The organism is Pseudomonas sp. NY8896 (genome assembly GCF_039634505.1).
This window is the reverse complement of sequence record NZ_CP132350.1, coordinates 229,939-287,609: the sequence shown is the minus strand read 5'-3', so window position 1 is coordinate 287,609 and position 57,671 is coordinate 229,939. Positions and strand designations below refer to the sequence as shown.

Genomic DNA, 57,671 nt, shown 5'->3' with positions numbered 1-57,671 from the left:
CGTTTCGCGAGGCCTTGAGTGCCCCCATCGACAGCCTTGCCTTCACGACCTGGCACCAACTGTCGCGGCTGATCGAGCAACGCATGCTCGCCATCTACAACGAAGATGCTGCCGCACGCCAGTTGATCCTCGCCCAACACGGGCTGAGTGAAGTGGTGCAGGCTGACCGCCAGCACGATATGGAACTGGGCGAACTGATGCACAGCCTGTTCGACCGGCATTTCCAGCTGCCGGCGATGCCGGGCGATGTGGATGTGTTCGCGCTGGCCATGGAGCTGAGCGACCGTGTCTACGCTCGCTCAATGCAGCTGTTCGAACAGATCACGCCGCGCATGGCGGAAGAAGGCATGCGCGTGTTCGAAGCCTACCTGTCACTCTACCTGCCCCCCTTCCTGCCCAAGCGCAATAGCGCCTGATCCTAAACATCTACCACCCAGCAAAACCAAGTGATCGTTTCAATGAGGCTTGCGCTAGCGCGCCCCCTCAAAGAGACCATTGCTCATGCCCACAGCCAGCAGTTCGCAAACCGATTACGTCAAAGCATTACCCCTGACAGACACAGACACCTTCGACCGCCAGCTAGCCGGCAGAGGCAACATGCTGGAGGCAGCCAGACCCGCGCAGCGTCGTGCCGCCACTGCATTACGCAACCTGTTGAACGGTGCCCCCACCGTGAAACAAACACTGCAAGCCACGCTACACGCTCACCTCGGCATCGACCCCTACACCTGCGGGCTGCAAGACGGCGACAGCCAGGTCACCCTGATGACTTTTGCCGCACGCCTGCTGGCCAGCCCACTATTCGCCACCGCCTATACGACGTGGACCACATGGGGGTTGGACGACTCACAGGCGCAAACGAAATGGGCTGGCAGTGACTGGCTCAGCGAACTCGGCCCTGTAGTGAATGCAGCCCACTTTCAAGCCACCCATGACTACTGGAACGGCCGGATGCCGGGTACAACCCTCTCGCGCCAAAAACATGCAAGCAACCTGCTGCGCCAACACTTTAAGAGCAACCTGGATATGGCGTTTGGCACCGGCAAACTGGACATCGATAACTGGCAACAAGGCCATCAGCCTGACTTGCAATATGCTCAACTGGACTGCCAGCTTCCTAATGGCGCGAGCCTTACCAGCACGGCGGCATTGCTGATTGCACCTCAGCCGAAAGGTTCACGCTGGCTGATGTACAGGCCGGGCGCGCAAATCCCACTACTGACGTTCGACAATCAGCAAAGCCTGCGCAACTGGGTGCATCAGAACCATTTCTGGTTCTGGTCAGATCCGAGGTATTCGATCACCACGGGCTCGAACGAAAACGTCATCGTCTCACCGATCGCGAACGATGGCTTCAGCGTGTTATTGGATGAGCACCTGCTGCGCATCCAGGCAATTTCCGACCATTTTTTATTCAAGGCCAGCAAAGAGCCTGCAACTCAGCCCCTGGCTTGGAGTGACCTGCAGGATTGGGAAGCACAGCGAGGTTCGATCATTTCAGATTCCCTCGACGCCACGACCGACAACACCATTGACGACCTGATCGCTGCCGATGCCGCACTGGCGAACGAAGAGCTGCATTTTGACAGCCTTGAGCAGTACCTGCCGACAAGCTGGCGGCGGCAGCGCATCGAGCGCCAGGAAGCACTGCTAGAGCAGTATCTGGGAGACGATACAGAGCCCTCCTCGGTGGAAGTTACCTGGCTGCGAGAGCAACTGGAGCAGCTGGTTAAGCTTCAGGATTCGCTGAACCTCTTCCTGCTGGAGCTTCCCGACCAAGTCGCTGCCGATGACTGGCAAGCGCCTCATGAGGAACAGACTCGCATAGCGCGAATCAGCCATGAACTATCTCAGGGCTTGCTGCTGGAGGCACGCTTGCAGCACGCCATGGGTGAGCTTTCAGCCACCCACCTGGGCTGGGTGGAAGCGCTCGTTGACAGACCCAGGCCAAGCCTCCAGCGCCCTGTGCAAGCCAGCACCCTCATGCTGGGCACCGGTGATCGTAGCTGGGCGCTATCTGGCTACATGACATTCCGCGCAGCCGTCGGGGACACTGACGACACCTTGGACTATTCACTGCTGCTATACCGCCCCGGTCAACAGGGTGGCCTGATGGCTTTCGAGGATGAAGCCACGCTCACCAGGCACCTGCTGGCAACGCTGTGCGGCGCCTGGCCAGACGCGATACTGGACTCGGTGCACGCAGCGGATGCGGTGCAACTGCTAGAGGCACTCTCCAATGCGCCCGCAGTCACACTCGATCAAACGCCCATTCCCGCGCACTTCATGCAGCACTGCGTGCAAACCATCGTCGAGTCACTACCCGCGAACACATCACGAGAGCAAGCCCGGCAGCGGCTGTGCATGAGTGAGAACCAGGCCAGGGCCATCGCCTTGGAGCGGTTCGCTGAGCTGAACCGCAGCAGCCGTGTCCAGACACTTCTCATGCCACTGCAGCACCTTGGTGCCGATGAGCTCACCGAATTGATTGCCCAGGTGAGCGCATACCAAGACGCCGTCCGCGCCGCGGGTGAACTGCTGAAAGTAAGCCTGCCATCGCGCCAGCAGTTCACATGGCACATGCTGGAACACCACGTGTGCAATGAGTTCGGCCTCCAGACCATGCCGAACATAACCCTGAACATTGCCAACAGTGTCACGGTAAAAAAGCAAGTGACCGGCCAATCCGCAGCGGGCGGCGCAGGTTCACGCGACGTGCCAGTGTTCAGCGAGGCGCGCAGTGATGTCAGCCTTGAATCTTTCATCCTCGTGGCGCTTGACGATGAGCGACGGCTCTTGCTGGATAATGCAATCATCACGCTCGATCCGGCCACCCACCCGACGCTGCAGCAAGCACTCACGCCCGCTTACATTGCCGAGCTGATCACCCGGCTAGACGCCGCCGGCAGCTATGAAAACCGCATCGTCAATGCATACCTGGGCTTCGAGCAAGAAACCCCTTGGCAAGTTGAGTGGCGCCACGAAACGCTTCGTGCTCCCTACGCGTATCGGCTGCGCTTGTTGGCACTGTGCAAACCGGCCAGCCTCGATGCTGATGGGCAGCGACTGCTGGAAACCTTCTGCCGCGAACAGGTCAATGCTGTTTCTGCCAGAACGGTTCAATACCTGTCCCTGGTGCTTAGGCCAGGAACCGCAGCAGACGGCTCCAGCGACAGTGTGGGGTTGTCGGCCATACATGTCATAACAGACGCCAATGGCCCAGTGCTGTTGTACATGCCTGGCGCGCCCAATGGCAGTGTCGTTAGCCAGCATGCCAGCACCAGCGCAGCGTGCGAGGCGTTACAGCGCATGGCGCTGGACCCGAAGATGGCCCGCTACCTCGCAACCCAGGCCCAGTCCGGCAACCCAGACCATCATGAAAGTTACATCAACACTGCGCTGCAACAGGGCTTCCGGGTGTTCATAGAGATGGGCGCGTCGCGCTCGGAAACCTTGCCCACGCATGAGTGCCGTCAGGACATGGGCGACCTCATCCGCAGCCACCGCGCGACGTCGCGCAGCCAGGCCGACATGGTGCTTGCAGCGCCCGACGTTTTCGATCGTTACTTCTTCCTGGGGCTGAGGCTCGTGCTTGGCCTGTTGCCCGGCGCAGGCACGGCCTTGGCGCTGTACGATGGCTGGCACACGGCGAATGCTGCGATCACGGCTTTTGCCAAGGGCAACCTGGAGACAGGCATCCAACACCTGGTCAGCCTGCTGCAATCGCTGACCGACGCCATCCTCACGCTCGCGCCGTTGGCAGCCAGCCAACGCAACCCTGCAACTGCAGCGCGTCTGCTTACCCAGCGACGCCAGCGCCTTGATCCGCTGCGGCCAATTACCAGTACTCGCAAGGCGCCTCCTAGCCCGTTCACCGGTTATGAAGCAGGATTGCCTGCTGGCCCAATGGTGCGTTCCACACTGCCGCAGGGTGCTGGCGTGTTCGAGCATGTGGCCACAGGACAACGCTATATTTCCCGCAACAACGCCTGGTATGCAGTGACCTGGGACCCCGCTTACTTCACCTGGAGGCTCAAGCCACAGGGTCTTCGTACCTATCGGCAACCCGTGCGCCTGAGTGAGCAGGGCGTTTGGGGGACACCAGGCAGGCTGAGCGGCTTGCTGGTCGACAATGGCCTAGCGGGCGGCGGCGGCGTACTTACCACCCTTTACGAGAATGGTGTTGCCTACTGGCGTGTGCTGCTTCGCCGCCAACCCCAGCAGTTGACCGGCATGGCGCTGGCACACGACATCAACGACGAACTGAAACGCATCGTGATACGCATGCGCGCAAAACAAGAGGCCTACCACTCGGCCAAGCGAGTAGTGGCCGAAGGGGGGGCACTGAGCGACGCTCAGCAGGCAGTAATCGCCAATGCACGCCAGCAGCTGAGCGATGAGTTGATGCAGAACATCGAGTTCAATGCGCGCAGCCTTGCTCGCCTCAAGGAGCAGCGCTCGACGCTGAGCAGATCGGACTACACCCGGTTCACCTCACTGTGCGAGGCCAACATCAGTGAGATGAGCGTACTCGATATGCATCTGGTGGCCGACCGCTTCACCTTGGCCACGCAACAGTCAATGCGTGCAACCAGTGCCATCCAGGCCCTGCCACTGCCCTCGGTACCCACCCATGTGGTGAGGCGCGTCACGCAGGACTCGCTGCGGGCGAACCAGGAAATGATCGAAACGCTGCAGGAGGTGGAGCGCCTGGCCATTGGTCATCATGCCAGGTGCAACCAATTGCAGGGCAAAGCACTGACCGATTACCTGGCAAAAGTCACAGGCACGGGCCTGACCCTCGATGTAGCCAATACCCGGCTCGTTCGAGCGTCCATCCTGTCGTCGACACTGTTCACCGCAAACGCCGTTGAACACCCACAAATGGCGGCATTCATGGCGCACTTCAACGAACAGGGGGCAGCCTTGCGCAGCACGCTTTTCAGCCATCTTCAACTACAAAGGGCCGGCCTTAGCCGAGCTCAGGAGCGCACCTTCCTGGCCAGCGTGCAAGGCCGCTATACGCGCTTTATTGGCCATGTAACCGCATGGCAAGACACGTTCCAGGACTTGCTGTCGACCAACGAAACACGCTCGTTGCGCCAGTTGATGCGCCAGCTTGTCAGCGATATTGAGGATAGTCTCAATAGCGTCACTGCAAACCGGCAGCGCCCTGCGGTACAGCCCGCTCGCGGTCCAAGCCGTCCACGCCTGTTCGAAACCGCCGAGGGGCCGCTTATCGGCAACGAGTACGTCGAACGGGGGCAGACACGCATGCGCATCAACCACCCCAACTCGGATCAACCTCATACGGTTTATGCCAGGAACGAGGCGGGAGAATGGCTGTTATCCACGCCCGAGCGTGCGGCCCCCACCGAGACGATGTCGAGCCTTGTGGAAACCGCTACTGCCCGGCTGGACGATATCCCGAGGCAACAAACCCGGTTGCGCCAGTACCAGACACCTCAAGCAGTGCCCGTCGACCTGGAGGACATCGCTCAAGGCCATGCACAGCAACTGCGTTTCATCGCCGACAGGATTCGGCAGAAAGCAGGTGGCACGCTCAACCCAGAGCAAACCGCGCTGACGCATAGGCTGGAAACGACCGCCCAGCAGGTACAAGCATTTGGTCGCCAGCTACGAACGGCCCAGACCAAAGCAACCGGCAAACCCACCGTGGGCTATCTGGAAGACCTGCTTGAACAGAATGAAGTGGAAATCGTTTGGTCACGCACACTGAAGCCGAAGACGGACCGCAAGGGCAACCCTGTCGAATACCTGGAGGAGTACCGCATCAATGACCTGGGTACCCAGCAGCCATTGTGGTACGCGCACTTTCACTTCCGCCAGCAACCGGCACAAGGCTTCACTCGGCTTGAAGCAGGTCACCTGAAACTGGCCAGTGAACGCGACATCGGGGAAGGCGCGTGGCGTGGCAGCATGAGCGAGGCACAAGCCAACAGGCTATTCGGCAACCTGCGGCCGGCCAGCTGACAATACATCACCCCCAGAGCTGCAAAACAGCCCTGGGGGTGAATGCTTACAACTTGGCAATGGACACTTCAGTCGACTTCACAAAGGCAATCACTTCGCTGCCAACCTGCAGCTCCAGCTCCTTTACAGAGCGGGTGGTGATGACCGAAGTAACGATACCCGAGGCCGTCTGCACGTCGATTTCCGACAATACTGGCCCTTCGAGGATTTCTTTCACGGTGCCTTTGAACTGGTTGCGGACGTTGATGGCTTTGATGGTCATGATGTTATTCCTTCTCTATGGCTTCAGTCTGGTAAGTGGGTCATTCAGTGCGCCCAACGCAACTGCGTGGGCAGAGGGGCTACAGGATCCGGCTCGGGCGCAGTGCCCGGGGCCGACAGAACACGGTTGAGCACTTCGCTTTCCAGTGCCGCCAGGCGGTGTGAACCACGCGCCCGAGGCCGCGCCAGGTCGACGGTGAGGTCGAGCCCGACTTCGCCGTCCTCGATCAGGATCACCCGGTCAGCCACGGCAACCGCCTCACTGACGTCGTGGGTGACCAGCAGCACGGTGAAGCCATGCTGACGCCACAGGCGTTCGATCAATTGCTGCATCTCGATACGGGTCAATGCATCCAGCGCGCCGAGCGGCTCATCCAGCAACAGCAGGCGCGTCTGGTGAATCAAGGCGCGGGCCAACGCCACGCGCTGCTTCTGGCCACCCGAGAGGGCTGCCGGCCATTCATTGGCGCGATCGGCCAGGCCTACCGCCTCCAATGCATCCAGCGCACGCGGGCGCCAATCGCCAGACAGGCCAAGGCCAACGTTGTCGATTACCTTCTTCCATGGCAGCAGGCGTGCGTCCTGGAACATCAGGCGAGTCTCTTCGCGAGCCTCTTCCAGCGGCGCAGCGCCGGCCAGCAACTGGCCGGCTGTGGGCTGGTCGAGCCCGGCCAGCAGCCGCAGCAAGGTGCTCTTGCCGCAGCCGCTGCGGCCGACGATGGCCACGAACTGGCCGGCCGGAATGTGCAGGTCGATGCCCTTCAACACTTCGCGCTGGCCAAAGGTTTTGCGCAGGCCATTGGAGGCCAGCGGGATGCCACGCAACAGGCGTGGCGGCTGTTCCTTGAGCACGGTCATGCGCCCTCCTTCTTGGCCACTTGGTAGGCTGGGTGCCAACGCAGCCACACGCGTTCCAGGCCACGAGCGGCGAGGTCGGCGAGCTTGCCGAGCACGGCATACAGGACGATGGCCAGCACCACCACGTCGGTCTGCAGGAACTCACGGGCGTTCATTGCCAGGTAACCGATACCAGCGTTGGCCGAGATGGTTTCGGCAACGATCAACGTCAGCCACATGAAGCCCAGAGCGAAGCGCACGCCCACCAGGATCGAAGGCAGCGCCCCCGGCAGGATCACCTGGCGGAACAGGCCGAAGCCGGACAAGCCGTAGCTGCGTGCCATTTCCACCAGCGCCGGGTCGACGTTGCGGATGCCGTGGTAGGTGTTCAGGTAGATCGGGAACAACGTGCCTAACGCGACCAGGAAGATCTTTGCCGACTCGTCGATACCGAACCACAGGATCACCAGTGGGATCAGCGCCAAGTGCGGCACGTTGCGGATCATCTGCACCGAGCTGTCGAGCAGGCGTTCGCCCCAGTTCGACAGGCCGGTGATGAAGCCCAGCACCAGGCCGATGCTGCCGCCGATGACGAAGCCCAGCCCGGCACGCCAGCCACTGATGGCCAGGTGGGTCCAGATTTCGCCGCTGCGCACCAGCTCGACACCGGCGCTGACCACTGCGCTGGGCGCCGGCAGAATGCGCGTCGACAGCCAGCCAGCACTGACCGCCAGCTGCCAGGCTGCCAACAGCAGCACCGGCAACGCCCAGGGCGCCAGGCGCTGGGCCAGGTTGGAGGAAGTTGCACGACTCATGGCCCGGCCCTCAGCTCTGCGATACGGACTTGGGCAGGATGTCGTTGGCCACCATCTCGCCGAACGGGCTCACGTAACCACCGGTCTTTGGTTGCTCCGGGCGCTGCACATCCAGGTGCGGGAACAGCAGTTCGGCCACGCGGTACGACTCTTCCAGATGTGGATAACCGGAGAAGATGAAGGTATCGATACCCAGCTCGGCATATTCCTTGACCCGCGCCGCCACAGTCGGGCCATCGCCTACCAGCGCGGTTCCCGCCCCACCACGTACCAGCCCGACACCCGCCCACAGGTTGGGGCTGACTTCCAGGTTGTCGCGGTTGCCGCCGTGCAGGGCAGCCATGCGCTGCTGGCCCACCGAGTCGAAGCGCGCCAGCGAGGCCTGGGCGCGGCTGATGGTGTCATCGTCCAGGTGCGAGATCAGGCGGTCGGCGGCAGCCCAGGCTTCTTCGTTGGTTTCCCGCACGATCACATGCAGGCGGATACCGAAGCGCACTTCGCGGCCTTGGGCAGCAGCTTTTTCACGCACTTGGGCGATTTTTTCAGCAACGGCGCTCGGTGGCTCGCCCCAGGTCAGGTACAGCTCGACCTGTTCGGCGGCCAGGTCCTGTGCGGCCTCGGACGAACCGCCGAAATACAGTGGCGGACGTGGTTGCTGAATCGGTGGGTAGAGCAGCTTGGCGCCCTTTACCTGGATGTGTTTACCGTCGTAATCGACGTTTTCGCCTTCCAGCACCTTGCGCCAGATACGGGTGAACTCGACCGAGGCTTCGTAGCGCTCCTGGTGGTTCAGATGCAGGCCGTCACCGGCCAGCTCGTCAGGGTCGCCACCGGTTACCAGGTTGAACAGCGCACGGCCATTGGACAGGCGATCCAGGGTTGCCGCCTGGCGGGCCGCTACGGTCGGCGAAATGATGCCCGGGCGCAGGGCCACGAGAAACTTCAGTCGCTGTGTCACCGGGATCAGCGACGCTGCCACCAGCCAGGAGTCCTCGCAGGAACGGCCGGTAGGGATCAGCACCCCACCAAAGCCCAAGCGGTCGGCGGCCTGCGCAATCTGCTGCAGGTAACCGTGATCGACCGCACGAGCGCCGTCGGAAGTGCCCAGGTACTTGCCGTCACCGTGGGTTGGGAGGAACCAGAAAATGTTAAGGCTCATTGGAGTTGTCTCCTCAAGGGTGGCTCAAGCCGGAGCGTCGCCCCGGCACAGGCGAAACAATCAAGGCGCGCTAGCGACCTTGGCCGGGGGTGTCCAGATCACGTCCTTGATGCTCAGCGGCTTGGGTATCAGCTTGAGCGCCTGGAAGGTGTCGGCGATCTTCTGTTGCGCAGCCACTACCTCTGGCGTCAGTGGCGCGGCACCATAGCCTTGACGCTTGACCGAGGTCAGGGTGATGTCGGCGGGCAGGCCGAGCAGCGGTGCGACCTGGTCGGTCACTTCCTGCGGGTTGGCCTGGGACCACTCGCCCACGGCGCGCACTTCCTCGATCACCGTGTTGATCACTGCCGGGTGCTGGGTCGCGTAGTTGCGGGTGGCCAGGTAGAACTGATGGTTGTCGACCAGGCCCTTGCCGTCACGCAGGGTGCGCGCTTGCAGCTGTTGTTCGGCGGCGGCCTGGTAAGGGTCCCAAATCACCCAGGCATCGACGCTGCCACGCTCGAACGCCGCGCGGGCATCGGCCGGGGGCAGGTAGACCGGCTGGATATCGCTGTATTTGAGGCCGGCGTCTTCCAGGGCGCGCACCAACAGGTAGTGCACGTTGGAGCCTTTGTTGAGAACGACTTTTTTGCCCTTGAGGTCCTTCACCGACTGGATCGGCGAGCCCTTCGGCACCAGAATCGCCTCGCTGTGCGGCGCAGGCGGCTCGTAGGCCACGTAGAGCAGATCGGCACCAGCGGCTTGGGCGAACACGGGCGGGGTTTCGCCTGTTACGCCGAAATCGATGGACCCGACGTTGAGCCCTTCGAGGAGCTGCGGGCCACCGGGGAATTCGGTCCACTGCACCTGCACGCCCTGCTCGGCCAGGCGCTTCTCCAGCGTGCCCTTGGCCTTGAGCAGCACCAAGGTGCCGTATTTCTGGTAACCGATACGCAGGCTTTCGGCCTGGGCTTGAGTAATGGCGCCGAAGGACACAGCCGCCGCAAACAGGGCGACCAGACCGCGACGCAAGAAGACAGTGCGCATGGCGCTCTCCTGTGCGAATGAGGTTCGGGTTGCACCTGCTTGCCTCGTTGTCGGGCGAGTAAGGTGGTGTAGCGGGTAGTGCCGTTCAGATGCTCCAGCGAGCGCTGATCAAGCGTTCGTTCAGTACACCAGGCGCCACGGGGCGCGGCCGGCGGGCCAGGGCAACGTGGAAGGTTTCCAGCGAGTCGTGCAGGCGCTCTTCAAGTGCGGGTACCAACTGTGCCGGCCGGGCGCCTTCTGCGTAGGCAACCTGGCTGTCGTCGGCGAAGATCCCTTGCAGGGTCTCTTGCGCCTTGAGTGCCGACAGCACCGGCTTCAATGCGTAATCCACCGCCAGCATGTGGGCGATGCTGCCACCGGTGGCGATTGGCAACACGATCTTGTGGGCCAATGCGCGTTCGGGCAGCAGGTCGAGCAGTGTCTTCAATGCCCCGGCGAACGATGCCTTGTACACCGGGGTAGAAACGATCAGGCCATCGGCCTGGGCCACCAGTTGCTGGAAGTGCTGCACCTGCGGGCTGTCGAAACGGGCATGCAGCAAGTCTTCGGCGGGGAAGTCACGCACCTGGAAGGTCACCACTTCAACGCCACGGTTCTGCAGCCACTGGCGCGAACGCTCGAGCAGCACGCCGGAGCGTGAACGGGAACTTGGGCTACCACCGATTGATACCACCAGCATTGCAGCGCTTCCTTGTGTTCTGTTGGAGCTGACATTAACAGCTGGCATATATATCTAGAAATCATATTTTTTCATTTGTTTATTCCATAAAGTGCTTTGTAGGGTTTGAGATCTTAGGGCCGCTTTGCGGCCCATCGCGACACAAGGCCGCTCCTACAAAGGACCGCGACCTGCAGGTAGGAGCGGCCTTGTGTCGCGATGGGCTGCGCAGCAGCCCTAGGCCTCAAAAAGCCTGCAGGCATAAAAAAGGGCCGTCGAAACGGCCCGAAAATCCCTGCTTGGCTAAGAGCGATGCAACGAGGAATCCATTAGCGATTTGGCTGAGGGGTTAGCCGCAGATAGGGTTTGACCGCCCGGTAACCTTTGGGGAAGCGCTGCTTGATCTCTTCCTCATCTTTGAGCGAAGGCACGATCACCACCTCGTCGCCGTCCTGCCAGTTACCTGGCGTGGCGACCTTGTGGTTGTCGGTCAACTGCAGCGAATCGATCACTCGCAGGATTTCGTTGAAGTTGCGCCCGGTACTGGCCGGATAGGTGATGGTCAGGCGCACCTTTTTGTTCGGGTCGATGACGAACAGCGAGCGCACGGTCAGGGTGTCGCTGGCGTTCGGGTGAATCAGGTCGTACAGGTCGGATACCTTGCGGTCGGCGTCGGCGATGATCGGGAAATTGACCACGGTGTTCTGGGTTTCGTTGATGTCCTCGATCCAACGGTGGTGCGAGTCCACCGGGTCCACCGACAGGGCGATGGCCTTGACCCCACGCTTGGCGAAATCGTCTTTGAGCTTGGCCGTCAGGCCCAGCTCGGTGGTGCACACCGGGGTGAAGTCGGCCGGGTGAGAGAACAACACCCCCCAGCTATTGCCCAGCCACTCGTGGAAGCGGATCTTGCCTTCGCTGGAATCCTGTTCGAAATCGGGGGCGATATCGCCGAGTTTGAGGCTCATGGGCTGCGGCTCCTTGGCTGGGTTCTGTACCGTATGGGTTCAATGTGCCTGCATTCGGTTAAAAACAAAAAGAATAAATAACGATTTATTTATAACCATAATGCATACGAATGTGCAGGCACAAAAAAGCCTCGCACTAGGCGAGGCTTCTTGTTCAGCTACGGCTTACAGGAAGTTGTAAGTGTAGTTGAAGATCAGACGGGTCTGATCCTGGTCAGCCAGCGAGCTGGTGCCGGTGCCACGGTATACGCCGTGACGCAGGCTGGCGCCCAGGCCCTTGAAGGTGCCTTCCTGGATAACGTAGTCGACGCGAGCGTCACGTTCCCATTCGCTGAAAGTACCGCCGCCAACGGCGTTCTTGCCGTCTTCACCTTTCAGGTAGGCAACCGAGGCTTTCAGGCCCGGCACGCCCAGGCGAGCGAAGTCGTAGGCGTACTGACCGAAGGTGGTGTTTTCACCGGCCTTGGCGAACTGGTTGATCATGCTGTCGGTGAACAGGTAGAAGCTGGAACCACCGGCGCCTTCGTTGCGGCCGTTGCCGTCAACCACGCTGCCCTGGTTCAACCAGACGAAGCCACCGTCGTCATTGACGCGCTGGTGGCCGAGCATCAGCGAGTGGCCACCCAGGGTGTAGGTGAACATCGCGGACCAGGTCTTGTTGTCGACCTCGCCAGTGTTCTTGGCGTAGCCACCGTTGTTGTTGAAGCGGTAGCCGGCTTCGCCGTTCTTGCCGTCGCTGCTGCTGTCGAAGTAACGCAGGTCAGTCTTGAACGACTGGTCCTGGTCGATCTGGAACACGTGGGTCAGGCCCAGGAAGTGCTGCTTGTAGTAGTCTTCCAGGTTCGAGTAGTAGTACTGCAGGGTCAGGTCTTTGGTGAGCTTGTAGTCCAGGCCGCCGTAACGGAACTTGTTGCTGTCCTGGGTACCACCGTTGACCGACAGACCCGTACGGTTGCTCGACGCACGGCCCATGGCGTGGGTCAGCTGACCGGCGTTGATGGTCAGGTTGTCGATTTCCTTCGACTGGATGGTGCCACCCTCGAAGGTTTGCGGCAGCAGACGGCCATCGTTGGAGACCAGGATCGGCAGGTTCGGCGCCAGGGCGCTACCGAAGTGCACCTCGGTCTTCGAGAAGCGGGCCTTGGCGTTGGCGCCAACACGCGCCCACTGGCTCACAGCCGAACCGTCGGTGTCGCTTGGGAAGAAGCTGCTGTTGTCAGGGTGCTTGCCACGGCCACCGTCCAGGTGGATACCCCACAGGGCCTGGGCATCGACACCAAAACCAACGGTGCCTTCGGTGAAGCCGGAGATGTAGTCGAGCTTGAAGCCCTGACCCGATTCGCGGTTGTCTGCACCGCCGTCACGGTTGTCGTTGTTGAAGTACATGGTGCGCGAGCTGAGCGACAGTTTGCTGTCTTCAACGAAACCGGCAGCGCCTGCTTGTTGGGCGAGAACCCCCAGTGCCACGGCCAGAGCCAGGCTGGACTTGTACATGTTTTGCTCCTCTACGTTCTAATTCTTGTGTATCTCTGGCGGAAGGGTCTGCTGCCCCGCTCACCGTGGATTGGCGATTTAGTCCCAAAGCGTGACCATTAAGTCAATCGTTTCTAAACGTTTCGCGACTTTGGTCTAAGACGCCACCTGCGCTACAGGATAATGACAATCCTATAAATCCAAAATGACCGTTTTATGAATTCGTAAGATTTTTACGGAATATGGTTGGAACCTTTACTGCCATTCGTTGTAGCAGTCGCACAATTCATAACTTTTGGTTATTTGCAAACGTTTGCTCATAACCTAATTCCGTATCGTTCTATAGGGACGAAAAAGCCTAGCAGGCTCCGCTGATTTCGCCATTGAGCGAAACCACCGCGTCAGAGCGCCCAGCCGCTTAAAGCATTTGTCTCCTAAGCTAATGCAAAAAAGTTATTTATTTTAACTTTCTTAGATCATTTAGCCTTCTCGTCATCCAGCCCCCAATTGCCTGACGAGAGGTTCAACCATGATCCCGCACGCTCCGCTGCGCCTGTTCGCTGCCCTGACCCTCGCCAGCACCAGCTGGTTAGCCCAGGCTGCCGACCTGACCGTGGCCTACCAGACCACCGTTGACCCAGCCAAAGTGGCCCAGGTGGATGGCGACTACGAAAAGGCCAGCAAGGCCAGCATCGACTGGCGCAAATTCGACAACGGCGCCGACGTGATCACCGCAGTGGCCAGCGGCGACGTGCAGATCGGCTACCTGGGTTCCAGCCCACTGGCCGCGGCTGCCACCCGCAAGCTGCCGGTCGAGACCTTCCTGATCGCCACGCAGATTGGTGCCGGTGAGGCGCTGGTCGCTCGCGACAGCATCAAGACCCCGCAGGACCTGGTCGGCAAGAAAGTCGCCGTACCGTTCGTTTCCACTGGCCACTACAGCCTGCTGGCGGCCCTGAAAAGCTGGAACATCGACGCTTCCAAGGTACAGATCCTCAACCTGGCCCCACCGGCCATCATTGCTGCCTGGAAGCGCGGCGACATCGACGCCACCTACGTATGGGACCCGGCCCTGGGCGTGGCCAAGGAAAATGGCAAGGTACTGATCACCTCCGGCGAACTGGCCCAGAAAGGCGCGCCAACCTTCGACGCCTGGATCGTGCGCAAGGACTTCGCTGAGAAACACCCTGATGTGGTCAAGGCGTTTGCCAAGGTCACGCTCGATGCCTACGCCGACTACCGCAAAGACCCGAAAGCCTGGCTGGCCGACAAGGCCAACGTAGACAAGCTGGTGAAGCTGTCCGGCGCCAAGGCCAGCGACATCCCGGTGCTGCTGGAGGGCAACGTCTACCCACTGGCTGCGGACCAGGCCAATGCCCTGGGCGCGCCGACCACCCAAGCACTGACCGATACCGCCAACTTCCTCAAGCAGCAAGGCAAGGTCGAAGCCGTGCTGCCGGACTACTCGCCGTACGTCAGCGCCAAGTTCCTTCCAAACTGATCCGGAGCCCGTCATGGCCTTGCTCGAACTGGAGCGCATCAGCGCACAGTACCCTGGCGCCAGCACCCCGGTGCTGGCCGACATCAACCTGAGCCTGGGGCCTCGCCAGTTGCTGGTGGCCCTGGGGCCTTCGGGCAGCGGCAAGACTTCGCTGCTCAACCTGATCGCCGGCTTCGTCGCCCCCAGCGGCGGGCGCATCACCCTCGACGGCTTACCGGTGCAGGGCCCAGGTGCCGAGCGCGGTGTGGTGTTTCAGGACGATGCCCTGCTGCCATGGCAAAACGTGCTGGGCAATGTCGCCTTCGGCCTCGAACTGGCCGGCGTGCCCCGCGCTCAGCGTGAGGCCAAGGCCCGTGAAATGCTCGCCCTCGTCGACCTCGCGGGCTTCGGCGAACGGCGCATCTGGCAGTTGTCCGGTGGCCAGAAACAGCGGGTGGGCCTGGCCCGCGCGTTGGCGGCCGACCCTCGGGTATTGCTGATGGATGAACCGTTCGGCGCCCTCGACGCCTTCACCCGCGAGCAGATGCAGGAACTGCTGCTGCAGGTCTGGCAGCGCACCGCCAAGCCGGTGTTCCTGATTACCCACGACATCGAAGAAGCCGTGTTCCTCGCCAGCGAGCTGGTACTGCTGGCCCCCAACCCTGGGCGCGTGGTGGAACGCCTGCAACTGGACTTCGGCCAGCGCTACGCCGCTGGCGAATCGGCCCGGGCCATCAAGTCCGACCCTGCCTTCATCGAAACCCGCGAGCATGTGCTGGCGCGGGTATTTTCCCAACGCCAAAGCCTGCAGGAGCCCGCATGAGCAGCCTGGACCTGCCGGTCGCCGGCAAACACGACACCCAAGCCCGGCCAGCCGCCAAGCTGCGCCGCCCACTGTCCACCCGCTGGATCAGCACCCTGACCCTGACCAGCCTGCTGCTGGCCTGGTGGCTGGTGACGGCCGCCGGCTGGATCGAGCCGCTGTTCCTGCCCTCGCCCGGCGACATCCTGGCCAGGGCCTGGACACTGCTCACCCAAGGCTACATGGACGCCAGCCTGTGGCAGCACCTGGGCGCCAGCCTGGGCCGCATCGGCTTGGCCCTGCTGGCCGCCACCCTCACCGCCATCCCGGTGGGCATCGCCATCGGCTACAACCGCGTGGCGCGCGGCATTCTCGACCCGCTGATCGAGTTCTATCGGCCGATCCCACCGCTGGCCTACCTGCCGCTGATCGTCATCTGGTGCGGTATCGGCGAGCTGTCCAAGGTGCTGCTGATCTACCTGGCCATCTTCGCCCCCATCGCCATTGCCACCGCCACCGGTGTGCGCACGGTCGACCCGGCCAAGCTGCGGGCGGCGCAGTCGCTGGGTGCGACCAAGGCCCAGCTGATCCGCCATGTGATCCTGCCCAGTGCGCTGCCCGACATCCTTACCGGCATCCGCATCGGCCTGGGCGTCGGCTGGTCGACCCTGGTCGCCGCCGAACTGATCGCCGCCACCAGCGGCCTGGGCTTCATGGTGCAGTCGGCGGCGCAGTTCCTGGTCACCGACGTGGTGGTGCTGGGCATTCTGCTGATCGCCCTGATCGCCTTCGCCCTGGAAATGAGCCTGCGTGCCCTGCAACGCAAACTGGTGCCCTGGCATGGGCAGAGCCACTGATTGCCGACTGACCACGCCGGCAACCCGGCGCCTAGCACGAGAAAAGACATGAGCCTGACCATTACCCCCCTCAGCCCGGCCCTTGGCGCCCAGATCAGCGGCGTGGACATCAGCCGCGATATCAGCGCGCAAGCGCGTGACGCCATCGAACAGGCATTGCTGCAGCATCAGGTGCTGTTCTTCCGCAACCAGCCGATCAACCCGGAGCAACAGGCGCGCTTTGCCGCCCGCTTCGGGGACCTGCACATCCACCCGATCTACCCGAACGTGCCAGAAACCCCGCAAGTGCTGGTGCTCGATACGGCAGTGACCGATGTGCGCGACAACGCCGTGTGGCACACCGACGTGACCTTTCTGCCGACCCCGGCGCTGGGCGCGGTGCTCAGTGCCAAGCAACTGCCGGCCTACGGTGGCGATACCCTGTGGGCCAGCGGCATTGCGGCGTTCGAAGCCTTGTCGGTGCCGCTGCGTGAGATGCTAGACGGGCTGACCGCCACCCACGACTTCACCAAGTCGTTCCCGTTGGAGCGCTTTGGCACCACGCCAGAAGACCTGGCGCGCTGGGAGGCCACGCGGCGCAACAACCCACCGCTGTCGCACCCGGTGGTGCGCACGCACCCGGTGAGCGGGCGCAAGGCGTTGTTCGTCAATGAAGGGTTTACGACGCGCATCAATGAGCTGAGCGAGCTGGAAAGCGATGCACTGCTGAGGCTGCTGTTCGCCCATGCGACACGGCCGGAGTTCAGCATTCGCTGGCGCTGGCAGGAGAATGACGTGGCGTTCTGGGACAACCGCGTGACCCAGCATTTTGCGGTGGATGATTACCGGCCGAACCGGCGGGTGATGCATCGGGCGACCATCCTGGGTGATGCACCCTTCTAACAGAAATTCATCAACAGCCCCGGCCTCTTCGCGGGTAAAACCGCTCCCACAGGGATGGCACCGGTTTTGAAGCCTGCGCTGTACCTGTGGGAGCGGGTTTACCCGCGAAGAGGCCGGTACAGGTTATTACCGAACCAGATGCAAGTACTGCATGTGCCGCTCGTACTGGTCGAGGATGTCGTTGATGATCTGCTCCTTGCTGTAGCCCACCAGGTCATAGTTCTGGCTGCCTTCGCTCAGGTGCACCTCCGCCCGATAATAACGGCGGTTCTTCAACTCCTGCGTCCCCAGCCCACCCAGGGCGAACGATGGCGTGAAATAACCACGCATCTGCACCTGGTAAATGAACGGCTGTTCCTCACCATGGCCAATCTTCAAGCTGACATTGTCGTGGCTCGGGTCGTCCTGGGTAATCAGCACCAGGCCCTTCTGCTCGAACACTTCCCGCACGTCGGCAATCGCCGGGCGCACCACGTCATCCATGAAACGGTACACCTCATCACGCGACGGGAAATGCACCGCCTGGCTCAGGCGCTGGCGCCAGCCGCCACGGCCGCGACGTGACTGGGCAAACGGCGCCAGCGAGTGCATCTGCGCGATCTGCCGCTGCGACTCGAGGTAGAACGCCTTGTGCAGCCCCCACATCATGCACAGCAGAATCAGCGAGAACGGCAACGAAGTCAGCACCACCGCCGACTTCAGCGAATCGATACTGCCGGCGAACAACAGCGCGCTGGTGATCAGCGCAGTCATCGCGCCCCAGAAGATGCGCAGCCAGTTCGGCCCATCCTCGTCGGCTTCGCCGCCCTTGGCCGACAAGGTCGACAGCACCACGGTGCCCGAGTCGGCCGAGGTAACGAAGAACACGAAGCTGATGAACACCGTGGTGGCGATCACCGCCTTGCTCCAGGGGTAGGTCTCCAGCAGCAGGTACAGGCTCATCGACGGGTTATCCAGGGCCGACTGTCCCAGCGCGGTCATGCCGTGGTTGATCACCTGGTCCAGCGCGCTGTTGCCGAAGATCGACATCCACGCCAGGGTGAAACCGAGCGGAATCAACAGCACGCCAAAGACGAACTCGCGGATGGTGCGGCCACGGGAGATACGGGCGATGAACAGCCCCACGAACGGCGCCCAGGCAATCCACCAGGCCCAATAGAACACTGTCCAGCCACCCAGCCAATCGCGGTTTTCACCGTAGGCATACACGTCGAAGCTCTTGCGTGGCAAAGCGCCCAGGTAGTCGCCCAGGTTCTGGATGAGCGTATTGAACAGGTGCTGGGTAGGGCCGGCGAACAGCACGAACAGCAGCAGTGCGCAGGCCAGGAACAGGTTGATGTCGCTCATCACCCGCACCCCCTTTTCCACCCCGGCGACAGCCACGGCCACGGCCGCGCCCATCATCAGGGTGATGAGGATCACCTGCACCCACTGGCTGTGGCTGATGCCGAACAGGTAGTCGAGGCCGGCGTTCAGATGCAGCACCCCAAAGCCCATGTCGGCGCCCAGGCCGAACACCGTGGCGATGATGCCGAAGCCGTCCACCGCGTAGCCGATCGGGCCGTTGATGCGTTTGCCGATCAGCGGGTACAGCGCCGAGCGTAGGGCCAGCGGTAGGTTGTGGCGGTAGGCGAAGTACGCCAGCGCCATACCGACGAAGGCGAAGACGCCCCAGCCATGCAGGCCCCAGTGCAGGAACAGAATCTGCATTGCCTGACGCCCGGCCTCGGCCGTGCCCGCTTCGCCCTGGGGCGGCTGCAGCATGTGGGTCAGCGGTTCGGAGACGCAGAAAAAGAACAGGGTGATGCTGATACCAGCGGCAAACAGCATGCCGGCCCACGACAGGTAACTGAACTCGGGTTCGTCGTGGTCGGCACCGAGCTTGATCTTGCCGTAGCCAGACAAGGCGGTGACCACCACGAAGACCAGGTACAGCGTCATCGCCAGCATGTAGTACCAGCCGACCGTGTTGGCCGCCCAGTTCTGCGCCGCCAGCAACCAGTCACCTGCCGCTTGCGGGTTGGAGATGACCACCAGGCCAAAGATGAGGATGAAACTAGCCGCGAAGTAGAACACCGGGGGGTTCATGCGGATCTTGCCATTGGCAAGGGAAGGGTTCGGTGCACTCATCGGGCGTGCACCTCGTCGAATGACGTAAGGTTCGGAATGAACGGGTTCAGCAAAGGAATCCTCCTGTTGAACACCGGCAGCGGACCAGCGTTTTTTCATTGAACAAGCGTTCAAGTTAAACATGGATCGGATTTCAATGCGAATTGGGCCGCTGATTGGCGTCCTTCTGAACCGGCCCTTTCGCGGGTTTACCCGCTAAGGGCCGGTTCAGGTCAAGCAAATGCCAGATCAGTTCTTGTCCTGGCAATCCAGCTGCAAGTTGGCCTGGGTGATGTTGCTTTCAGCCGGCACACTGCGGGTCAGCCACACATTGCCGCCAATGGTCGAGCCTTTGCCGATGGTAATGCGCCCCAGCACCGTGGCCCCGGCATAGATCACCACATCGTCCTCGACGATGGGGTGGCGCGGCAGGCCTTTGTGCAGGGTCCCCGACTCATCGCTTGGGAAGCGCTTGGCGCCCAGGGTAACCGCCTGGTAGATGCGCACGCGCTCGCCGATGATCGCAGTTTCGCCAATCACCACGCCGGTGCCGTGGTCGATGAAGAAGCTCGGGCCGATTTGCGCCCCTGGGTGAATGTCGATACCCGTGGCCGAATGCGCCAGCTCCGAACTGATCCTCGCCAGCAGCGGCAAGCCGGCCTGGTAAAGGTGGTGCGCCAGGCGGTGGTGGATGATCGCCAGGATACCTGGGTAGCACAGCAGTACTTCATCGACGCTGCGCGCCGCCGGGTCGCCGTGGTAGGCGGCCAGCACATCGGTGTCGAGCAGTACGCGCAGCTCCGGCAACGCAGCCGCGAAGCCCTGGATCAGGCTTAGCGCGTGAGCGTCTACACCTGCCAGCTCAGCCTTGCTTTGGCGAGCGGCATAGCGCAACTCCAGACGCGCCTGGGCCAGCAAGGCGGTCAGTGCGGCATCCAGAGTATGGCCGACGTAGAAGTCTTCGCTTTCTTCGCGCAGGTCCACAGGCCCAAGGCGCATGGGGAACAACGCACCGCACAGTTGCTCCAGAATCTGCCGCATCGCCTCGCGCGATGGCAGTTCGCGCCCGCCCTGCTCACCAATGCTGCGGCCATTGCGGGTGCGCCATTGCTCACGGGCGCCGCGCAGGCCAGTAACGATGTTCTGCAACTGCCAGTGCGCGGATGAAGGTTGTTCGCTCACGGTTTTCTCCTGCCGTATGGGCCATCTCATTTTTTTGCCAGGCCCGCGAAGAAACCAGGCCTGCCTACATGCAATCCACTCTACGGCAAATCCGACCCTTGGAAAAAACAACGCTTTATTCCATCCTGCGCTAAGTCAGGCATAAGCCGCGATGACGGCGTGGGGATCGTCGCCTACCCTCAAAGCAGCCAGCACCTGGCAAAAAGCAAAAAGGGAATAACAAAATAATTTTTTAGTATTTCCTGGCCTAAGCAGCCAACCCTATAGTCGCCACCTCACTACTTACACAACAAGCGCGGGGCTCTGACATGTCGAAATTCGCCAAACCGCTACTCAACGCCAGCCTGGCCCTCCTGCTGGGTGCCGGCCTGCTCGGCCAGGCCTTCGCCGGCGAGCAATTGAAGACTATCCAGGAAAAAGGCGTGATCAACGTCGGCCTGGAAGGTACCTACCCACCGTTCAGTTTCCAGGATGAGAACGGCAAGCTGGCCGGCTTCGAGGTGGAGCTTTCGGAACTCCTGGCCAAGGAGCTGGGGGTCAAGGCCAAGATCCAGCCAACCAAGTGGGACGGCATCCTTGCCGCGCTGGAGTCCAAGCGCCTGGACGTAGTGGTCAATCAGGTGACCATCTCTGAAGAGCGCAAGAAGAAATACGACTTCTCCGAGCCCTACACCGTTTCCGGTATCCAGGCCCTGATCCTGAAGAAGAAAGCCGAGCAGCTGAACATCAAGTCGGCGCAAGACCTGGCCGGCAAGAAAGTCGGTGTGGGCCTGGGCACCAACTACGAGCAGTGGGTCAAGCAGGATGTCCCGAAAGCCGAAGTGCGTACCTATGAAGACGACCCGAGCAAGTTCGCCGACCTGCGCAACGGCCGCATCGACGCCATCCTGATCGACCGCCTGGCCGCGCTGGAATACGCGCAAAAAGCCAAGGACACCGAGCTTGCCGGCGATGCCTTCTCGCGCCTGGAAAGCGGCGTAGCCCTGCGCAAGGGCGAGCCTGAGCTGCTGGCAGCGATCAACAAGGCCATCGACAAGCTCAAGGCTGACGGCACGCTGGCCAAGCTGTCCGAAAAATACTTCGGTGCCGATGTCACCAAATGATCGCTGAAAGCCTGCAACTCGTTGTCGACTCCACGCCCTTCCTGCTGAAGGGCGCGGGTTATACAGTGCTGCTCAGTGTCGGCGGCATGTTCTTCGGCCTGCTGCTGGGCTTTGCCCTGGCGCTGATGCGGCTGTCGAAGATTTTGCCGCTGAACTGGCTGGCGCGGGTCTACGTGTCGTTCTTCCGCGGCACGCCGCTGCTGGTGCAGCTGTTCGTGATCTATTTCGGCATGCCACAGATTGGCATCGAGCTCGACCCGATACCTGCCTCGCTGATCGGCCTGTCGCTGAACATGGCGGCCTACATCTGCGAAATCCTGCGTGCGGCGATTTCCTCGATCGACCGGGGCCAGTGGGAAGCTGCCGCCAGCATCGGCATGACCCGCGTCCAGGCCATGCGCCGGGCGATCCTGCCACAGGCCTTGCGCACCGCCCTGCCACCGTTGGGTAACAGCTTCATTTCGCTGGTCAAGGACACCGCCCTGGCGGCGACCATCCAGGTGCCCGAGCTGTTCCGCCAGGCGCAGCTGATTACCGCACGTACCTTCGAAGTGTTCACCATGTACGTGGCAGTCGCCGTTATCTACTGGGTGCTGTGCAGCATCCTTGCGCACTTCCAGAACCGCATGGAAGCGCGGGTCAACCAGCATGACCAGGAGCAATGAGCATGATTGAAGTCAAAGGCCTGACCAAACGGTTCAAGGGCCAGACCGTGCTCAACGGTATCGACCTGACCGTGCAGCCCGGCGAAGTGGTGGCCATCATCGGCCCCAGTGGCTCGGGCAAGACCACCTTCCTGCGCTGCCTGAACCTGCTGGAAACCCCCGATGCCGGGCAGATCCAGATCGGCGCCATCAGCATCGATGCCAACCGCCCGCTGGGTGGCCAGCAAGGTGCGATTCGGCGTTTGCGCCAGCAGGCCGGGTTCGTGTTCCAGAACTTCAACTTGTTCCCTCACCGCACCGCCCTGGAGAACGTGATCGAGGGGCCGGTGATCGTCAAGAAGACGCCTCGCGAACAGGCCATCGAGCTTGGCCGGCGTCTGCTGGCCAAGGTCGGCCTGGCGGGCAAGGAAGACGCCTACCCACGGCGCCTGTCCGGCGGCCAGCAGCAACGGGTGGCCATCGCCCGCGCCCTGGCCATGGAGCCGGAGGTGATCCTGTTCGACGAACCGACGTCGGCGCTGGACCCGGAGCTGGTGGGTGAAGTACTGGCGACCATCCGCGGCCTGGCCGAGGAAAAGCGCACCATGATCATCGTCACCCACGAGATGAGCTTTGCTCGGGATGTGGCGAACCGGGTGATCTTCTTCGACAAGGGCGTGATCGTGGAACAGGGTGAAGCCAAGGCGTTGTTTGCGGCGCCCAAGGAAGAGCGTACCCGGCAGTTCCTGCGCAAGTTCCTCGGTACCGCAGCTTCCGAGTAAACCTGTTCCGGCCTCTTCGCGGGCGTGCCCGCGAAAGGGCCGGCACATTTGTAGTAAATCCCTCCTTCTATACATATTCCAAAGAGTTAGTTCATAAACTTTTTATAAAGCATTAGGGTATATAAACCGGACCACCGGACCAGCACACATTTGTCGCGATCAGCTGTAGCGGCACAACTATTTTGTGAGGTCAGGAATGGTCAGGATCACAATCACCCCAGTGCGTATCGCCAGGGCATTGAGTGCAGCCAAGGAGCGGTACTGATGTCCAGCCAGCCAAATACCCAATTCCACAGCGATCTCGACAGCTCGCCCCTGCTGCTGCCGGCCAAGGTACTGCGCAATGACGCCGAAGCCCTGCAAGCGGCCCGCGAACTGGCCGAGGTTGCCCGCGAGCAAGCTGCCCGCCGCGACCAGCAACGCAAACTGCCTTGGGCCGAGATCGAGCTGTTCACCCGCAGCGGCCTGGGTAGCATCAGCGTACCCAAGGCCCACGGCGGCCCGGACGTATCGTTCGAAACCGTAGCCGAAGTTTTCCGCGTGATCAGCGCCGCCGACCCGGCCTTGGGGCAGATCCCGCAGAACCAGTTCGGCATGTTGCAACTGATTCGCCTGACGGCCACCGAGGCACAGCAGGCGCTGATCTTCCGCAGCGTGCTCGACGGCTGGCGCATCGGTAATGCCGGCCCCGAACGCGGCACCAAAGACACGCTCACCCTCAAGGCCCGGATCACTCGCGCCGGCGACAGCTATCGCATCAGCGGCGAGAAGTTCTACTCCACCGGCGCCCTGTTCGCCCACTGGGTGGCGGTGAAAGCCCTCGACGACGAAGGCCGCCAGCGCCTGGCATTCGTGCGCCGGGGCAGCCCGGGGCTGCGCATCGTCGACGACTGGTCCGGGTTCGGCCAACGCACCACCGCCAGCGGCACTGTACTGCTGGACCAGGTACCAGTAGACGCCGAGCTGGTGATCGACAACTGGCGCCAGCGCGATATCCCCAACATCCAGGGCGCGGCTTCGCAGCTGATCCAGGCGGCGATCGACGCCGGCATTGCCGAAGCGGCAATCGACGATGCGATCACATTCGTGCGCGAAAAGTCCCGCCCGTGGATCGAGGCCAACGTGGACCGTGCCAGCGACGACCCTTATGTGATTGCCGATATCGGCCGGCTGAAGCTTGAGCTGCATGCCGCCGAAGCGCTGCTGCGCAAGGCCGCGCGGGTGCTCGACGAAGTCAACGCCGCACCCGTCGACGCCGCCAGCGCGGCGCGGGCCTCGATTGCGGTGGCCGAGGCCAAGGTGTTGACCACCGAAGTCGCCTTGCAGGCGAGCGAAAAACTGTTCGAGCTGGCTGGCAGCCGCGCCACCCTTGCCGAGTTCAACCTCGACCGCCACTGGCGCAATGCCCGGGTGCACACCCTGCATGACCCGGTGCGCTGGAAGTACCACGCGGTGGGCGCGTACCACCTCAACGGCACCCTGCCTGCGCGGCATTCCTGGATCTGATTTTTTAGGCCTTGGGGGCTGCTTTGCAGCCCATCGCGACACAAGGCCGCTCCTACACGGGATCGCGTACCGACATCGGGTCGCGCCCCCCTGTAGGAGCGGCCTTGTGTCGCGATGGGCCGCAAAGCGGCCCCAATGGCCCCGGAGAACAACATGACTACAAATATCATTACCAGCGACACCGAAGCCCTGAATGTTGCCGAAGACATCGCCCAGCAACTGCGCCGCGACAGCGCCCTGCGCGACCGCGAGCGCCGCTTGCCGCACGCCGAACTGGAGCTGTTCACCCGCTCCGGCCTATGGGCCATCAGCGTGCCCAAGGCCTTCGGTGGCGCCGGCGTGTCCAATGTCACCCTGGCCAAGGTCATCGCCCGTATCGCCCAAGCCGACGGCTCGCTCGGGCAGATCCCGCAAAACCATTTCTACGGCCTGGAAGTACTGCGAGTAAACGGCACCCCCGAGCAGCAACAGCGGCTATACGCCGAAGTGTTGGCCGGCCGCCGCTTTGGCAATGCCCTGGCCGAGTTGGGCACCAAGACCGCCAACGAACGCACCACCCGACTGAGCCGTGACGGCGATGGCTTCCGCATCAACGGCCGCAAGTTCTATTCCACCGGTGCCATCTACGCCCAGCGCATTCCCACCTCGGTCGTCGACGACCAAGGCGTGCAGCAACTGGCCTTCGTCCCAGCCGACAGCCAGGGCTTGCAAGTGATCGATGACTGGAGCGGATTCGGCCAGCGCACCACCGGCAGCGGTTCGGTGGTGTTCGACAACGTGTACGTCAGCGCCGCCGACGTGGTGCCGTTCCAGAGTGCCTTCGAGCGCCCTACCCCGGTCGGGCCGTTGGCGCAGATCCTTCATGCCGCAATCGACACCGGCATCGCCCGCGCGGCTTATGAAGATGCCCTGCACTTCGTACGTACCCGCAGTCGTCCGTGGGTCGACTCCGGCCTGGACAAGGCCACGGATGACCCGCTGACGTTGAAAAGCTTCGGCCACCTGGCGATCCGTTTGCACGCCGCCGAGGCCCTGCTGGAGCGCGCCGGTGAATACCTCGACCGCGCCCGCGACGACAGCACCGCCGACAACGTGGCCGCCGCCTCCATCGCCGTAGCCGAAGCACGGGCCATCAGCACCGAGATTTCCCTCGCCGCCGGCACCGCGCTGTTCGAACTGGGCGGCAGCCAAGCCACCCTGGCCGAGCACAACCTCGACCGCCACTGGCGCAACGCCCGTGTGCACACCCTGCACGACCCGGTGCGCTGGAAGTACCACGCCATCGGCAACTACTACCTCAACGATGCCAACCCGCCACGTCGGGGGACCATCTGATGGCCAAGCAGATTCTGCTCAATGCCTTCAACATGAACTGCATCGGGCACATCAACCACGGCCTGTGGACCCATCCACGGGACACCTCGACCCAATACAAGACCCTGGACTACTGGACCCACCTGGCACGCCTGCTGGAGCGCGGCCTGTTCGACGGGTTGTTCATCGCCGATATCGTCGGTACCTACGACATCTACGGGCAGTCGCTGGACGTGCCCCTCAAGGAGTCGATTCAGCTGCCGGTCAACGACCCACTGCTGCTGGTTTCAGCCATGGCTGCGGTCACCCGCCACCTGGGTTTCGGCCTTACCGCCAACCTCACCTACGAGGCGCCGTACCTGTTCGCCCGGCGCCTATCCACCCTCGACCACCTGAGCAATGGCCGAATCGGTTGGAACATCGTCACCGGTTACCTCGACAGCGCGGCCCGAGCCATGGGCCTTGAGCAACAACCCGAGCACGACCGCCGCTACGACCAGGCCGACGAATACCTGCAGGTGCTGTACAAGCTGCTGGAAGGCAGCTGGGCCGACGACGCCGTGGTCGCAGACCGCACGCAGCGCGTCTATGCCCAACCCGACAAGGTGCGCAAGGTCAGCCACCACGGCGAGTTCTACAACGTCGAGGGCTATCACCTGTGCGAGCCCTCGCCGCAGCGCACCCCGGTGCTGTTCCAGGCCGGCAGCTCGCCGCGCGGCCTGGCTTTCGCTGGCAACCATGCCGAATGCGTGTTCATCAGTGGCCAGGACAAGGCCGCCACCCGCGCCCAGGTCGACAAGGTGCGCGCAGCCGCCCAGGCTGCCGGTCGCGACCCGCAAGCAGTCAAGGTGTTCATGGGCATCACGGTGATCGTCGCGGCCACCGAGCAAGCGGCCCAGGCCAAGCATGCCGAATACCTGCGCCATGCAAGCCCCGAGGCCGGCGTCGCGCACTTCGCCGCATCCACCGGCATCGACTTCGCCGCCTACGCGCTGGACGAGCCAATCGCCTTCAACCAGGGCAACGCCATCCAGTCGGCCACCCGCCAGTTGCAAGACAACGCCTGGACCCGCCGGCGCCTGCTTGAACAGCACGCCCTGGGTGGCCGCTACGTCACCCTGGTCGGCGCTCCCGAACAGGTGGCCGAACAGTTGATTGCCTGGGTCGACGAAACCGGGCTGGACGGCTTCAACCTGACCCGCACCGTCACCCCGGAAAGCTTTGAGGACTTCATCGACCTGGTCGTCCCGCAACTGCAGCAGCGTGGCCGCTACAAGACCGCCTACGCCGAAGGCACCCTGCGCGAGAAGCTGTTCCAGGCCGACCACCCGCACTTGCCCGTCAGCCACCCTGGCTCGGCTTATCGCTTTACCCCAACCCCTGCCCCGACTGGAGCCCTGCATCATGCTTGAGAAACTGTTCCGGCCCGTCGCGGCCATTGCCTTCACACTGGGCCTGTCCGCCAGCGCCCTGGCAGCCGAACCGCTGAAGATCGGCACCACCTCGGCCTTTGCCATTCCGCTGGAAGCCGCAGTGGAGGAAGCACACAAGCAAGGCCTGGAAGTGAAGCTGATCGAGTTCAGCGACTGGATTGCGCCCAATGTCAGTCTCAACAGTGGCGACATCGACGTGAACTACTTCCAGCACATCCCGTTCCTGGAAAACGCCAAAGCCGCTGCGGGCTTCAACCTGGTGCCCTACGCCTCGGGCATCATCAACAACGTTGGCCTGTACTCGAAAACGTACAAAAGCTTCGCCGACCTGCCAGAAGGCGCCAGCGTGGCCATCGCCAACGACCCGATCAACAGCGGCCGGGGCCTGCAACTGCTGGCCAAGGCCGGGCTGATCACCCTGAAGCCAGGCGTTGGCTACAAGGCCACCGAGGACGACATCGTCACCAACCCGAAAAAGCTGAAAATCCTGCAGGTCGAGGCGGTTCAGCTGGTGCGCGCCTACGATGACGCCGACCTGGTGCAGGGTTACCCGGCCTACATCCGCCTGGCCAATACCTTCGATGCCACCTCGGCGTTGCTGTTCGATGGCCTGGAAAACAAGGAATACGTGATCCAGTTCGTCATCCGCCCACAAAGCAAGGACGACCCACGCCTGGCCAAGTTCGTCGACATCTACCAGCACTCGCCTGTGGTACGCGCAGCGTTGGACAAAGCCCACGGCAAGCTCTACCAAGCTGGCTGGGAAGGCTGACATGAGCCAGGCCAGCGCGCTCAGGGCGCCTACCCCACAACCATTGCCGCCAACGGTCAAGGAACAGGCTCTGCGCCCGGAAGTCAATGAAGCCCATGTGCGCTTCATCGGCCTGGGCAAGACCTACCCTGGCCAGGCACAACCGGCCTTGCAAGGCATCGACCTGAACATCCGCCATGGCGAGATTTTCGGCATCATCGGCCGTAGCGGCGCCGGCAAGTCTTCACTGCTGCGTACCATCAACCGCCTGGAGCAACCCAGCCAGGGCCGGATACTGATCGACCAGGTAGACATCGCCCCCTTCGACGAGGACCGCCTGGTGGCGCTGCGTCGGCGCATCGGCATGATCTTCCAGCACTTCAACCTGATGTCGGCCAAGACTGTATGGCAGAACGTCGAGCTGCCGTTGAAGGTGGCCGGCGTGGCCAAGGCCGAGCGTCAGCACAAGGTGCGCGAGTTGCTGGAGCTGGTCGGTTTGCAGGAAAAGCACCATGTGTACCCGGCGCAGCTGTCCGGCGGGCAGAAACAGCGCGTGGGCATTGCCCGAGCGCTGGTGCACGACCCCGAGATCTTGCTGTGCGACGAGGCCACCTCGGCGCTGGACCCAGAGACCACGGCCTCGATCCTTGAGCTGCTGCGCGACATCAATCAGCGCCTGGGCCTGACCATCGTGCTGATCACCCACGAAATGGCGGTAATCCGTGATATCTGCCATCGGGTGGTGGTGCTTGAGCGCGGTGAGGTGGTCGAGCAGGGCGAAGTCTGGCGGGTGTTCGGCTCTCCCCGCCACGAGGTCACCCGCACCCTGCTCGCACCCTTGCAGGCCAGGCTGCCAGCCGCATTGCAAGCCAGCCTGCAGGCCAGCCCGGCGAGCCATGACAGCGCCGTGGTGCTGAAACTGACAGTGCTCGGTGAGCCAGAGCTGTCTGCCCTGTTCCAAGACTTGGGCGGGCGTGTGCGCCTGCTGCAGGGTGGCGTGGAAACCATCGGCGAGCATGCCCTGGGGCAGTTGATCCTGTCGGTGCAACACTCGCCGCACGACACCCATCAATTGCTGGAACGTGCCCGCCGCTGGGCCGAGGACGTGGAGGTGCTGGGCCATGTGGTTTGATCGCCTGCTGGAAGGCTTGCTCGATACCCTGCTGATGGTCGGCGTTTCGTCGCTGATCGCCCTGCTGGTGGGCGTACCGATGGCGGTGCTGCTGGTCACCAGCGACAAGGGCGGGATCTTCGAGGCGCCGCTGCTGAACCGGGTGCTGGGCGCCTTCGTCAACCTGTTCCGCTCGATCCCGTTCCTGATCCTGATGGTCGCGCTGATCCCCTTCACCCGCCTGGTGGTAGGCACCACCTACGGCGTGTGGGCGGCGGTGGTGCCGCTGACCATCGCCGCCACGCCGTTCTTTGCGCGGATTGCCGAGGTCAGCCTGCGCGAGGTCGACCATGGCTTGGTGGAGGCCGCACAGGCCATGGGCTGCCGGCGCTGGCACATTGTCTGGCATGTGCTGCTGCCCGAGGCACTGCCGGGCATCGTGGGGGGGTTCACCATTACCCTCGTGACCTTGATCAACTCTTCGGCGATGGCTGGGGCGATTGGTGCTGGAGGGTTGGGGGATATCGCCTACCGGTATGGCTACCAGCGTTTCGACAGCCAGATCATGCTGACCGTGATTGCCTTGCTGGTGGCGTTGGTGGCGTTGATCCAGCTGGGCGGGGACCGCTTGGCGAAGGGCTTGAACAAGCGTTGACTGCCGGGGGCTGCTTTGCAGCCCGATCGCGACACAAGGCCGCTCCTACAGACGACCGCATACCCATGTAGGAGCGGCCTTGTGTCGCGACCGGGCCGCAAAGCGGCCCCAAGCTCTCAATCCCAGCGAAGATCCCCAGCCGGCACCGGCCGCCCGAACCAGTACCCTTGGCCCAATTGACACTGCTCCTGCAGCAGGAAACTGGCCTGCTCTGCCTGCTCGATGCCCTCGGCATGCACCTGCATGCCCATGCTGCGGGCCAGGGCGATGATCACCCGCACGATCGCGATGTCATCCTCATCCAGCGGCAAACCGGCAACGAAGCCCTGGTCGATCTTCAGCTTCTGCACGGGCAAACGCTTGAGCCGCAACAGCGACGAATACCCGGTGCCGAAGTCGTCGATGGCCAGGGTCACCCCCAGCTCGCGCAAACGGTGCAGCTGCTCCAGCGCCACCTCAGGGTCTTCCATCACCGCGCTTTCCGTCACTTCCAGCTCCAGCAAGGCTGGGGGCAGGCCCGTTTCATGCAAAACCGCGGCGACTTGCCGGTACAGCTCATGCTGGCCAAACAGGCGGCTGGATATGTTCACCGCCACAAAGGCCAGCTGCCTGCCTTCGGCCTGCCACTGCACCATTTGCCGGCAAGCCTGGCGCAGCACCCAGGTATCGATTTCGGCAATCAGCCCGGTGCGCTCGGCAATCGGGATGAACTCGCCCGGCGGCACCAGGCCCCGCTGGGGATGCTGCCAGCGCACCAACGTCTCGACCCCGACCTGTCGGCCTGTCGCCAGGTCATGTACCGGCTGGAAATACACCCGCAGCTCATCCTGCTCCAGGGCCCGGCGCAGCTCTCCAGCAGTCTCGACCCGGTGTTGGGCGTGGGCAGTCAGCTCTTCGGTGTACAGCGCATAGCAGGCCCGCCCGTTGCTTTTGGCCTTGTACAACGCCGCGTCGGCATTACGCAGCAACTGTTCGGCGCCCAACGCATCGCTGGGGAACAGGCTGATACCGACGCTGGCACTGATGAACAGGCGATTTTCCTCGCACAGGAACGGCTCGCGCATGCGCTCGATAATGCACTGCGCCAGCTTGCCCGCCTGGCCGACCTGTTGGCAGTTCTCGGCCAGCACAGCGAACTCGTCGCCGCCCAGGCGCGCCAGGGTCACGCCGCTACCCAGCACCTCACCCAGGCGCTCGCCCACCCGTTTCAGCAACTGGTCACCGATGGTGTGGCCAAGGCCATCGTTGATGCTCTGGAAGTGGTCCAGGTCCAGCAGCAACAGCGCGCAACCGCGCTTGTTGGCCTGTGCCGCCGCCAATGCCTGCTCGACCCGGTCGGTGAACAGCAGGCGGTTGGGCAGGCCCGTCAATGGGTCGTGGTGGGCCAGGTAGGCCAGCTCCTGTTCTGTATGCTTGATCGCACTGATGTCACTGAACACCGCCACGTAATGGCTGAGCTCACCATCGTCATCGCGAATGGCACATATGGTCTGCCACTGCGGATAAATTTCGCCGCTCTTGCGTCGGTTCCAGATTTCACCGCTCCACTCGCCCTGTTCGGCCAGGGTGGCGAAGATCTGCTGGTAGAACGCAAGGCCATGGCGACCGGACTTGAACTTGCTCGGGCGCTGGCCCATCACCTCGTCCTGCTGATAGCCGGTGATGCGCATGAAGGCACGGTTGACGTGCACGATAAGGCCCTGGCGGTCGGTGACCAGTACACCTTCGAGGGTACTGTCGAACACTGCGGCGGCCATGCGCAGCCGCTCGCGATCCTCGCAGCGCAAGCGCGCACCAGCACCGATGAAGTTCAGCAGCCGTACCCTGGAAACGTAGATCAGTACGGCACTGAACAACACCCACAGCACGATGTTGATCTGCCGCCCCACGGTCAGTGCCAGGGGGTCGTCAGTCATGCCGTGCAGCATCACCTCGGCGAGCGCCAGCCAGAGGATCGAGAGCACCACATACAGCGCAGCCATGCGCAAGGCGTCGCGAACGGAAACAGACATGTCGGGTGGGATTGCCCATCAGAAAAGAATGGGCATTATAAAGGCTCTGGCGCACTGTGGGAGCGGGTTTACCCGCGAAGATGGCAACGCGGTGGATGGCACCGGCTCTGCCGGTGTTCGCGGCTGAAGCCGCTCCCACATGGATTGCGTGAAATATCGCGTCGTCAGCTTTGACTGGTTTTATTTCCCTGCCAAGGGATAATCAGCCCCTCCTCCTGCATTCCGAGGGTTTTTACACCTATGTGGTACAACGGCCTGCTCGACTTGTCGGCCTGGCAACTGGTGGGCATCACTTTGTTGATGACCCACGTGACCATTGTCAGCGTCACGGTCTACCTGCATCGCTACTCCGCGCACCGGGCCTTGGAGCTCAACGGCGCGCTCAAGCATTTCTTCCGTTTCTGGCTGTGGCTGACCACGGCGCAGAACACCCGCGAGTGGACCGCCGTCCACCGCAAGCACCACGCCAAGTGCGAAACCCCCGACGACCCCCACAGCCCGGTGCACAAGGGCCTGAGTACGGTGTTGCGCAAAGGTGCCGAGCTGTACCGTGAAGAGGCACGCAACCCCGAAACCCTGCGCATCTACGGCAAGAACTGCCCGGAAGACTGGATCGAACGCAACCTCTACTCGCGTTACAAGCTGGGCGGTATCGCACTGATGGCAGTCATCGACCTGCTGCTGTTCGGCACCATCGGCATCACCATCTGGGCGGTGCAGATGATGTGGATTCCGTTCTGGGCCGCCGGTGTGGTCAACGGCCTGGGCCATGCCCTCGGCTACCGCAACTTCGAATGCCGCGACGCCGCCACCAACCTGGTGCCGTGGGGCATCGTCATCGGTGGTGAAGAACTGCACAACAACCACCACACCTACCCCAACTCGGCCAAGCTCTCGGTCAAACGCTGGGAGTTCGACATGGGCTGGGCCTGGATCCGCCTCTTCTGCCTGCTGCGTCTGGCCAAGGTGCAGCGTGTGGCGCCCATCGCTCATCGGGTGGCCGGCAAGGCCAACCTGGACATGGATACCGCCATGGCCATCCTCAACAACCGCTTCCAGATCATGGCCCAGTACCGCAAGCTGGTGATCGGCCCGCTGGTGAAACAGGAGCTGGCACGCGTCGATACCTCGGTGCGTCACCGCTTCCGCCGTGCCAAACGCCTGCTGTCGCGTGAAACCAGCCTGCTGGAAGACCGCCACCACGTGCGCATCGAGTCGATGCTCGCGCACAGCCAGGCACTGAAAACCATCTACGAAAAGCGCCTGGCCCTGCAGCAGATCTGGGCACGCACCAGCGCCAACGGCCACGACATGCTGGCGGCCATGAAGGACTGGGTACACGAGGCCGAAAGCAGCGGCATCCACGCCCTGCGCGACTTCGCGGCACAACTCAAGACCTACTCCCTGCGCCCGACCGGCGCCTGACCACCGTTGATCGGCACGCCCCACCGTGGGGCGTGCCGTCCGGAACTTAGCCCCCACGTTCCCACTCAAATTCGGCACATCGCCCGCGTGGCGGGCCGGATGCTGGCCGCACGCTTTCACGTTGAGACCCGCTTCGTGCACATGGCCAAGAACATTCCAACGACATTGCCCGGCACCCCACCTCCCGAAGCCGCCCAGACGTTACTGGCACTCCTCCACGCCCAAGGCGAGGTTGCCCGCCTGAGTGAGCGCGATCAGCTGTTCAGCTCGCTGCTCGACAGCGTCAATGCGGTGCTCTGGGCCTTCGACTGGGAAACCCGCCAGGTGCTGTATGTGAGCCCCGCCTACGAACGCATCTTTGGCCGCCCCGTCAGCCTGGTGCTGGCCGACTACAACGAATGGCGTGACAGTATTTACCCCGATGACCTCGAGTTCGCCGAACGCAGCCTGGCCCAGGTGCTGCTCAAGGGCGCAGTGGAAGACCGCGAATACCGTATCCTCAATGCCGACGGGCAACTGCGCTGGTTGAGCGACAAGTGCTACATCAACCAGCAGCACGATGGCGACCGGGTGATCATTGTCGGTATCGCCGAAGACATCACCGAAAAGAAGCAGCTTGAAGGGGAGCTGCAGCGCCTGGCCACCACCGATGTGCTGACCCAGAGCAGCAACCGCAGGCACTTCTTCGAGTGTGCTCAGCAAGCGTTCGACAGCGCCCGCGAAGACGGCACGCCGCTGGCCTTTCTGTTGCTGGATATCGATGACTTCAAGCGCATCAACGACAGTTACGGCCACCAGGAAGGCGATCAGGTGCTGCAACACATCGCCGACAGCGGCAAAGCCGTGCTACGCCGTGGCGACCTGTTCGGGCGCATTGGCGGCGAGGAGTTCGCAGCGGTGTTCCCAGGTTGCAACGCCGAGGTCGCAGAACAGATTGCCGAGCGTTTGCAGCGGCAGATTCAGCGCTTGAGCTTCAGCCATGGGCAGCAGACCTACGGGGTGACGGTGAGCCAGGGGCTGACCGGGCTGACCGAAGAGGATGTAACGCTGGATAGCCTGTATGCCCGAGCCGATGCGGCGATGTACCAAGCCAAGCGGCAAGGCAAGAACCAGATAGTCCGCGGCTGATCAGGCAACGTGCAGGATGGCACCGGCTTTGGCCGGTGTTCGCCCGCTCCTACAGGGGCTACACCGGCGGCTCTTCCTGCGGTTTGACCTCGGGGTTTTCCACCTTGCGCAGCCGGTTCAGCTCCGGCAAGCCCAGCTTGAGCAAGCGTGCGGTCTTGCCGCTGGCTACTTTCTCCAGCCCCTGCTCAGCCGGCAGCCGCGACAGCTGCCCTGCCAGGCTCATGGCCAGGATCTCCCGCGAATACACGCCGCCGCCCAACTGGTAGATCGCCGCGATCAATTCGCGCAAGGCCAGCGGCAGCCGCCAACGGGTACGCAGCGCCGAACCGAACGCCGCACCAAACTCATCCAGCGACTGCTGCACATTGCGCTCGTCCAGCTCCCCTCCGGCCAGCCGCCACTCCTGCAGGCAGCGCAACACCGCCAGGTCACCCAGGCAATGCAGCAAGCCCGCGCAGTAACAACGCCCTTCGTCCAGCTCGAGCAGACGCGCCAGGGTGCGGCCATATTCCGCCGTATGCAGCGACAGGTCCCAGTAACGGGCCGCGTGCTCAGCCAGCAGTGGGTCGCTGAGGCGTGCGCTGCGCTTGAGGGTCATGCCCAGGATCAGGTTCATGCTCTGGGTGCTGCCAAGCTTGTTCAGGGCTTGCAGCAACGTCTGCACCGGCGCCTCACGGTGCAAGGCCGCGCTATTGGCCGCCGCGATCAATACCGCCGTGACCTGCGGGTCGTTACGCACCTCCTCTTCGAGCACCTTCAGGTTCAGGCCCTGGGGGTTGAGCGCGCGCTTGATAGCCACCTGCACATCGGCCAACAGCGGCCCGCCATCGGCGTTAGCGCGACGCTGTTCAAGGTAGGCCGGCAGGCTGGCACCCGGCTGCAAGGCCGGCATTGGGCAGGCGATCTCTTCGCCAACGGCCACCAGCAGCTCTTCCAGGCGCTTGCGCAGGTTGTCCAGGTTCAACGGTTTGCTCAGGTAGGCCGTGGGGTGCAGGGGCAATGCCTCGCGCACACTGGCACTGTCGCTGCGGTTGCTCATGAGAATGAACGGCAGCCCCGGCCCTTTGGCGCGCACCTTGCGCAACAGGTCGAGGCCATCGACACCGGCCAGCTCGCGGGCGGCGATGATCAGGTCAGGCTTACTGGACAACGCACTGAGCGCTTGCGAGCCGTCGGCGCATACCTGCAGGCGCGCGTCACAGCGCACGCTGAGCAGCATTTCGCTGAGCATGTCACGTACCCAGGGATCGCCCTCGACAATCAGTACGTTTGGTGCGGTGGGGTTTGCAGCGCTCATCGCCAACTACTCCTGAATAGCCTGACACACAGTCCGTCGCAGCTTCCCAAGCAAATCCTCCGCTAACCATAGCGCCCCAAGCCTTTTCTGGGCACAAAAAAAACCCGCCGAAGCGGGTTTTTTCAGAGGCGCGTCACATCAAGCGAGTTCAGCGAAGCACTCTTCGATGATGGCCAGACCTTTGTCCAGCAGTGCGTCTTCGGCAGTCAGCGGTACCAGGATACGCAGAACGTTGCCGTAGGTGCCGCAGGACAGCAGGATCAGACCCTTTTCGCGTGCCTTGGCAACCACCTGGCCAACAGCAGCAGCGTTCGGGGTGTGAGTGCCTTTCTCGAAGACTTCAACAGCGATCATCGAGCCCAGACCACGGACGTCGCCGATGATCGGGTGCTTCTTCTGGATTTCGCGCAGGCCGGTGGTCAGGCGCTCACCCACAGCCTTGCTGCGGTCCAGCAGTTTTTCTTCTTCGAACACTTCGATCACGGCCAGGGCCGCGGCGCAAGCGATCGGCGAACCGGCGTAGGTGCCGCCCAGGCCGCCCGGAGCGATCGCGTCCATGTACTCGGCCTTGCCGCACACACCGGCCAGCGGGAAGCCGCCAGCGATGGATTTGGCGAAGGTGGTCAGGTCAGGCGCAACGCCCATCTGTTCCATGGCGAAGAAGGTGCCGGTACGGCCAGCGCCAGTCTGTACTTCGTCGGCGATCAGCAGGATGCCGTGCTGGTCGCACAGGGCGCGCAGGCGCTTCATCAGCTCTTTAGGCGCTGGCAGGAAGCCGCCTTCGCCTTGTACTGGCTCGAGGATGATCGCGGCGATGTCGCGTGGCTCGGCGTCGTTCTTGAAGATGCGCTCGACCGAAGCGATGGCGTCGTCAACGCTGATACCGTGCAGTTCGCTCGGGAACAGGGCGCGGAAGATACCGCCTGGCATCAGGCCCATGCCAGCGGAGTACGGCACAACCTTGCCGGTCAGGCCCAGGGTCATCATGGTACGGCCGTGGTAGCCGCCGGTGAAGGCGATGACGCCAGCGCGGCCGGTGGCGGCACGGGCGATCTTCACGGCGTTTTCAACGGCTTCGGAGCCGGTGGTGACCAGCAGGGTCTTCTTGTCGAAGTCGCCTGGGACCAGCTTGTTGATCTTTTCGCACAGCTCTACGTAAGGTTCGTAAGCCAGTACCTGGAAGCAGGTGTGGCTGACCTTGGTCAGTTGCTCTTGCACGGCCGCAACCACTTTCGGGTGCAGGTGGCCGGTGTTCAGCACTGCGATGCCGCCGGCGAAGTCGATCAGTTCGCGGCCTTCAACGTCGATCACAGTCGAGTTCTTCGCGGTGTCGACGAAGATCGGGTGGATCTGGCCAACGCCACGTGGGACGGCAGCTACACGACGTTGCATCAAGGATTCGTTGGTCTTGCTCATAATGCCCTCATTGCGCCGACAGGAATGGCGCTTTTATTCGGGGGGGCTGGGAGTGCTCGCGAACAGTATTCGTTGATCGACTGCCGCAAACGCCCTGGCCACCAGGTACTGCGATGTAAAAAAGGCCAGCGAGACGTCGCTCTCGCGCCCCGCTGGCAGAGGTAAAGCCTTTACCGTGCTATCAGACGCTGATGCACAGGTATTTGATTTCGAGGTAGTCCTCGATACCGTACTTGGAACCTTCGCGGCCCAGGCCCGAAGCCTTGATGCCACCGAACGGCGCCACTTCGTTGGAGATCAGGCCGGTGTTGATACCCACCATGCCGTATTCCAGCGCTTCGGCAACACGGAACACGCGGCTCATGTCGCGGGCGTAGAAGTACGAGGCCAGGCCGAACTCGGTGTCGTTGGACATGGCGATGACTTCGGCTTCGTCTTTGAAGCGGAACAGCGGCGCCAATGGGCCGAAGGTCTCTTCCTTGGCGACAGCAGCAGTCTTCGGCACGTCAACCAGAATGGTCGGCTCGAAGAAGTTGCCTTCGATCAGCTTGCCACCGGACAGCACCTTGGCGCCTTTGCCAACGGCGTCTTCGATGTGTTCCTGAACCTTGGCGACAGCCTTGCCGTCGATCAGCGGGCCAGTGGTGGTGCCTTCTTCCAGGCCGTTACCGATCTTCAGCTTGGCCACAGCAGCGGCCAGCTTCTGGGCGAACGCGTCGTAGACGCCGTCCTGCACGTAGATACGGTTGGCGCAGACGCAGGTCTGGCCGTTGTTGCGGTACTTGGAGATGATCGCGCCTTCGACCGCCTTGTCCAGATCGGCGTCGTCGAACACGATGAACGGGGCGTTGCCACCCAGCTCCAGGGAAACCTTCTTGATGTCCTTGGCACATTCTTCCATCAGCTGGCGACCGATTTCGGTCGAGCCGGTGAAGGACAGTTTGCGTACCAGGGAGTTGCCGGTCAGCTCGCCGCCAACTTCACCAGCGCTACCGGTAACCACGCTCAGCACGCCAGCCGGGATACCGGCACGGTGGGCCAGCTCTACCAGGGCCAGGGCGGAGTAAGGGGTTTGCGAAGCAGGCTTGAGCACCATGGTGCAGCCAGCGGCCAGGGCCGGGCCGGCTTTACGGGTGATCATGGCGGCCGGGAAGTTCCACGGCGTGATGGCCGCGGTAACACCGATTGGCTGCTTGATGACGATCAGGCGCTTGTCTGGCTGGTGGCCAGGGATGGTGTCACCGTAGATGCGCTTGGCTTCTTCGGCGAACCACTCGATGAACGAGGCGGCGTAGGCGATTTCGCCCTTGGCTTCGGCCAGTGGCTTGCCTTGCTCGGTGGTCATCAGGCGAGCCAGGTCGTCCTGGTTCTCGATCATCAGTTCAAACCAGCGACGCAGCTTGGCCGAACGCTCTTTGGCGGTCAGGGCACGCCAGGCCGGCAGGGCCTTGTCGGCGGCTTCGATGGCACGGCGGGTTTCCGCGGTACCCATCTTCGGCACGGTACCGATGACTTCACCGGTGGCCGGGTTGGTCACCTTGATGGTCTGGCCGTTGTCCGCATCCAGCCACTCACCATTGATATAGGCTTGCTGGCGGAACAACTGAGCGTCTTTGAGCTGCATGTCGGCTTCCCGAATTGTTGATTGTTGAAAAGCGCCCAAGGCAGGGCATCGAGCGTTTGAAATCTCAAACGAATGCTAAGCGGCTGCTGGGGTGTTGGACAATAGGCTGTTCGAAAAAAAGAACGAATGGTTGAACAGCCGAGTGGAAAATTCATCATCCCGCATGATGGCAACCGGCCTCGTCGCGGGCTCATCAGGGCGCCGAACCGCCGCGAAGAGGCCGGTACAGGTTAGACGAATCAACTGAAGGAAATGTGATGGGAGGACCGACGGCCCTCCCGAAGGGGATGAATCAGAACGCCTTGGCCAAGTCGATCACCAGTGCTCGATAACCGACCGAGCCCGGCTGCCGGCTGTGTACCTTCAGTTCCACCAACACCTCCTGGGTCCCGCGCCGCACCTCGTTGAGCACGGTAGTGGTCAATTTTTCGGGGGTGAGGAAGTTCACCGAAGCCGAGTAGATGAACTGGGTGTCGGTCTCTGGCCGGTAGGCCACCACCGAGGTCACCGGGCTGTACCACTCGTCGCCGCGTGCCTTGCCGTACTCCCACACCTGCTCGACCGTGCCCTCGGCTTCGTCGATGCGGTACTCCACTGCCCGGCTGTAGTTGCCGGCCAGCTTGGTCGGCGCAAAGTCACGCCCCCAGCCATTGTCGAACACGGTCAGCGTGCCTTTGCCGGTCAGCCAGGCGGTGTGCTGGGTCCACGACCAGTCGAAACCTTCGCTTTCAACCGGTTTCAGTACCTTCTCACGCAGGTGCTGCGGCCAGCCTTGAGGCGAAGCAAGAATCCACTTCACCTGCTTGTCGCGACCAACCTTCACCACGCCCTGATGCCGTGCTGAAACGATGATGCTGTCGTCATCGGCGTCGTAATCGATGGCATTGACGTGTGCCCAGTTACGCCCGGTGCCCACCCCCGGCGTGTCACCAAAGGGCAAGTCGCCCTCGGCCAATTCGTTGGCCAACCGCTCGTCCTGTTTCTGCACCCCAGGCGGCAGTTGGATCGCCGCCTTGCCGAGGGTTTCCAGCAGATCGCCTCGGTAGGGGTCGAGGATTTGGTTGAGGTCCCAGAAATCGAGCACATCCCCGGCCTCGCTGACCTCGATGATATGGTCACGGATCGAGCGCACGCGCTTGCCGTCAGGGCGGCGGTAGTCGCTGGTGCCAACCCGTAGCAAGTAGGTGCCATTGCTGGTTTCGCGGATTTCATGGGAAAAGTCGGCGAACTTGTCGGGCAGGCTGCGCTGCCAGATGCGTCGGCCCAGCAGGTCATACTTGGAATAGGTCTGGCCCTGGCCCCAGATCAGCTTGCCATCGCGGGTCTGCTGGAACCCCATGGTGCCGCCAAGGCCATCGCGGCGGTTGGAGTCGTGGATCTGTTCGATATCCAGGTACCAGCGCACATCGCCATTGCTGTCGGCAATCCAGTTGTTGCCCACCTGGTCCCATTCCGCCGCACCACCCAGGGCATTCCACTTGAAGGCGCGGCCGCCCGGAATGTCGCCCTGCAGATGGTTGAACAGGTACAGGCGCTTTTCGAAGCCCGGCGCCACTTTGACCGGTTCCACCTCTGGCAACGCAGCAGTCTGCTTCGCCACCACGGGCAGACGCACGGCGGGGGCGTAGATCTGGTACTGCTCGCGAATGCGCTCGCCATCGAGCTTGTAGGTCACTTCCACCTGGTTGACGTGGTCCGGGTACAGGCCAAATACCGGGATACCGCCGTAGGTCCACAGCGAACGGTCGGACACGTCATAGACGATGTCCACGCCCCGCTCACCGCGCCCCAGCACACGGACATGCGCGTCACTCAGGCTGCGCCCGCCGTCGCGGATGATCGCGGTCAGCGGCGCCAGGCGGTACGGGTTGACCACCACGTCGCCGAGCAGCGCTTCGTCGCGCTCCGGGACTTTTGCGGTCAGGCAGGCGCCTTCAGGCAGTGCAGGGGTTTGGGTCTTGGCATTCATGGCATAGCTCCTTGTGCTCAGAAGTCGTAACGGGCGGTTGCGCCGAAGGTGCGTGGGGTGCCGAGCACGCCGGCATAACCACCGTTGGCGGAGTTCCACAGGCTGGTGAAGTAGGTTTTGTCGCCGGCGTTTTTCACCCACAGCGACAGGTCGACCACGCCGTCGCCCTGGTCCAGGCGCACACCGGCGGAAAGGTTGACCAGCGCGTAGCTGGGGATCTGGCCGAAATCGGAATCGTCAATGGTGCCCACGGCCTTCGAGCGGAAGGCGTAGCTGGCAGTGACGTAGGGCTCGACATGCTCGGTGGTTTGCCACTTGTATTGGGTGTTGAGGTTGGCGATGTACTTGGAGGCGCCGACCACCTGGTGGCCGGACAGATCGCAGGTGGCAGTGGCATTGGCCAGGCTCACCTCCGGCGGGCATGGGGCGTCCTTGTACTCGGTGTAGCGCACGTCGTTCCACGAACCGTTGAAGTTGACCGTGAGGCCACGAATCGGCAGCGCCGTGGCCTCGAACTCCAGGCCGCGCGAGCGCACGCGCCCAGCGTTGGCCAGGTACTGCACGCGGTTGATCTGGTCGTAGACGTTGGCCTGGTAACCATGCACTTCGGCCCAGAACAGATTGCTGTTGAGTTGCAGGCGGCCGTCGAACAAGGTGCTTTTCAAGCCCAGTTCGGCGTTGTTGACCCGCTCGGTGCCCACCAGCAGCGAATCGGTGCCCAGCCGTGGCGCGGCGCCTACAGTCAGGTTTACACCGCCAGATTTCTCACCGTGAGTCAGGGTGGCGTAGCCCAGCAGTTGCTCGCTGAAGCGGTAGCTCAGGCCCAACAGGCCGGAAGGGCTGAAGCTGTATTGGTTGAGGTCGCCCGAATCATAGGCACCTATCCGGGCCTGGCGCGCAGCGGCAGCGGCCCCATTTACCGCGGCACCGCCGCTGGGCGCATCGCGAGTCACCCAGGCGCTCTTTTCTTCGTAGGTTCCGCGGATACCGGCGGTGAAGTCCAGGCGATCGGTGACATGCCAGGTGCCCTGGGCGAACAGCGCGTAGCTGTCGGTATCGATGTGCCCATCACCAATTGTGTTGACGTTGTTCAGCGCACCGGCCGGGGTCAGGTTCCAGATATCCGCCTGCGGCCCGTAATAGGTGAAGGACTTGTTGTCCAGGTCCTGCTTGAAGTAGTAGGCACCCAGCACATAGTCGAATGCACCACCGGTGGGCGATGCCAGGCGGATTTCCTGCGAGTACTGCTTGTCACGCACCGATACACCGGCACTGTAGAACACCGGCACGTTCAGGCCGTCGTCGTTGCGCGGGGTGAAGTCCCACCAGCGGTAGGCGGTGATCGAAGTCAGGGTGAAGTCGTTGGGCAAGGTCCAGTTGGCCTCCACCGAAGTGCCGCCCTGGAACACCGTCACCTGCTGGTCGGCGTCGAAGTTGACCTTGCGGTCCTTGCCCGACACCAGCGTCGCGCCCGCCTGGGCGGCCAGGCTTTCGTAGCGGTTGACGCCATTGATGGTCGGCCCGGTGCTGTACAGGCTGAGGATGCCGTTGTTGGAGTCTTCTTCGTTGTACTCGCCTATCCAGCGCAGGTTGAAGGTGTCGCTGGGCTTGAACAGCAGTTGGGTGCGAAAGCCCTGGCGCTTGCCGCCGTTGAGGTCGTCACCGTTGTGGATGTTCTTCACATAGCCATCGTCTTCGGTGCGATAGGCGCTGATGCGCCCGGCCAGCGTCTCGCTGATCGGCCCCGAGAAACTGCCCTGGGTTTGCAGGTAGCCGTCTTCGCCGAACGACTGCTGGATGCTGCCTTCGCGGTGGAAGGTGGGCTTGCGCGTGGTGATGTTCAGCACACCAGCGGTGGTGTTCTTGCCGAACAACGTGCCCTGCGGGCCGCGCAGCACTTCCAGCTGCTCGACATCCAGCAGGTCGAATACCGCCATGCCGGGGCGGCCGAGGTAGACGTTGTCCAGGTAGATACCAACGCTGCCTTCCAAGCCGTCGCTGGCCGGGTTGTTACCCAGGCCACGGATCGAGATGCTCGACTGGCGCGCATGCACATAAGCGACGTTGGTGCTGGGCACCAACTGTTGCAAATCCTGCACGCGGTAGATGCGCTGAGTTTCCAGGGTTTCGCTGTCCAACACGCTGATCGGCGTGGGCACGCTTTGCGCGGTTTCTTCCCGGCGACGAGCATTGACCGTGACGGTGCCGAGCTTGGCTTCCTGTTCCACCGCCGGGGTGGCACTGACCGGCGCTTCGGCAAAGCTTCCGGAGGACGCCGCCAGCAGCACGCCAGCGGCCAAGGGTTGCAAGGTGAAACGCGACGCGCGCGCAGGCCAACGGGAAAGTCCGGACATGCAAATGCTCCTTGAGGCATGGGCCCTGGCGAGCATTTCCGTTGGCGGAACCGAGTCGCGGTCAGACGGGCTTATATTCTTTTAAGTGATATAAATATTTGTAATTCATATTTAGTGGAATAAGTAAAACCCTTTATAAGGGGACTCACCCTTGTCAGCAATTGCATTTGACCGAAGGTTTTAATGTAGAAAATGCATATCGATCTGCGTCAACTGCGCCACTACATTGCCCTTGTCGAGCACCGCAGTTTCGTGGCGGCAGCGGCGGCGGTTAACCTGTCGCAATCGGCTTTCAGCCGCAGCATCCAGACCCTGGAGCACAACATCGGCTGCCGCCTGGTGGACCGCGCCAGCAAGGAACTGGCGCCAACCCGCCAGGGGTTGCTGGTGCTGGAGCATTCGCGGCGGCTGGTGCATGGGGCGCACAACCTGGTCAACGAAATTCACCAATTCAACGGCGCAACCACCGGGGTGGTGCGCTTTGGCTCCGGCCCCGCGCCAGCCGGTGGTTTGGTGCCGCGTGCGGTGGCGCGCTTCGTGGCCGAATTCCCGGCGGCGCGCACCTGCTTCCAGGTGGACAACTGGCAGGCGCTGAACCGCAAGCTGGTAGCCGAGGAGATCGAGTTTTTCGTTGCCGACACCCGCCAGTTCGAGTCTGACCCGGATTACCAAGTGCACAAGCTGACGCCGCAACGCTGGCATTTTTGCTGCCGCGCCGGGCACCCGCTGACCAAGCGGCAGAGCGTGCTGGCACGAGACCTGTTCGACTATCCGATGGCCACCACTTTTCGCCCGCCGAATATCCGCAAGATCCTCAGTGACCTTAGTGGGCGGCAGGACTTCTTGCCTGCGGTGGAGTGCGAGCATGGGTACGCGCTGCTGATTGTGGTGATGCACTCGGACACCATCGGCATTGCCTGCAATGCCAATTTGCGGCCTTATCAACGCGACGGCGGGCTGGTGAAGTTGCAGCTGGCGGACCTGACGCCGGAGCAGGAAGAAGCGTGCCATACACGCTATGGAGTGGTGAGCCGAGTGGGGTATGGCTTGTCGCCGTTGGCGCAAGGGCTGGTGAGGCAATTGATTGCCTGTGATTCCGAGATGTAGCTGGGGGCTTCGCCCCCGGATCGCAACACAAGGCCGCTACACATTGGCTCGGCGTGCGCCGTGCTTTTGTGGAAGCGGCCTTGTGTCGCGACAGGGCCGCAAAGCGGCCCCGGCACTCTCAACCTTTACGCGTAGTCCGGCTCAGTTGACCATCCACACCCACCGGGACTTCTCCCGCCAATGTGACCCGGCGCACAACCCGCGGCTGGGTCCCATAATCATCCACCGCATAATGCTGCGTCGCGCGGTTATCCCAAATCGCCACATCCCCCACCTGCCAGCGCCAGCGCACAGTGTTCTCCAGGCGCGTCACATGCCCTTGCAGCACAGCGAACAGGTGCTGCGAATCTGCCAGCGAATAGCCCTTGATGCGTTTAACGAAGTGCCCCAATTGCAGTGCCCGCTCACCACTGATCGGATGCACGCGTACCACCGGGTGCTCGGTTTCGTACACGGTCGATGTGAATACCTTGCGATAACGCTCAAGCTTGGCCGGGTCTACATCTGGCTTGATGCTGGCGTAGTCGTATTCGTTGCTGTGCACCGCCCACAGCTTGTCGGCCAGCTCGCGCAGCGGCTCAGGCAATTCCTGGTAGGCCGCAGCCGTGTTGGCCCACACGGTATCGCCACCGGATGTCGGCGCCACCACGCTGCGCAGGATCGAGGCTTTGGGGTAGGCATCGACGAAGGTCACGTCGGTGTGCCAGGAGTTGGCTCGCTGACCTTCGGCGCCATCCAGTTGCAGCAGGTAGCTGGTGCCATCGACCACCGGTACGGTCGGGTGGGCCACCGGCTCGCCGAGCAGTTTGGCAAAACCTTCCTGGCTCTGGTCATCCAGGTGGGTCTGCTCACGGAAGAAGATCACTTTGTGTTGTACCAGGGCCGCCTGAATAGCCTCGACGGTAGCTGCGTCGAGGTCGGCGGACAGTCTTACCCCGCGGATTTCGGCGCCGATACGGCCGGCAACCGGGTGAATGTCGAGTTCAAGGGCTTGTGGCGCGGTGGCCAGGGCAGCATTGCTCATGGTCGTGGTCCTTGCGGTCATTGTCGGGGTTTTTGAAGGTTCAGCGGGCGGCCTGCACGGCCTGCTCCTGTTTCAGCGCAGCATCGAGGAAACGCGGTTCGATCCAGTCGGCCACCTGAAAGCCACGGCGAATCAAACGCTCCTTGGCAGCCAGGTCGACGCCTTGCTGCAGTTGGCCGACGAATCCGGCGTCCAGGCGTGGGTCGAAGTAGTGGGCGAGGTCTTCCTTGGCCAGGTCATCGCTGAGGATGCTGCGCGGCCAATTGGCGTTGCTGGCCACCAGATCGATGTAGGCCTGACGGTTGTGTTCGTCGCGCAGCCAGGCACTGGCCTGCTCCTGGGCATTGACCAGGCGCTGCACCAGCTCGGGGTATTGACGGATGAAATCGCCGGTGCCCAGCAGCACTGCCTGGGTGCTGCCGGCGCCTTCGAGGTCACGCGAATTGACCGGTAGCTCGACCAGCCCGCGCTCACGCAGCGATAGCAGGTTGGACAGGCCCCAGGTGGCATCGATCTGCTTGGCCGCCAGCGCAGCGTTGGCGGCGTTGAAATCGAGGTTTATCACCTTCAGCTCACGCTCGCTCAGCCCCTGGCTGGCCAGGGCGCTGGCGAACGACAACTGGTTGGCAGTGCCGCGGAACACCGCCACACGCTTGCCCTTGAGGTCGTGCAGGGTCTTGATGCCAGAGCCCGGTACCACGCCCAGGTAGCTCTTCACCCCGCGCACGCCCGCCGACAGCACGCGGGTATCCAGGCCATTGGCCTTGCCGACGATTGCCGCCAGGTCGCCGAGGTACGCGAAATCAGCCTGGCCGTTGGCCAATGCCTCGTTCACCACCGGCCCGGCACCCTTGAAAAAGCGCCAGTCGATGCGGATGCCGTCCTTGGCGAATTCCTTCTCCAGCAATTGCTGGTCACGCAGTACATCGACCACACCACCGGCGCTGGCCTTGCTGCCGGCGCTCAGGTCGGGGACGGCGATGCGGATGCTTGCTGGCTTGGCCGGTTCAGCCGCGTGGGCACTTAGGGTGAACGCCAGCCCAAGGGCGGTAATCAGGTGACGCAACGGGGTTTTCATGGCAAGGCTCCTTGGCAGGCTGCCACCGGCGATGGCCGGCGCTTTGGCCAGAAGCTAGGCAGGTCTGGTTAGAACCCACAAAGATCAAAACTTCATTTTTTAGTAACTGAAAGGCATAAATCAGGCTGCATGCGGGCCTGAGCGGAGCTTGCGGAAAACGCATGGAAAATATGAGGAAAACGCAACGGCAAGGGGCTTCCCCATGCAGAGGACGCATGCTCTTATCTCTTGAATGCTGATTAAGTTAATTTTTAATTCCATAAGTGAATAACTTAACAACGCTTCGGGAAATGGCCTATGAATGGAGTACTGAGCAGGAATCGGGGGGGGCCGCTACGCGGCCCATTCGCGGCGCAAGGCCGCTCCCACAGGGACCGCATTCTCTCTGTGGAGCGGGTTCTGCCGTGGTTGCTGCCTGTGCTGATTGCGCTGCTATGGGGGGTGGCCAGCCGGCAGCACTGGATGAGCGAGCAGATACTGCCGGCACCAGCGCTGGTGTGGCAAAGCGCGCTGGAGTTTGGCGCCGGCGAGCTTTGGGGACACCTGTGGATAAGCTTGCAGCGGTTGTTCTGGGGGCTGGCGGTAGGTATCGGCAGCGGCTTGCTGCTGGGTGTATGGCTGGGCGCTTCGCGTCAGGCGCAGACATTGGTGCTGCCAACCTTCGTGGCGCTGGCGCAGATTCCGACCCTGGCCTGGATCCCGTTGTTCATGCTGTTCTTCGGCATCGGCGAGTTGCTCAAGCTGGTGGTGCTGGTGAAAGCCGTGGTGGTCCCCGTCACCTTGCACACGCTGGTCGGTGTGCGCGATGCCCAGCCCAAGCTGCGCGAGGCCGCCGCGGCGCTGCGCCTGCCTCGCCATCTGCTGTTTCTGCGCCTGTTGCTACCGGCGGCCCTGCCCGCCTTTCTGACTGGCGTACGCCTGGCACTGGCCACCGGCTGGACCTCACTGCTGGCGGTCGAGTTGCTGGCTTCCAGCGAGGGGATCGGTTACCTGATGGTCTGGGGGCGGCAGCTGTTCATGCTCGACCTGGTGCTGCTGTGCATCCTGGTGATCGGCCTGGTCGGTGCCGTGCTGGAGCGCAGTTTTTCGGCCCTGGAACATCGCCTGCTTTACTGGCCGCAACCGGCCACCGGGGAACACCAGCGCGGTGCTGTGCCGCGTGGCTGGCAAAGCCTGCTGCTTCCCTTGGCGATACTGGCGTTGTGGCAGGCCAGCAGCAGCTTCGGTTGGGTCGACCCGAATATCTTGACCTCGCCACTGGAGGTACTGCGCACGCTGCTGGTCGGCCTGGCTGATGGTTCGCTACCACAAGCCTTGCTGCTCAGCCTGCAACGCACCCTGACCGGCTTGCTGCTGGGTGGCGGCGCTGGCCTGCTGGCCGGCTTGGTGCTAGGGCTGTCCCGTAATGCCGAGCGCCTGTTCGGGCCGAGCCTGACAGCCTTGCGCCAGGTGGCGCTGTTCGCCTGGGTGCCGCTGCTCACCGCCTGGTTCGGCCTGGGCGAAGGGGCCAAGCATGTATTCGTCGGGCTGGCCGCGTTCTTCCCGTTGCTGATCGCTACCCAGCGCGGTATCGCCGGCCTCTCACCACAGTTGGGCGAAGCCGCCCGCACCCTGCGTCTGGGTCTGTGGCAACGCTTGCGCCTGCTGGTACTGCCCGGTGCGGCCCCGGGCATTTTCGCGGGCCTGCGCCTGTCGCTGATCTATGCCTGGCTGGGCACCATCGGTGCCGAATACTTCATGCCCTCGGACGGCGGCATCGCCAGCCTGATGATCGGTGCCCAGCAGCTGTTCCGTATGGACCAGGTGATGGCCGCCATGCTGTTGATCGGCCTGGTCGGCGCCCTGCTCGGCACCCTTGGACAACGCCTTGAATCGCGCGCCACGCGCTGGAGAACCGCATGAACGCCTTCAACACTTCGCACCTGCACGCGGCCAACCAGCCCGACGCAACCCCGCCCCTGGTCAGTTTCGAAGGGGTGGGCAAAGTGTTCAGCGTCGATGGCCAACCGCTCGAGGCCATCCGCAACTTCAACCTTTCGATCAACCAGGGCGAGTTCATCGCCATCGTCGGCGCTTCCGGCTGCGGCAAGTCCACCCTGCTGCGCCTGCTGGTGGGGTTGGATACCGACTACAGCGGCAGCATTCGCATCGACGGCCACGCCGTCAGCGGTATTGGTGGCGAACGTGGCATCGTGTTCCAGGAGCATCGGCTGTTTCCCTGGTTGAACGTGGAACAGAACATTGCGCTGGGCCTGGCCAACGAGTCGCTCACCCAAGGTGAGCGCGCCCGGCGGGTACATGAATTCGTACAACTGGTGGGGCTGGTCGGCTTCGAGTCGGCCTATCCACACCAGCTGTCCGGTGGTATGGCCCAGCGTGTGGCGATAGCCCGTGGCCTGGTAGCCAGCCCGCGCATCCTGCTGCTTGACGAGCCGTTCGGCGCACTGGATGCGCTGACCCGCCAGCAACTGCAGGACGAATTGCTGGCCATTCGCGAGCGGGCGGGCATCACCACCTTGCTGGTGACCCACGATGCCGAAGAGGCGACGTACCTGGCGGATCGGGTTGTGGTGCTGGAGCCACGGCCGGGTCGCATCAAATCGGTGGTGGGCATAGACCTGCCGCACCCGCGCTTGCGCTCCGGCGTAGCGCTGCACGGCCTGCGCGAAAAGGTGCTGCACCAGATCACCGGCGACGGCGGCTACCTGCCGCCACCGTCACGCCGTGTAGAGGGCCTGAGGCCCGAGTTGATCGCCCTCTGAGAAGTCGGCATGCATCCGGCCTGTAGGGATCTGCACAACCAACAAGGTAAAAATAGCTACAGATCAAGGCGATGGACGTCACCGATTCAGATGGGTATCATGCGTGCGCGTTGCACTCGTAGCTCAGCTGGATAGAGTACTGCCCTCCGAAGGCAGGGGTCGTGGGTTCGAATCCCGCCGAGTGCGCCATATCAAAAAGCCCTGGGCCTGAGCCCGGGGCTTTTTCGTTTGTGCGACAAGTCGCGTTTCTGGTACTCCCGTGCCACGGGTCATTGGTGTTAGCGTGGGCGTCTTCCCGTTTCCGGACGGGTAACCCATAACAATGATTGGCGAAGGAATGCGCGCAACCATGCACCTGAAAAAACTCACCGCCACCACCCTGCTGCTGGCCAGCATCGGCTTGTTCACTCAGCCAGCCCAGGCCAACCTCACCCAGCAGCAGTCCGCTGCCATCGTCAAAGCCTTCGACGGCAGCGACCCAAGCGACTTCAAGCAGTTCCTCGGCAAGCTCAAAGGCAGCGACTTGGCCAAGGCCGATAACCTCGAGGTAACCCTCGACGCCTACCTGGCCAACACACCATTGGCCGCCGAGCAACAGGACGAAATCAACCGCCTGCTCGGCCTGTATACCCGCATCAAGTACGGCAAGGCTGCAACCGAAACCCTGCGCGAACTGGTGGCCATTCCCACCTTCAACGTCGAGGGCACGCCGCAGTACGAAAACCCTGAGTTCCTCAAGATCGCCGACAAGATCAAGGCCCTGGCCGACAGCTTCGGCCTGGCCTTCCGCAACATCGACAACCGGGTGTACGAAATTTCGCTGGGTAGCGGCAAGGAAGTGATCGGCATCCATGCCCACGCCGACGTGGTACCGGTCAACCCGGACAACTGGAAGCTGGCCGACGGTACGCGCTTGGACCCGTTCAAGGTCACCCTGGTCGGTGACCGCATGTACGGCCGCGGCACCGAAGACGACAAGAACGGCATCGTGGTGGCGATGTATGCACTGAAGGTAGCCAAGGATGAAAACTTGCCGCTCGCCCGGCAGTTCAAGCTGCTGATCGACACCACCGAAGAAACCAGCGGTGATGCCATCCCCTACTATTTCGAGCGCAACCCTACACCTGACTACAACCTGGCCCTCGACGGCGGCTACCCAGTGGTCATCGCCGAAAAAGGCTACGGCACGGTCATGGCCAGCTTCAGCAAGCGCCCGGCCACGGGCAAGGGTGCCGAAATCGTCAACCTGACCGGTGGCCTGGCCACCAACCAGATCCCGACCACATCGGTGGCGACCCTGGTGTCCGACAACCCGGCACAGCTGGCCAAACACCTGCAGCAAGCCGGCAGCAAGTATGTGAAGCAGCACGGAAGCGACTTCAGCATCGATGCCAAGGCCGACGGCAAACAGGTGTTGCTCACCGTGACCGGTGTTTCCGCCCACTCTTCGGAGCCGGAGTCCGGGGTGAACCCGGTTGCTCGCATGCTCGACTTCATCAACGGCCTTGGCCAGCAGGTACCACTCAAGCACAACCAGTTCACCGATGCGGCCCGCTACGCGGCCGACAACTGGGGCCTGGACTACCTTGGCAACAAGCTCGGCGTGGCCTTCAAGGACCCGTTCATGGGCACACTGACCGCCTCGCTGACCTTTGTCGGCGTGGATGACAAGGGCCTGAAATTGGCGGTGAACCTGCGCATCCCCAAAGGCAAACCCATTGCCACGATCAAGGATGAACTGGCCGACAAACTGGGCAAGTGGACCCGGCAAAGTCACACCTCGGTGGCGTTCGACTATAGCCTGGACGAACCGATGTACCGCAACCCCGAAGGCGAATGGGTGAAAGCTTTGCTTGCTGTGGCCTCCGAGAACCTGGGCATGAAGCATGAGTTCGGCACCTCGGCCGGCGCGACCTCGGTGCACGACTTGCCCAATGGCGTACAGTTCGGCCTGGCCATGCCGGACGTGAAATACACCGGGCACAACGACAACGAGTTCAAGACCGTGGACCAGTTCATGCTGGACCTGCAGGTAGTGAGCGAGATGGTGGCACGGCTCGGGCAAATGCCGAAGCTTTGATTGGCAGTACCGGCCTCTTCGCGGCTAAAGCCACGAGGAGGCCGGCCCAGGCAAACACCCATGCCGTTTTTCAATCGACTCCATGCCGTTTCCTGCATTGCCGTGCAGAGCGCCGTACCGGATGCTTTAGTTACACCGAGACAGCGCTTTTTTCACCCGCAGAGGCCCGTATGAAGACCGTCGAACAAATCCTCAAGACCAAGTCCCAGCACCAGACCGTTTACACCATCGGCCCGGATGACTCGGTGCTCGACGCCCTGAAAATGCTGGCGGAGAAAAACGTCGGTGCGCTGCCCGTGGTCGAGGGCAACCAAGTGGTGGGTATCGTCAGTGAACGGGACTATGCGCGCAAACTCGTACTCAAAGGCCGCTCTTCCGCCGCCACACCGGTGCGCGAAATCATGAGTGCACCGGTGGTCACCGTGGAGCCCAAGCAAAAGCTCGACTTCTGCATGAACCTGATGACCGACCGTCACCTGCGTCACCTGCCGGTGGTCGACAACGGCAAACTGCTCGGCCTGCTGTCGATCGGCGACCTGGTGAAGGAAACCATCGCCGAACAGGCCAGCCTGATTCAACAAATGGAACAGTACATCCGCGGCGAGTGAGCCCCTTCAATGGTAGGCGCGCTCCAGCTCGTCCAGCTGATGGTCAAAACTGCGCAGGCGCGCCGACCAGGTGTACACCAGCACTTCCAGGTCACGGTTCAGTACTGCCGTATTGCCGTGGCCGCTGTGCGTGGGTTCGCCCAGGTCCAGCTGGTAGCGCTCACGGGCCATGGCCTGGGCCACGCTGGACAGGTCGCGGGCGTTGGCCAGCCAGTGGTGATGATGGTCATGGATTTCGCGATCGAGCACCCGGCACTGGCGCTTCAGCGCATCCAGGCTCTGCTCCAGCGGTGTGCCCTTGAGCTCGCCCATGACTTCTTCGAAGGTGCGCCCCGAATGCCAGTAGCTGCCCCAGAAATACCGGTCGAATACGGTTTCGACGCGGCGCAGCGCCACCTTGGTGTTCCAGATGGTCAGCAACGTTCGCCCCTGGATCACTTCGCGCTTGTTCAGGTGCAACTGCTGCCAGGCGATCCAGGTCAGCGCCACCAGTACAACCGCCACGGTGACTGCGGCAGCGGCATACAGGAAATGCACCGCCTGGTTCATCTGTTGCGTCTGCCTGATGCCATAGAAGTAACTGGCCGTCAGGGTGCCCAGGATCGTCACGGAACACCAGAAACCTGGTGCGTAGGGATCTTTCATCGCGCTATCCCCTTATTGTTTTCCTGAGCATAGCAACGGCCGATCACTCGTCAGGTGCCGCTCGGCGCTTTATTTTCGGGGGCGGCGCAACGCTTCGTTGAGTTGATCGAACGGCACCGCCCAATCGGCATCTTCAATGATGCTCTCCTTGAGAAAAGCACGCTGAGAGTCGGTCCAGAACGGCGCATCCACCAGCTTGGTTTCATTCTTCAGCGGCGAATGGCTGGTGATGAACTGATCGATGCTCTTGGGATCGTCGGGCAAGCCCAACTGCTTGAACAGGTCGGCAAAGGGATGGGTCGGCGCTTCCATGGTTCCTCCTAAGCGCCAGGTAGGCCGTCCACGACGCCCGCCTGGCAGTGGTGTGAAAACATCAGCACAGCTCGCGCACTTCGGCGTGCGGCACCAGCTTCATGTACTGCTCCATGCTCATGTGGATCAAGTGATCGTGATCACCCGCCTCCAGGTAGACATCACCCTGGCGGGTTAGGCTCGGGTCGAGCAGCATTTTTATCTGGTAAGCATCGCCAAGGGCCGGCACTGCGCCGCGCTCGCAGTCATTGAACAAGCTTGGCAGGCCACTTTCACGGGTCAGTTGCCAAGCCCCGGACATGCGAACCTTGCTCATGTCCAGATGCCGGTTGGCCGGCAGCACGGCCATGATGTAGTTGCCATGACGGTCATCGAGCATCACCGACTTGGCGACCCGCTCGGCGGGCACGCCGGCCGTGCGGGCCGACTCCAGGCTGGTGGCCGAATGTGGGTGGGGAATGATGTCGTAGTCGCAGTTGGCCTTGTCCAGGCGGGCCTGCAGGGTCTTTGCCATACGCATGATGCACCTCCGGTTTCGCCCCCCAATCTCCAATTTTAGGCCGGGCCGCGGCAGGCAGGGCTAAACTTGTGTAATACAGGCAAACGAGGTGACGACAGGTGATCGCCCGCAGCTGGTGCTGGGTGTTGCTGCTGTTGTTGCTTGGCATCACGCCAGGTGGCCAGGCAGCGCCTGGTGCAGTGTGGGTGCTGGGCATCGATGACGCCATCGGCCCGGCCAGCGCCGACTACCTGGTACGCAGCCTCGACCAGGCCCAGGCGCAGCGCGCGCAACTGGTGGTTATCCGCATGGATACCCCTGGCGGGCTGGACAGCGCCATGCGCCAGATGATCAAGGCGATTCTCGCCAGCCCCGTGCCGGTCGCCACCTACGTCGCACCCAGTGGAGCCCGAGCCGCCAGCGCGGGTACTTACATTCTCTACGCCAGCCACGTCGCCGCGATGGCTCCTGGCACCAACCTGGGCGCCGCCACACCGGTGCAAATCGGCGGTCCGCCAGGCCCGGGCAAGGACGACAAGGGCAAAAACGGCGAAGAGGAAACCCTGGCACGCAAGCAGGTCAATGATGCCGCGGCCTACATCCGCGGCCTTGCCCAGCTGCGAGGGCGCAATGCCGAGTGGGCGGAGAAGGCTGTGCGCGAGGCCGTCAGCCTGTCGGCCAGCGAGGCGTTGCGACTGAACGTGATCGACCAGGTTGCCGATGACCTGCCCGACCTGTTGCGCAAACTCGACGGCAAAACGTTCATAGTCGCCGGCCAGCCTCAGCAACTGCACACCACAGACGCAAGCCTGGTCGAACACCTGCCGGACTGGCGCACACGGGTACTGGCGGTGATCACCAATCCCAGCGTGGCGCTGATCCTGATCATGATTGGCGTGTACGGCCTGCTGTTCGAATTCATGAACCCTGGCTCTGCGGTGGGCGGCGTAGTCGGCGGCGTCTGCCTGCTGATGGCGCTGTACGCCCTGCAGCTATTGCCGGTGAGTTTCGCCGGCGTGGCACTTATCCTGCTCGGCATTGCCTTCATGATCGCCGAAGCCTTCTTGCCCAGTTTCGGCGTGGTCGGCTTTGGCGGCATCGTTGCCTTCGTGGTCGGCGCATTGATCCTGATCGATACAGACGCCCCCGGTTTTGGCATCCCGCTGGCCTTGATCGGCACCCTGGCACTGCTCTCGGCATTACTGATCGGCGGCGTACTAGGCATGGCCCTCAAGGCCCGCCGACGGGCACTGGTCAGCGGGGACGCCGGCCTGGTCGGCAGCCTGGTCACCGTTACCCAGGTAATGCCAGACAATCCGTTCTGTGGCCTTGTGCTGGCCCAGGGCGAGCAATGGCAAGCGCAGTGCGCAACAGTGCTGCAAGCCGGCCAGAACGTGCGGGTAACCGCGCGCCATGGCGTCATGCTGCAAGTGAGCGCTGCCGCCGCCGCGCAAGGAGAATGACCATGTTCATGCAAATGGGTTTCGGCGCCGTGCTGATCGTGCTGGTGATGCTGTTGCTGTCGGCGTTTCGCATCCTGCGCGAATACGAACGCGGTGTAGTGTTCCAGCTGGGGCGCTTCTGGCAGGTCAAGGGGCCGGGGCTGATCCTGCTGATCCCGGTGATCCAGCAAATGGTGCGGGTCGACCTGCGCACGGTGGTGCTGGATGTGCCGCCGCAGGACGTGATCACCCGCGACAACGTCTCGGTCAAGGTCAACGCGGTGTTGTACTTTCGCGTGCTCGACCCCCAGAAAGCGATCATCCAGGTCGAGGACTTTTTGGTAGCGACCAGCCAGTTGGCCCAGACCACACTGCGTGCGGTGCTGGGCAAGCACGAACTGGATGAGCTGCTGGCCGAACGTGAGCAACTGAACGCGGACATTCGCCAGGTGCTGGACGCGCAAACCGATGCCTGGGGCATCAAGGTGGCCAACGTCGAGATCAAGCATGTCGACCTCAACGAATCGATGGTCCGCGCCATCGCCCGGCAGGCCGAGGCCGAACGCGAACGGCGGGCCAAGGTGATCCATGCCGAGGGGGAATTGCAGGCGTCGGAGAAGTTGATGCAGGCAGCACAGATGTTGGGCAAGGAGCCTGGGGCGATGCAGTTGCGCTATATGCAGACGCTGGGGGCGATTGCGGGGGACAGGACCTCGACCATTGTCTTCCCGATGCCGGTGGACTTGCTGACGGGGCTGGTAGACAAGCAGAAACAATAAAGGCCGCTATGCAATTCCTGTAGGAGCGGCCTTGTGTCGCGATGGGCTGCAAAGCAGCCCCCGTGGCCCGATCAGAGAGGTGCGCGGCGCAGGGTCGCCAGGAAGGTCGCCGCCCCAATGAACAACCCGGCAAAAGTCCGGTTCAAACGCTTCTGCTGTTTAGGCGTACGCAGCAAGCGCAACACACGCGAAGCCAACCCGGTGTACCCGGCCATCACCAGCATGTCCACAGTGATCATGGTCACGGTGATCGCCACATACTGCGGCAGCAGCGGCGCATGCGGGTTGAGGAACTGCGGCAGCACCGCCAGCATGAAAACCAGCGCCTTGGGGTTGCTGACGTTGACCAAGAAGCCACGGAAGACCAGGCTCAGCGGTTTGCCGATCGGGCGCACGCCGGATTCATCGGTCATGTCCATCGGCAAGGCACGCCACTGCTTGTACGCCAGGTACACCAGGTAGGCGACGCCAAACCATTTGATGACCTGAAACGCCGTGGCCGAGGCAGCCAGGATGGCACCGACGCCGGCAGCGATGATGGCGATCTGCAGGATCAGGCCTAGCTGCAGGCCCAGGGCATTCCAGTAACCACGCCAGAAACCATATTGCAGGCCACTGGACATCGAGGCAATCGCCCCGGCACCGGGTGAAAGGCTGATCACCCAACAGGCGGCAAAGAAGCCCAACCATACTTCCATCGACATCACACACCTCGCTCGAACATTTGTTGCAAAACGTTAAGCTAAGGTTTTGGTGAAAAAACAACCAGCGATTTTTGATGGATTTCTATCGCCTGTACCGACCTCTTCGCGGGCAAGCACGCTCCACAAGTACAGGTTCAGTCCGCTTCGCCAGCCGGCTCTTTGTGCATCGTCTGCACCTCAGCCCCGCGCCAGCGCCGCACCGACTTCTGGAAGAACTGGCTATTGGGCACCTGCACCAAGGCCCCACCCGCTTCGGGCATTTCCAGCAGGGTGGTAAACAGCAGGTTGATGGCGATCACCCGGCCTTTCACGCCCGGCTTGTCCAGGGTGTCGACCAGTTCGACCACATCACCGATGCGAAACGGCCCGACCGTGAAGATCAGCACCGCGCACAGCAGGTTGGACAGCACGCTCCACATGGCGAAAAACGCCACCGCCGCCACCGCGACAAAGCCGGATAATGCCGTCCACAGCACGGTCGCCGAAACACCCAGGCGCTCCAGCACGAACAGCAGTGCGCTGCCCATGATCAGCCAGCGCAGGCCGCCACGCACCGGGACCAGCAGTTCTGGCGGCAGCGGGTAACGCTGGCCCAGGCGGCTCAACCCGCGAGCAACGATGCGCTGCAGGAGGAAGGCTGCCACCAGGATCAACAGAATCTGCAAGCCCAGCCAGAAGGTGTCCATCCATTGTCCTGGCAGCAGCGACCGCAGTTCTTCCATCAGGACAACGCCTCGAGCTCGGCCTGCATGCTTTCGAGGGTTTCCAGCGCTTCCATCCAGGCCTCTTCCAGCTCACCTTCGCGTTGTTTGAGCTTGGTCTGGCGCGCCAGCAGGTCACGCAATTCGTCCTTGCGCGCCGCTTCGTAGAGGCCACCATCACCCAGCGCGGTCTCGATCTCGGCCAATTGCACGTGCACTTGGTTGAGCTCGGTTTCCAGCTTGTCGGCAGCCTTCTTGTGCGGTGCCAGTTGCTGGCGCAAGGCTGCGGCAGCCTGACGCTGGGCTTTCTTGTCGGTCTTGTCCGGGTTGACCGGGGCGGTACTGGCCGGCGCGCTGCGCTGGCGGTACTCAACCAGCCAGCGGCTGTAATCTTCCAGGTCACCGTCGAAGGTATCGACCTTGCCGTCGGCCACCAGCAGGAAATCGTCGGTGGTGCTCTTGAGCAAATGCCGGTCGTGGGACACCACCACCACGGCACCGGCAAACTCCTGCAGGGCCATGGTCAGCGCCAGGCGCATTTCCAGGTCGAGGTGGTTGGTCGGTTCGTCAAGCAGCAGCAGGTTTGGCCGCTCCCAGGCGATCAGCGCCAACGCCAGGCGGGCCTTTTCACCACCGGAGAAGTTCACCACTGGCTCGTCGCAACGGGCACCATGGAAGTCGAAGCCGCCAAGGAAGTCGCGCAGGGTCTGCTCACGCTCGGTGGGGGCGATGCGCTGCAGGTGCAGCAGCGGGCTGGCCTTGTCATCCAGCGAGTCCAGCTGGTGCTGGGCGAAGTAGCCTACCGCAAGGTTTTCGCCACGGACCAAACGGCCCGACAAAGGCTCCAGCTCACCGGCGAGGTTCTTGATCAGGGTGGACTTGCCGGCGCCGTTGGGGCCGAGC

48 protein-coding genes and 1 tRNA gene (2 of these 49 only partly in view) are annotated in these 57,671 nt (G+C 62.4%); 25 read left to right on the top strand and 24 right to left on the bottom strand.

Features of this window, described 5'->3' with window-relative positions; translation table 11 throughout:
* Both Q9451_RS01250 and Q9451_RS01245 read left to right on the top strand, forming a co-directional pair.
* Positions 1-416 carry the 3' portion of a TetR/AcrR family transcriptional regulator gene (locus Q9451_RS01250; RefSeq protein ID WP_012270048.1) on the top strand. It extends 220 nt beyond the left edge of the window, so only the last 416 of its 636 coding nucleotides appear in the window; its start codon lies off the left edge, out of view; its stop codon occupies positions 414-416.
* Positions 417-501: 85 nt separating this feature from the next.
* Positions 502-5,994 carry a DUF6543 domain-containing protein gene (locus tag Q9451_RS01245; RefSeq protein ID WP_012270047.1) on the top strand — a complete coding sequence of 1,831 codons (5,493 nt, stop codon included), beginning with the start codon at positions 502-504 and terminating at the stop codon, positions 5,992-5,994.
* 46 nt (positions 5,995-6,040) lie between these two features.
* Here Q9451_RS01245 and Q9451_RS01240 read toward each other — a convergent pair whose 3' ends face one another.
* The 8 genes from Q9451_RS01240 to Q9451_RS01205 form a co-directional block, all read right to left on the bottom strand.
* Positions 6,041-6,256, bottom strand: a complete 216-nt coding sequence (locus Q9451_RS01240; RefSeq protein WP_008095172.1) for a molybdopterin-binding protein — start codon at positions 6,254-6,256, stop codon at positions 6,041-6,043.
* A 44-nt stretch (positions 6,257-6,300) separates the two neighbouring features.
* Positions 6,301-7,113, bottom strand: coding sequence for an aliphatic sulfonates ABC transporter ATP-binding protein (ssuB, locus tag Q9451_RS01235; RefSeq protein WP_345960883.1), 813 nt, complete (start codon positions 7,111-7,113; stop codon positions 6,301-6,303).
* Entirely contained in the window at positions 7,110-7,907 is a 798-nt protein-coding gene (gene ssuC, locus Q9451_RS01230; RefSeq protein WP_012270045.1) for an aliphatic sulfonate ABC transporter permease SsuC, read from the bottom strand. Before ssuC ends, ssuB begins: the two co-directional genes overlap by 4 nt.
* 10 nt (positions 7,908-7,917) lie before the next feature.
* On the bottom strand, positions 7,918-9,066 hold the full coding sequence (gene ssuD, locus Q9451_RS01225) for an FMNH2-dependent alkanesulfonate monooxygenase (RefSeq protein WP_012270044.1): 1,149 nt from the start codon (positions 9,064-9,066) through the stop codon (positions 7,918-7,920).
* A 60-nt stretch (positions 9,067-9,126) separates the two neighbouring features.
* Entirely contained in the window at positions 9,127-10,092 is a 966-nt protein-coding gene (locus Q9451_RS01220) for a sulfonate ABC transporter substrate-binding protein (RefSeq protein WP_012270043.1), read from the bottom strand.
* An 85-nt stretch (positions 10,093-10,177) separates the two neighbouring features.
* Positions 10,178-10,771, bottom strand: coding sequence for an NADPH-dependent FMN reductase (gene ssuE, locus Q9451_RS01215; RefSeq protein WP_012270042.1), 594 nt, complete (start codon positions 10,769-10,771; stop codon positions 10,178-10,180).
* A gap of 308 nt (positions 10,772-11,079) precedes the next feature.
* Positions 11,080-11,718 carry a peroxiredoxin gene (locus tag Q9451_RS01210; RefSeq protein ID WP_012270041.1) on the bottom strand — a complete coding sequence of 213 codons (639 nt, stop codon included), beginning with the start codon at positions 11,716-11,718 and terminating at the stop codon, positions 11,080-11,082.
* 165 nt (positions 11,719-11,883) lie between these two features.
* On the bottom strand, positions 11,884-13,212 hold the full coding sequence (locus Q9451_RS01205; RefSeq protein ID WP_012270040.1) for an OprD family porin: 1,329 nt from the start codon (positions 13,210-13,212) through the stop codon (positions 11,884-11,886).
* Positions 13,213-13,720: 508 nt separating this feature from the next.
* On the opposite strand from Q9451_RS01205, the gene tauA reads away from it, so the two are divergent.
* Genes tauA through tauD form a run of 4 tightly spaced genes read left to right on the top strand, consistent with a single transcriptional unit; the run spans position 13,721 to position 17,212 of the window.
* Positions 13,721-14,692, top strand: a complete 972-nt coding sequence (gene tauA / locus Q9451_RS01200) for a taurine ABC transporter substrate-binding protein (protein ID WP_012270039.1) — start codon at positions 13,721-13,723, stop codon at positions 14,690-14,692.
* A 13-nt stretch (positions 14,693-14,705) separates the two neighbouring features.
* Positions 14,706-15,494 carry a taurine ABC transporter ATP-binding subunit gene (gene tauB, locus Q9451_RS01195; RefSeq protein WP_012270038.1) on the top strand — a complete coding sequence of 263 codons (789 nt, stop codon included), beginning with the start codon at positions 14,706-14,708 and terminating at the stop codon, positions 15,492-15,494.
* Positions 15,491-16,330 carry a taurine ABC transporter permease TauC gene (gene tauC / locus Q9451_RS01190; protein WP_012270037.1) on the top strand — a complete coding sequence of 280 codons (840 nt, stop codon included), beginning with the start codon at positions 15,491-15,493 and terminating at the stop codon, positions 16,328-16,330. Before tauB ends, tauC begins: the two co-directional genes overlap by 4 nt.
* Positions 16,331-16,378: 48 nt before the next feature.
* Complete coding sequence (tauD, locus tag Q9451_RS01185) at positions 16,379-17,212, top strand: taurine dioxygenase (RefSeq protein WP_012270036.1); 834 nt, start codon at positions 16,379-16,381, stop codon at positions 17,210-17,212.
* A 126-nt stretch (positions 17,213-17,338) separates the two neighbouring features.
* Here tauD and betT read toward each other — a convergent pair whose 3' ends face one another.
* Both betT and epsC read right to left on the bottom strand, forming a co-directional pair.
* Positions 17,339-19,300 carry a choline transporter BetT gene (betT, locus tag Q9451_RS01180; protein ID WP_171577237.1) on the bottom strand — a complete coding sequence of 654 codons (1,962 nt, stop codon included), beginning with the start codon at positions 19,298-19,300 and terminating at the stop codon, positions 17,339-17,341.
* Between the two features lie 270 nt (positions 19,301-19,570).
* Complete coding sequence (gene epsC, locus Q9451_RS01175; protein WP_012270034.1) at positions 19,571-20,503, bottom strand: serine O-acetyltransferase EpsC; 933 nt, start codon at positions 20,501-20,503, stop codon at positions 19,571-19,573.
* A 308-nt stretch (positions 20,504-20,811) separates the two neighbouring features.
* On the opposite strand from epsC, the gene tcyJ reads away from it, so the two are divergent.
* From tcyJ to Q9451_RS01130, 9 genes are all read left to right on the top strand, one after another.
* Positions 20,812-21,606, top strand: a complete 795-nt coding sequence (tcyJ, locus tag Q9451_RS01170; RefSeq protein WP_012270033.1) for a cystine ABC transporter substrate-binding protein — start codon at positions 20,812-20,814, stop codon at positions 21,604-21,606.
* On the top strand, positions 21,603-22,271 hold the full coding sequence (gene tcyL / locus Q9451_RS01165; RefSeq protein ID WP_012270032.1) for a cystine ABC transporter permease: 669 nt from the start codon (positions 21,603-21,605) through the stop codon (positions 22,269-22,271). Before tcyJ ends, tcyL begins: the two co-directional genes overlap by 4 nt.
* A 2-nt stretch (positions 22,272-22,273) precedes the next feature.
* Positions 22,274-23,032 carry an L-cystine ABC transporter ATP-binding protein TcyN gene (tcyN, locus tag Q9451_RS01160; protein ID WP_003255850.1) on the top strand — a complete coding sequence of 253 codons (759 nt, stop codon included), beginning with the start codon at positions 22,274-22,276 and terminating at the stop codon, positions 23,030-23,032.
* 264 nt (positions 23,033-23,296) lie between these two features.
* Positions 23,297-24,538: an SfnB family sulfur acquisition oxidoreductase gene (locus tag Q9451_RS01155; RefSeq protein ID WP_012270031.1), complete on the top strand. Its 1,242-nt coding sequence runs from the start codon at positions 23,297-23,299 to the stop codon at positions 24,536-24,538.
* A 153-nt stretch (positions 24,539-24,691) separates the two neighbouring features.
* Positions 24,692-25,873, top strand: coding sequence for an SfnB family sulfur acquisition oxidoreductase (locus Q9451_RS01150; RefSeq protein ID WP_012270030.1), 1,182 nt, complete (start codon positions 24,692-24,694; stop codon positions 25,871-25,873).
* Positions 25,873-27,264 (top strand): LLM class flavin-dependent oxidoreductase, encoded by a 1,392-nt coding sequence (locus Q9451_RS01145; RefSeq protein ID WP_012270029.1) that lies wholly within the window; start codon positions 25,873-25,875, stop codon positions 27,262-27,264. The genes Q9451_RS01150 and Q9451_RS01145 overlap by 1 nt, the downstream gene beginning before the upstream one ends.
* Complete coding sequence (locus Q9451_RS01140; RefSeq protein WP_012270028.1) at positions 27,257-28,057, top strand: MetQ/NlpA family ABC transporter substrate-binding protein; 801 nt, start codon at positions 27,257-27,259, stop codon at positions 28,055-28,057. Before Q9451_RS01145 ends, Q9451_RS01140 begins: the two co-directional genes overlap by 8 nt.
* A gap of 1 nt (position 28,058) precedes the next feature.
* Positions 28,059-29,168 (top strand): methionine ABC transporter ATP-binding protein, encoded by a 1,110-nt coding sequence (locus Q9451_RS01135; protein ID WP_012270027.1) that lies wholly within the window; start codon positions 28,059-28,061, stop codon positions 29,166-29,168.
* The gene (locus Q9451_RS01130; RefSeq protein ID WP_012270026.1) at positions 29,158-29,802 is read left to right on the top strand and encodes a methionine ABC transporter permease; all 645 of its coding nucleotides are present in this window, start codon (positions 29,158-29,160) and stop codon (positions 29,800-29,802) included. Before Q9451_RS01135 ends, Q9451_RS01130 begins: the two co-directional genes overlap by 11 nt.
* 116 nt (positions 29,803-29,918) lie before the next feature.
* Here Q9451_RS01130 and dibA read toward each other — a convergent pair whose 3' ends face one another.
* A complete protein-coding gene (gene dibA / locus Q9451_RS01125) occupies positions 29,919-31,814 on the bottom strand; it encodes a phosphodiesterase DibA (RefSeq protein ID WP_012270025.1) in 1,896 nt (631 codons plus the stop codon).
* Positions 31,815-32,054: 240 nt separating this feature from the next.
* Here dibA and desA point away from each other — a divergent pair, with 240 nt between their 5' ends.
* Positions 32,055-33,239, top strand: coding sequence for a delta-9 fatty acid desaturase DesA (desA, locus tag Q9451_RS01120; RefSeq protein WP_012270024.1), 1,185 nt, complete (start codon positions 32,055-32,057; stop codon positions 33,237-33,239).
* 99 nt (positions 33,240-33,338) lie between these two features.
* Positions 33,339-34,367, top strand: coding sequence for a sensor domain-containing diguanylate cyclase (locus Q9451_RS01115; protein WP_012270023.1), 1,029 nt, complete (start codon positions 33,339-33,341; stop codon positions 34,365-34,367).
* A gap of 58 nt (positions 34,368-34,425) precedes the next feature.
* Here the strand turns inward: Q9451_RS01115 and Q9451_RS01110 are convergent, their stop codons facing one another.
* From Q9451_RS01110 to Q9451_RS01090, 5 genes are all read right to left on the bottom strand, one after another.
* The gene (locus tag Q9451_RS01110) at positions 34,426-35,664 is read right to left on the bottom strand and encodes a response regulator (protein ID WP_012270022.1); all 1,239 of its coding nucleotides are present in this window, start codon (positions 35,662-35,664) and stop codon (positions 34,426-34,428) included.
* Positions 35,665-35,802: 138 nt separating this feature from the next.
* Positions 35,803-37,080 (bottom strand): 4-aminobutyrate--2-oxoglutarate transaminase, encoded by a 1,278-nt coding sequence (gabT, locus tag Q9451_RS01105; RefSeq protein WP_012270021.1) that lies wholly within the window; start codon positions 37,078-37,080, stop codon positions 35,803-35,805.
* 181 nt (positions 37,081-37,261) lie between these two features.
* Complete coding sequence (gene gabD / locus Q9451_RS01100; protein WP_012270020.1) at positions 37,262-38,704, bottom strand: NADP-dependent succinate-semialdehyde dehydrogenase; 1,443 nt, start codon at positions 38,702-38,704, stop codon at positions 37,262-37,264.
* A 292-nt stretch (positions 38,705-38,996) separates the two neighbouring features.
* Entirely contained in the window at positions 38,997-40,673 is a 1,677-nt protein-coding gene (locus tag Q9451_RS01095; protein ID WP_012270019.1) for an aryl-sulfate sulfotransferase, read from the bottom strand.
* A gap of 17 nt (positions 40,674-40,690) precedes the next feature.
* Positions 40,691-43,027: a TonB-dependent receptor gene (locus tag Q9451_RS01090; RefSeq protein WP_345960882.1), complete on the bottom strand. Its 2,337-nt coding sequence runs from the start codon at positions 43,025-43,027 to the stop codon at positions 40,691-40,693.
* Between the two features lie 192 nt (positions 43,028-43,219).
* Between Q9451_RS01090 and Q9451_RS01085 the strand changes: the two genes are divergently transcribed.
* Positions 43,220-44,134 carry a LysR family transcriptional regulator gene (locus Q9451_RS01085; RefSeq protein ID WP_012270017.1) on the top strand — a complete coding sequence of 305 codons (915 nt, stop codon included), beginning with the start codon at positions 43,220-43,222 and terminating at the stop codon, positions 44,132-44,134.
* 118 nt (positions 44,135-44,252) lie between these two features.
* Here the strand turns inward: Q9451_RS01085 and Q9451_RS01080 are convergent, their stop codons facing one another.
* Together Q9451_RS01080 and Q9451_RS01075 are read right to left on the bottom strand one after the other, a co-directional pair.
* Positions 44,253-45,158, bottom strand: coding sequence for a TauD/TfdA family dioxygenase (locus tag Q9451_RS01080; protein WP_012270016.1), 906 nt, complete (start codon positions 45,156-45,158; stop codon positions 44,253-44,255).
* 40 nt (positions 45,159-45,198) lie between these two features.
* Positions 45,199-46,236, bottom strand: a complete 1,038-nt coding sequence (locus Q9451_RS01075) for an ABC transporter substrate-binding protein (RefSeq protein ID WP_012270015.1) — start codon at positions 46,234-46,236, stop codon at positions 45,199-45,201.
* Between the two features lie 297 nt (positions 46,237-46,533).
* Between Q9451_RS01075 and Q9451_RS01070 the strand changes: the two genes are divergently transcribed.
* The 5 genes from Q9451_RS01070 (at position 46,534) to Q9451_RS01050 (ending at position 51,686) form a co-directional block, all read left to right on the top strand.
* A complete protein-coding gene (locus tag Q9451_RS01070) occupies positions 46,534-48,138 on the top strand; it encodes an ABC transporter permease (protein ID WP_012270014.1) in 1,605 nt (534 codons plus the stop codon).
* Positions 48,135-48,998 carry an ABC transporter ATP-binding protein gene (locus Q9451_RS01065; RefSeq protein WP_012270013.1) on the top strand — a complete coding sequence of 288 codons (864 nt, stop codon included), beginning with the start codon at positions 48,135-48,137 and terminating at the stop codon, positions 48,996-48,998. The genes Q9451_RS01070 and Q9451_RS01065 overlap by 4 nt, the downstream gene beginning before the upstream one ends.
* Before the next feature lie 112 nt (positions 48,999-49,110).
* A tRNA-Arg gene (locus Q9451_RS01060) sits at positions 49,111-49,187 on the top strand.
* A 160-nt stretch (positions 49,188-49,347) separates the two neighbouring features.
* Complete coding sequence (locus Q9451_RS01055) at positions 49,348-51,078, top strand: dipeptidase (protein ID WP_345960881.1); 1,731 nt, start codon at positions 49,348-49,350, stop codon at positions 51,076-51,078.
* 170 nt (positions 51,079-51,248) lie between these two features.
* Positions 51,249-51,686, top strand: coding sequence for a CBS domain-containing protein (locus Q9451_RS01050; protein WP_012270011.1), 438 nt, complete (start codon positions 51,249-51,251; stop codon positions 51,684-51,686).
* Between the two features lie 6 nt (positions 51,687-51,692).
* Here Q9451_RS01050 and Q9451_RS01045 read toward each other — a convergent pair whose 3' ends face one another.
* The 3 genes from Q9451_RS01045 to Q9451_RS01035 all read right to left on the bottom strand — a co-directional run bounded on the left by Q9451_RS01045 (position 51,693) and on the right by Q9451_RS01035 (position 53,163).
* On the bottom strand, positions 51,693-52,331 hold the full coding sequence (locus Q9451_RS01045; protein WP_012270010.1) for a hypothetical protein: 639 nt from the start codon (positions 52,329-52,331) through the stop codon (positions 51,693-51,695).
* Between the two features lie 69 nt (positions 52,332-52,400).
* Entirely contained in the window at positions 52,401-52,643 is a 243-nt protein-coding gene (locus tag Q9451_RS01040) for a DUF2789 domain-containing protein (protein ID WP_012270009.1), read from the bottom strand.
* A 61-nt stretch (positions 52,644-52,704) separates the two neighbouring features.
* Positions 52,705-53,163: a YbaK/EbsC family protein gene (locus Q9451_RS01035; RefSeq protein ID WP_012270008.1), complete on the bottom strand. Its 459-nt coding sequence runs from the start codon at positions 53,161-53,163 to the stop codon at positions 52,705-52,707.
* A gap of 98 nt (positions 53,164-53,261) precedes the next feature.
* Between Q9451_RS01035 and Q9451_RS01030 the strand changes: the two genes are divergently transcribed.
* Both Q9451_RS01030 and Q9451_RS01025 read left to right on the top strand, forming a co-directional pair.
* Complete coding sequence (locus Q9451_RS01030; protein ID WP_012270007.1) at positions 53,262-54,605, top strand: nodulation protein NfeD; 1,344 nt, start codon at positions 53,262-53,264, stop codon at positions 54,603-54,605.
* Between the two features lie 2 nt (positions 54,606-54,607).
* Positions 54,608-55,363 carry a slipin family protein gene (locus tag Q9451_RS01025; RefSeq protein WP_012270006.1) on the top strand — a complete coding sequence of 252 codons (756 nt, stop codon included), beginning with the start codon at positions 54,608-54,610 and terminating at the stop codon, positions 55,361-55,363.
* Between the two features lie 71 nt (positions 55,364-55,434).
* On the opposite strand, the gene Q9451_RS01020 is transcribed toward Q9451_RS01025, so the two are convergent.
* The 3 genes from Q9451_RS01020 to Q9451_RS01010 form a co-directional block, all read right to left on the bottom strand.
* Positions 55,435-56,067: a LysE family transporter gene (locus tag Q9451_RS01020; RefSeq protein WP_012270005.1), complete on the bottom strand. Its 633-nt coding sequence runs from the start codon at positions 56,065-56,067 to the stop codon at positions 55,435-55,437.
* 134 nt (positions 56,068-56,201) lie between these two features.
* The gene (locus Q9451_RS01015) at positions 56,202-56,789 is read right to left on the bottom strand and encodes a mechanosensitive ion channel family protein (RefSeq protein WP_012270004.1); all 588 of its coding nucleotides are present in this window, start codon (positions 56,787-56,789) and stop codon (positions 56,202-56,204) included.
* Positions 56,789-57,671, bottom strand: the final stretch of a protein-coding gene (locus Q9451_RS01010) for an ATP-binding cassette domain-containing protein (RefSeq protein WP_041166349.1). It continues 1,028 nt past the right edge of the window; only the last 883 of its 1,911 coding nucleotides appear in the window; its start codon lies beyond the right edge, outside the window — the gene reads right to left on this strand; its stop codon occupies positions 56,789-56,791. The genes Q9451_RS01015 and Q9451_RS01010 overlap by 1 nt, the downstream gene beginning before the upstream one ends.

Coding starts and splice junctions, on each gene's coding strand:
- Q9451_RS01245 (WP_012270047.1), top strand. CDS start 502: ATGCCCACAGCCAGCAGTTCGCAAACCGATTACGTCAAAGCATTACCC.
- Q9451_RS01240 (WP_008095172.1), bottom strand. CDS start 6,256: ATGACCATCAAAGCCATCAACGTCCGCAACCAGTTCAAAGGCACCGTG.
- ssuB (WP_345960883.1), bottom strand. CDS start 7,113: ATGACCGTGCTCAAGGAACAGCCGCCACGCCTGTTGCGTGGCATCCCG.
- ssuC (WP_012270045.1), bottom strand. CDS start 7,907: ATGAGTCGTGCAACTTCCTCCAACCTGGCCCAGCGCCTGGCGCCCTGG.
- ssuD (WP_012270044.1), bottom strand. CDS start 9,066: ATGAGCCTTAACATTTTCTGGTTCCTCCCAACCCACGGTGACGGCAAG.
- Q9451_RS01220 (WP_012270043.1), bottom strand. CDS start 10,092: ATGCGCACTGTCTTCTTGCGTCGCGGTCTGGTCGCCCTGTTTGCGGCG.
- ssuE (WP_012270042.1), bottom strand. CDS start 10,771: ATGCTGGTGGTATCAATCGGTGGTAGCCCAAGTTCCCGTTCACGCTCC.
- Q9451_RS01210 (WP_012270041.1), bottom strand. CDS start 11,718: ATGAGCCTCAAACTCGGCGATATCGCCCCCGATTTCGAACAGGATTCC.
- Q9451_RS01205 (WP_012270040.1), bottom strand. CDS start 13,212: ATGTACAAGTCCAGCCTGGCTCTGGCCGTGGCACTGGGGGTTCTCGCC.
- tauA (WP_012270039.1), top strand. CDS start 13,721: ATGATCCCGCACGCTCCGCTGCGCCTGTTCGCTGCCCTGACCCTCGCC.
- tauB (WP_012270038.1), top strand. CDS start 14,706: ATGGCCTTGCTCGAACTGGAGCGCATCAGCGCACAGTACCCTGGCGCC.
- tauC (WP_012270037.1), top strand. CDS start 15,491: ATGAGCAGCCTGGACCTGCCGGTCGCCGGCAAACACGACACCCAAGCC.
- tauD (WP_012270036.1), top strand. CDS start 16,379: ATGAGCCTGACCATTACCCCCCTCAGCCCGGCCCTTGGCGCCCAGATC.
- betT (WP_171577237.1), bottom strand. CDS start 19,300: ATGAACCCCCCGGTGTTCTACTTCGCGGCTAGTTTCATCCTCATCTTT.
- tcyJ (WP_012270033.1), top strand. CDS start 20,812: ATGTCGAAATTCGCCAAACCGCTACTCAACGCCAGCCTGGCCCTCCTG.
- tcyL (WP_012270032.1), top strand. CDS start 21,603: ATGATCGCTGAAAGCCTGCAACTCGTTGTCGACTCCACGCCCTTCCTG.
- tcyN (WP_003255850.1), top strand. CDS start 22,274: ATGATTGAAGTCAAAGGCCTGACCAAACGGTTCAAGGGCCAGACCGTG.
- Q9451_RS01155 (WP_012270031.1), top strand. CDS start 23,297: ATGTCCAGCCAGCCAAATACCCAATTCCACAGCGATCTCGACAGCTCG.
- Q9451_RS01150 (WP_012270030.1), top strand. CDS start 24,692: ATGACTACAAATATCATTACCAGCGACACCGAAGCCCTGAATGTTGCC.
- Q9451_RS01145 (WP_012270029.1), top strand. CDS start 25,873: ATGGCCAAGCAGATTCTGCTCAATGCCTTCAACATGAACTGCATCGGG.
- Q9451_RS01140 (WP_012270028.1), top strand. CDS start 27,257: ATGCTTGAGAAACTGTTCCGGCCCGTCGCGGCCATTGCCTTCACACTG.
- Q9451_RS01135 (WP_012270027.1), top strand. CDS start 28,059: ATGAGCCAGGCCAGCGCGCTCAGGGCGCCTACCCCACAACCATTGCCG.
- Q9451_RS01130 (WP_012270026.1), top strand. CDS start 29,158: ATGTGGTTTGATCGCCTGCTGGAAGGCTTGCTCGATACCCTGCTGATG.
- dibA (WP_012270025.1), bottom strand. CDS start 31,814: ATGTCTGTTTCCGTTCGCGACGCCTTGCGCATGGCTGCGCTGTATGTG.
- desA (WP_012270024.1), top strand. CDS start 32,055: ATGTGGTACAACGGCCTGCTCGACTTGTCGGCCTGGCAACTGGTGGGC.
- Q9451_RS01115 (WP_012270023.1), top strand. CDS start 33,339: ATGCTGGCCGCACGCTTTCACGTTGAGACCCGCTTCGTGCACATGGCC.
- Q9451_RS01110 (WP_012270022.1), bottom strand. CDS start 35,664: ATGAGCGCTGCAAACCCCACCGCACCAAACGTACTGATTGTCGAGGGC.
- gabT (WP_012270021.1), bottom strand. CDS start 37,080: ATGAGCAAGACCAACGAATCCTTGATGCAACGTCGTGTAGCTGCCGTC.
- gabD (WP_012270020.1), bottom strand. CDS start 38,704: ATGCAGCTCAAAGACGCTCAGTTGTTCCGCCAGCAAGCCTATATCAAT.
- Q9451_RS01095 (WP_012270019.1), bottom strand. CDS start 40,673: ATGAATGCCAAGACCCAAACCCCTGCACTGCCTGAAGGCGCCTGCCTG.
- Q9451_RS01090 (WP_345960882.1), bottom strand. CDS start 43,027: ATGTCCGGACTTTCCCGTTGGCCTGCGCGCGCGTCGCGTTTCACCTTG.
- Q9451_RS01085 (WP_012270017.1), top strand. CDS start 43,220: ATGCATATCGATCTGCGTCAACTGCGCCACTACATTGCCCTTGTCGAG.
- Q9451_RS01080 (WP_012270016.1), bottom strand. CDS start 45,158: ATGAGCAATGCTGCCCTGGCCACCGCGCCACAAGCCCTTGAACTCGAC.
- Q9451_RS01075 (WP_012270015.1), bottom strand. CDS start 46,236: ATGAAAACCCCGTTGCGTCACCTGATTACCGCCCTTGGGCTGGCGTTC.
- Q9451_RS01070 (WP_012270014.1), top strand. CDS start 46,534: ATGAATGGAGTACTGAGCAGGAATCGGGGGGGGCCGCTACGCGGCCCA.
- Q9451_RS01065 (WP_012270013.1), top strand. CDS start 48,135: ATGAACGCCTTCAACACTTCGCACCTGCACGCGGCCAACCAGCCCGAC.
- Q9451_RS01055 (WP_345960881.1), top strand. CDS start 49,348: ATGCACCTGAAAAAACTCACCGCCACCACCCTGCTGCTGGCCAGCATC.
- Q9451_RS01050 (WP_012270011.1), top strand. CDS start 51,249: ATGAAGACCGTCGAACAAATCCTCAAGACCAAGTCCCAGCACCAGACC.
- Q9451_RS01045 (WP_012270010.1), bottom strand. CDS start 52,331: ATGAAAGATCCCTACGCACCAGGTTTCTGGTGTTCCGTGACGATCCTG.
- Q9451_RS01040 (WP_012270009.1), bottom strand. CDS start 52,643: ATGGAAGCGCCGACCCATCCCTTTGCCGACCTGTTCAAGCAGTTGGGC.
- Q9451_RS01035 (WP_012270008.1), bottom strand. CDS start 53,163: ATGCGTATGGCAAAGACCCTGCAGGCCCGCCTGGACAAGGCCAACTGC.
- Q9451_RS01025 (WP_012270006.1), top strand. CDS start 54,608: ATGTTCATGCAAATGGGTTTCGGCGCCGTGCTGATCGTGCTGGTGATG.
- Q9451_RS01020 (WP_012270005.1), bottom strand. CDS start 56,067: ATGTCGATGGAAGTATGGTTGGGCTTCTTTGCCGCCTGTTGGGTGATC.
- Q9451_RS01015 (WP_012270004.1), bottom strand. CDS start 56,789: ATGGAAGAACTGCGGTCGCTGCTGCCAGGACAATGGATGGACACCTTC.